The organism is Aeromonas sp. RU39B (assembly GCF_900156095.1).
Taxonomy (GTDB): Bacteria; Pseudomonadota; Gammaproteobacteria; order Enterobacterales; family Aeromonadaceae; genus Aeromonas.
The window spans coordinates 57,672-111,608 of record NZ_FTMJ01000009.1; the positions used below are offsets into that span (position 1 = coordinate 57,672).

Annotated in this window: 61 protein-coding genes and 1 tRNA gene (2 of these 62 running past the window's edge); 32 read left to right on the plus strand and 30 right to left on the minus strand. The window is 59.4% G+C overall.

Annotated features, from left to right (window positions below):
- On the plus strand, nt 1-73 hold the final stretch of the coding sequence (locus BW958_RS13055; protein ID WP_076576191.1) for a multidrug efflux RND transporter permease subunit. The gene continues 3,053 nt to the left of window position 1, outside the view; 73 of the gene's 3,126 nt are visible here — the last part of the coding sequence; its start codon lies beyond the left edge, outside the window; it ends in the stop codon at nt 71-73.
- Nucleotides 74-167: 94 nt separating this feature from the next.
- Here BW958_RS13055 and BW958_RS13060 read toward each other — a convergent pair whose 3' ends face one another.
- Entirely contained in the window at nt 168-1,031 is an 864-nt protein-coding gene (locus BW958_RS13060; protein ID WP_076576192.1) for a YicC/YloC family endoribonuclease, read from the minus strand.
- 140 nt (nt 1,032-1,171) lie between these two features.
- Between BW958_RS13060 and rph the strand changes: the two genes are divergently transcribed.
- From rph to BW958_RS13075, 3 genes are all read left to right on the plus strand, one after another.
- A complete protein-coding gene (rph, locus tag BW958_RS13065; RefSeq protein ID WP_076576193.1) occupies nt 1,172-1,888 on the plus strand; it encodes a ribonuclease PH in 717 nt (238 codons plus the stop codon).
- Nucleotides 1,889-1,967: 79 nt separating this feature from the next.
- On the plus strand, nt 1,968-2,609 hold the full coding sequence (pyrE, locus tag BW958_RS13070) for an orotate phosphoribosyltransferase (protein WP_076576194.1): 642 nt from the start codon (nt 1,968-1,970) through the stop codon (nt 2,607-2,609).
- A 59-nt stretch (nt 2,610-2,668) separates the two neighbouring features.
- The gene (locus BW958_RS13075) at nt 2,669-3,163 is read left to right on the plus strand and encodes a YbaK/EbsC family protein (RefSeq protein ID WP_076576195.1); all 495 of its coding nucleotides are present in this window, start codon (nt 2,669-2,671) and stop codon (nt 3,161-3,163) included.
- A 35-nt stretch (nt 3,164-3,198) separates the two neighbouring features.
- Here BW958_RS13075 and gppA read toward each other — a convergent pair whose 3' ends face one another.
- Together gppA and rhlB are read right to left on the minus strand one after the other, a co-directional pair.
- Nucleotides 3,199-4,698 (minus strand): guanosine-5'-triphosphate,3'-diphosphate diphosphatase, encoded by a 1,500-nt coding sequence (gppA, locus tag BW958_RS13080; protein WP_076576196.1) that lies wholly within the window; start codon nt 4,696-4,698, stop codon nt 3,199-3,201.
- Nucleotides 4,699-4,706: 8 nt separating this feature from the next.
- Nucleotides 4,707-5,990: an ATP-dependent RNA helicase RhlB gene (gene rhlB / locus BW958_RS13085; RefSeq protein WP_076576197.1), complete on the minus strand. Its 1,284-nt coding sequence runs from the start codon at nt 5,988-5,990 to the stop codon at nt 4,707-4,709.
- Between the two features lie 114 nt (nt 5,991-6,104).
- Between rhlB and trxA the strand changes: the two genes are divergently transcribed.
- The 6 genes from trxA to BW958_RS13120 all read left to right on the plus strand — a co-directional run bounded on the left by trxA (nt 6,105) and on the right by BW958_RS13120 (nt 12,569).
- Nucleotides 6,105-6,431: a thioredoxin TrxA gene (trxA, locus tag BW958_RS13090; RefSeq protein WP_076576198.1), complete on the plus strand. Its 327-nt coding sequence runs from the start codon at nt 6,105-6,107 to the stop codon at nt 6,429-6,431.
- A 193-nt stretch (nt 6,432-6,624) separates the two neighbouring features.
- Nucleotides 6,625-7,890 (plus strand): transcription termination factor Rho, encoded by a 1,266-nt coding sequence (gene rho, locus BW958_RS13095; protein ID WP_076576199.1) that lies wholly within the window; start codon nt 6,625-6,627, stop codon nt 7,888-7,890.
- Between the two features lie 106 nt (nt 7,891-7,996).
- Nucleotides 7,997-8,959 carry a hypothetical protein gene (locus BW958_RS13100; RefSeq protein WP_076576200.1) on the plus strand — a complete coding sequence of 321 codons (963 nt, stop codon included), beginning with the start codon at nt 7,997-7,999 and terminating at the stop codon, nt 8,957-8,959.
- A gap of 48 nt (nt 8,960-9,007) precedes the next feature.
- Nucleotides 9,008-10,477 carry a 4-hydroxy-3-polyprenylbenzoate decarboxylase gene (ubiD, locus tag BW958_RS13105; RefSeq protein ID WP_076576201.1) on the plus strand — a complete coding sequence of 490 codons (1,470 nt, stop codon included), beginning with the start codon at nt 9,008-9,010 and terminating at the stop codon, nt 10,475-10,477.
- A 75-nt stretch (nt 10,478-10,552) separates the two neighbouring features.
- Nucleotides 10,553-11,248, plus strand: a complete 696-nt coding sequence (gene fre / locus BW958_RS13110; protein WP_076576202.1) for an NAD(P)H-flavin reductase — start codon at nt 10,553-10,555, stop codon at nt 11,246-11,248.
- A gap of 304 nt (nt 11,249-11,552) precedes the next feature.
- Entirely contained in the window at nt 11,553-12,569 is a 1,017-nt protein-coding gene (locus tag BW958_RS13120; protein WP_083687337.1) for a GGDEF domain-containing protein, read from the plus strand.
- 45 nt (nt 12,570-12,614) lie between these two features.
- Here BW958_RS13120 and BW958_RS13125 read toward each other — a convergent pair whose 3' ends face one another.
- The 5 genes from BW958_RS13125 to coaBC form a co-directional block, all read right to left on the minus strand.
- On the minus strand, nt 12,615-12,872 hold the full coding sequence (locus tag BW958_RS13125) for a ubiquinone biosynthesis accessory factor UbiK (protein WP_076576205.1): 258 nt from the start codon (nt 12,870-12,872) through the stop codon (nt 12,615-12,617).
- A 94-nt stretch (nt 12,873-12,966) separates the two neighbouring features.
- A complete protein-coding gene (locus BW958_RS13130) occupies nt 12,967-13,806 on the minus strand; it encodes a mechanosensitive ion channel domain-containing protein (protein ID WP_076576206.1) in 840 nt (279 codons plus the stop codon).
- A gap of 102 nt (nt 13,807-13,908) precedes the next feature.
- On the minus strand, nt 13,909-14,505 hold the full coding sequence (gene slmA, locus BW958_RS13135; protein ID WP_076576207.1) for a nucleoid occlusion factor SlmA: 597 nt from the start codon (nt 14,503-14,505) through the stop codon (nt 13,909-13,911).
- A 62-nt stretch (nt 14,506-14,567) separates the two neighbouring features.
- Nucleotides 14,568-15,029: a dUTP diphosphatase gene (dut, locus tag BW958_RS13140; RefSeq protein ID WP_076576208.1), complete on the minus strand. Its 462-nt coding sequence runs from the start codon at nt 15,027-15,029 to the stop codon at nt 14,568-14,570.
- A 14-nt stretch (nt 15,030-15,043) separates the two neighbouring features.
- On the minus strand, nt 15,044-16,264 hold the full coding sequence (gene coaBC, locus BW958_RS13145) for a bifunctional phosphopantothenoylcysteine decarboxylase/phosphopantothenate--cysteine ligase CoaBC (protein ID WP_076576209.1): 1,221 nt from the start codon (nt 16,262-16,264) through the stop codon (nt 15,044-15,046).
- A 129-nt stretch (nt 16,265-16,393) separates the two neighbouring features.
- On the opposite strand from coaBC, the gene radC reads away from it, so the two are divergent.
- The 5 genes from radC (at nt 16,394) to mutM (ending at nt 18,994) form a co-directional block, all read left to right on the plus strand.
- Nucleotides 16,394-17,068, plus strand: coding sequence for a RadC family protein (gene radC / locus BW958_RS13150; protein WP_076576210.1), 675 nt, complete (start codon nt 16,394-16,396; stop codon nt 17,066-17,068).
- A gap of 134 nt (nt 17,069-17,202) precedes the next feature.
- Nucleotides 17,203-17,439, plus strand: a complete 237-nt coding sequence (gene rpmB / locus BW958_RS13155; protein ID WP_076576211.1) for a 50S ribosomal protein L28 — start codon at nt 17,203-17,205, stop codon at nt 17,437-17,439.
- A 10-nt stretch (nt 17,440-17,449) separates the two neighbouring features.
- Nucleotides 17,450-17,617 (plus strand): 50S ribosomal protein L33, encoded by a 168-nt coding sequence (rpmG, locus tag BW958_RS13160; protein ID WP_005307500.1) that lies wholly within the window; start codon nt 17,450-17,452, stop codon nt 17,615-17,617.
- 90 nt (nt 17,618-17,707) lie between these two features.
- Nucleotides 17,708-18,172: a hypothetical protein gene (locus tag BW958_RS13165; RefSeq protein WP_076576212.1), complete on the plus strand. Its 465-nt coding sequence runs from the start codon at nt 17,708-17,710 to the stop codon at nt 18,170-18,172.
- Nucleotides 18,173-18,181: 9 nt separating this feature from the next.
- Nucleotides 18,182-18,994 carry a bifunctional DNA-formamidopyrimidine glycosylase/DNA-(apurinic or apyrimidinic site) lyase gene (gene mutM / locus BW958_RS13170; protein WP_076576213.1) on the plus strand — a complete coding sequence of 271 codons (813 nt, stop codon included), beginning with the start codon at nt 18,182-18,184 and terminating at the stop codon, nt 18,992-18,994.
- A gap of 1 nt (nt 18,995) precedes the next feature.
- Here the strand turns inward: mutM and coaD are convergent, their stop codons facing one another.
- Nucleotides 18,996-19,487 (minus strand): pantetheine-phosphate adenylyltransferase, encoded by a 492-nt coding sequence (gene coaD, locus BW958_RS13175; RefSeq protein WP_076576214.1) that lies wholly within the window; start codon nt 19,485-19,487, stop codon nt 18,996-18,998.
- A 131-nt stretch (nt 19,488-19,618) separates the two neighbouring features.
- On the opposite strand from coaD, the gene BW958_RS13180 reads away from it, so the two are divergent.
- Nucleotides 19,619-20,653, plus strand: a complete 1,035-nt coding sequence (locus BW958_RS13180; protein ID WP_076576215.1) for a glycosyltransferase family 9 protein — start codon at nt 19,619-19,621, stop codon at nt 20,651-20,653.
- A gap of 43 nt (nt 20,654-20,696) precedes the next feature.
- Here the strand turns inward: BW958_RS13180 and BW958_RS13185 are convergent, their stop codons facing one another.
- The 11 genes from BW958_RS13185 to BW958_RS13235 form a co-directional block, all read right to left on the minus strand.
- On the minus strand, nt 20,697-21,494 hold the full coding sequence (locus BW958_RS13185; RefSeq protein ID WP_076576216.1) for a glycosyltransferase family 2 protein: 798 nt from the start codon (nt 21,492-21,494) through the stop codon (nt 20,697-20,699).
- A 78-nt stretch (nt 21,495-21,572) separates the two neighbouring features.
- The gene (gene malZ / locus BW958_RS13190; RefSeq protein WP_076576217.1) at nt 21,573-23,402 is read right to left on the minus strand and encodes a maltodextrin glucosidase; all 1,830 of its coding nucleotides are present in this window, start codon (nt 23,400-23,402) and stop codon (nt 21,573-21,575) included.
- On the minus strand, nt 23,399-24,232 hold the full coding sequence (locus BW958_RS13195; RefSeq protein WP_076576218.1) for an HDOD domain-containing protein: 834 nt from the start codon (nt 24,230-24,232) through the stop codon (nt 23,399-23,401). The genes malZ and BW958_RS13195 overlap by 4 nt, the downstream gene beginning before the upstream one ends.
- Nucleotides 24,233-24,427: 195 nt before the next feature.
- Nucleotides 24,428-24,835, minus strand: a complete 408-nt coding sequence (locus BW958_RS13200) for an META domain-containing protein (RefSeq protein WP_076576219.1) — start codon at nt 24,833-24,835, stop codon at nt 24,428-24,430.
- Between the two features lie 94 nt (nt 24,836-24,929).
- Nucleotides 24,930-26,288: a molecular chaperone gene (gene yegD / locus BW958_RS13205; protein ID WP_076576220.1), complete on the minus strand. Its 1,359-nt coding sequence runs from the start codon at nt 26,286-26,288 to the stop codon at nt 24,930-24,932.
- 65 nt (nt 26,289-26,353) lie between these two features.
- Entirely contained in the window at nt 26,354-27,343 is a 990-nt protein-coding gene (locus tag BW958_RS13210) for a 2-hydroxyacid dehydrogenase (protein WP_076576221.1), read from the minus strand.
- 109 nt (nt 27,344-27,452) lie between these two features.
- Nucleotides 27,453-28,133, minus strand: coding sequence for an SDR family oxidoreductase (locus BW958_RS13215; protein WP_076576222.1), 681 nt, complete (start codon nt 28,131-28,133; stop codon nt 27,453-27,455).
- 19 nt (nt 28,134-28,152) lie between these two features.
- A complete protein-coding gene (locus tag BW958_RS13220; protein WP_076576223.1) occupies nt 28,153-28,611 on the minus strand; it encodes a CreA family protein in 459 nt (152 codons plus the stop codon).
- A 12-nt stretch (nt 28,612-28,623) separates the two neighbouring features.
- Nucleotides 28,624-29,070 (minus strand): Mpo1 family 2-hydroxy fatty acid dioxygenase, encoded by a 447-nt coding sequence (locus BW958_RS13225; protein ID WP_076576224.1) that lies wholly within the window; start codon nt 29,068-29,070, stop codon nt 28,624-28,626.
- 21 nt (nt 29,071-29,091) lie between these two features.
- Nucleotides 29,092-29,958: a hypothetical protein gene (locus BW958_RS13230; RefSeq protein ID WP_076576225.1), complete on the minus strand. Its 867-nt coding sequence runs from the start codon at nt 29,956-29,958 to the stop codon at nt 29,092-29,094.
- Between the two features lie 49 nt (nt 29,959-30,007).
- Entirely contained in the window at nt 30,008-30,394 is a 387-nt protein-coding gene (locus BW958_RS13235; RefSeq protein WP_076576226.1) for a TraR/DksA family transcriptional regulator, read from the minus strand.
- Between the two features lie 414 nt (nt 30,395-30,808).
- Here BW958_RS13235 and BW958_RS13240 point away from each other — a divergent pair, with 414 nt between their 5' ends.
- The 8 genes from BW958_RS13240 (at nt 30,809) to BW958_RS13275 (ending at nt 39,107) form a co-directional block, all read left to right on the plus strand.
- Nucleotides 30,809-32,137, plus strand: a complete 1,329-nt coding sequence (locus BW958_RS13240; RefSeq protein WP_076576227.1) for a glutamine synthetase family protein — start codon at nt 30,809-30,811, stop codon at nt 32,135-32,137.
- A gap of 76 nt (nt 32,138-32,213) precedes the next feature.
- Nucleotides 32,214-33,572: an aspartate aminotransferase family protein gene (locus BW958_RS13245; protein ID WP_076576228.1), complete on the plus strand. Its 1,359-nt coding sequence runs from the start codon at nt 32,214-32,216 to the stop codon at nt 33,570-33,572.
- 49 nt (nt 33,573-33,621) lie between these two features.
- Nucleotides 33,622-34,719, plus strand: a complete 1,098-nt coding sequence (locus BW958_RS13250; RefSeq protein WP_076576315.1) for a polyamine ABC transporter substrate-binding protein — start codon at nt 33,622-33,624, stop codon at nt 34,717-34,719.
- A 111-nt stretch (nt 34,720-34,830) separates the two neighbouring features.
- Nucleotides 34,831-35,883, plus strand: coding sequence for a polyamine ABC transporter substrate-binding protein (locus BW958_RS13255; RefSeq protein WP_076576316.1), 1,053 nt, complete (start codon nt 34,831-34,833; stop codon nt 35,881-35,883).
- A gap of 90 nt (nt 35,884-35,973) precedes the next feature.
- Complete coding sequence (potA, locus tag BW958_RS13260) at nt 35,974-37,128, plus strand: polyamine ABC transporter ATP-binding protein (protein ID WP_076576229.1); 1,155 nt, start codon at nt 35,974-35,976, stop codon at nt 37,126-37,128.
- 8 nt (nt 37,129-37,136) lie between these two features.
- Complete coding sequence (locus tag BW958_RS13265) at nt 37,137-38,024, plus strand: ABC transporter permease subunit (RefSeq protein WP_256702015.1); 888 nt, start codon at nt 37,137-37,139, stop codon at nt 38,022-38,024.
- The gene (locus BW958_RS13270) at nt 38,021-38,872 is read left to right on the plus strand and encodes an ABC transporter permease subunit (RefSeq protein WP_076576231.1); all 852 of its coding nucleotides are present in this window, start codon (nt 38,021-38,023) and stop codon (nt 38,870-38,872) included. The genes BW958_RS13265 and BW958_RS13270 overlap by 4 nt, the downstream gene beginning before the upstream one ends.
- Before the next feature lie 158 nt (nt 38,873-39,030).
- Nucleotides 39,031-39,107 (plus strand) — tRNA-Pro (locus BW958_RS13275).
- A gap of 69 nt (nt 39,108-39,176) precedes the next feature.
- Here the strand turns inward: BW958_RS13275 and BW958_RS13280 are convergent.
- Nucleotides 39,177-40,079, minus strand: coding sequence for a LysR substrate-binding domain-containing protein (locus tag BW958_RS13280; protein ID WP_076576232.1), 903 nt, complete (start codon nt 40,077-40,079; stop codon nt 39,177-39,179).
- Nucleotides 40,080-40,182: 103 nt separating this feature from the next.
- Here BW958_RS13280 and BW958_RS13285 point away from each other — a divergent pair, with 103 nt between their 5' ends.
- Nucleotides 40,183-40,779: a LysE family translocator gene (locus tag BW958_RS13285; protein ID WP_076576233.1), complete on the plus strand. Its 597-nt coding sequence runs from the start codon at nt 40,183-40,185 to the stop codon at nt 40,777-40,779.
- Between the two features lie 133 nt (nt 40,780-40,912).
- Here BW958_RS13285 and BW958_RS13290 read toward each other — a convergent pair whose 3' ends face one another.
- The 4 genes from BW958_RS13290 to BW958_RS13305 all read right to left on the minus strand — a co-directional run bounded on the left by BW958_RS13290 (nt 40,913) and on the right by BW958_RS13305 (nt 44,916).
- On the minus strand, nt 40,913-41,887 hold the full coding sequence (locus BW958_RS13290; protein ID WP_076576234.1) for a helix-turn-helix transcriptional regulator: 975 nt from the start codon (nt 41,885-41,887) through the stop codon (nt 40,913-40,915).
- 193 nt (nt 41,888-42,080) lie between these two features.
- Nucleotides 42,081-42,467, minus strand: a complete 387-nt coding sequence (locus tag BW958_RS13295) for a SirB2 family protein (RefSeq protein ID WP_076576235.1) — start codon at nt 42,465-42,467, stop codon at nt 42,081-42,083.
- On the minus strand, nt 42,464-44,320 hold the full coding sequence (locus BW958_RS13300) for a monovalent cation:proton antiporter-2 (CPA2) family protein (protein ID WP_076576236.1): 1,857 nt from the start codon (nt 44,318-44,320) through the stop codon (nt 42,464-42,466). Before BW958_RS13300 ends, BW958_RS13295 begins: the two co-directional genes overlap by 4 nt.
- Nucleotides 44,320-44,916: a glutathione-regulated potassium-efflux system oxidoreductase KefF gene (locus tag BW958_RS13305; protein ID WP_076576237.1), complete on the minus strand. Its 597-nt coding sequence runs from the start codon at nt 44,914-44,916 to the stop codon at nt 44,320-44,322. The genes BW958_RS13300 and BW958_RS13305 overlap by 1 nt, the downstream gene beginning before the upstream one ends.
- A 140-nt stretch (nt 44,917-45,056) precedes the next feature.
- Here BW958_RS13305 and BW958_RS13310 point away from each other — a divergent pair, with 140 nt between their 5' ends.
- Nucleotides 45,057-45,422: a hypothetical protein gene (locus tag BW958_RS13310; protein WP_076576238.1), complete on the plus strand. Its 366-nt coding sequence runs from the start codon at nt 45,057-45,059 to the stop codon at nt 45,420-45,422.
- Nucleotides 45,423-45,584: 162 nt separating this feature from the next.
- A complete protein-coding gene (locus BW958_RS13315) occupies nt 45,585-47,708 on the plus strand; it encodes a S9 family peptidase (RefSeq protein WP_076576239.1) in 2,124 nt (707 codons plus the stop codon).
- Nucleotides 47,709-47,768: 60 nt separating this feature from the next.
- Here the strand turns inward: BW958_RS13315 and BW958_RS13320 are convergent, their stop codons facing one another.
- Together BW958_RS13320 and tusA are read right to left on the minus strand one after the other, a co-directional pair.
- Complete coding sequence (locus BW958_RS13320; RefSeq protein ID WP_076576240.1) at nt 47,769-48,116, minus strand: RidA family protein; 348 nt, start codon at nt 48,114-48,116, stop codon at nt 47,769-47,771.
- 15 nt (nt 48,117-48,131) lie between these two features.
- Nucleotides 48,132-48,377, minus strand: a complete 246-nt coding sequence (gene tusA / locus BW958_RS13325) for a sulfurtransferase TusA (RefSeq protein WP_076576241.1) — start codon at nt 48,375-48,377, stop codon at nt 48,132-48,134.
- A gap of 171 nt (nt 48,378-48,548) precedes the next feature.
- Between tusA and BW958_RS13330 the strand changes: the two genes are divergently transcribed.
- A complete protein-coding gene (locus BW958_RS13330; RefSeq protein ID WP_076576242.1) occupies nt 48,549-48,737 on the plus strand; it encodes a hypothetical protein in 189 nt (62 codons plus the stop codon).
- A gap of 48 nt (nt 48,738-48,785) precedes the next feature.
- Here BW958_RS13330 and BW958_RS13335 read toward each other — a convergent pair whose 3' ends face one another.
- Both BW958_RS13335 and ilvY read right to left on the minus strand, forming a co-directional pair.
- Nucleotides 48,786-48,977 (minus strand): hypothetical protein, encoded by a 192-nt coding sequence (locus BW958_RS13335; protein ID WP_076576243.1) that lies wholly within the window; start codon nt 48,975-48,977, stop codon nt 48,786-48,788.
- A 102-nt stretch (nt 48,978-49,079) separates the two neighbouring features.
- Entirely contained in the window at nt 49,080-49,964 is an 885-nt protein-coding gene (gene ilvY, locus BW958_RS13340; RefSeq protein ID WP_076576244.1) for an HTH-type transcriptional activator IlvY, read from the minus strand.
- A 121-nt stretch (nt 49,965-50,085) separates the two neighbouring features.
- On the opposite strand from ilvY, the gene ilvC reads away from it, so the two are divergent.
- On the plus strand, nt 50,086-51,567 hold the full coding sequence (ilvC, locus tag BW958_RS13345) for a ketol-acid reductoisomerase (RefSeq protein WP_076576245.1): 1,482 nt from the start codon (nt 50,086-50,088) through the stop codon (nt 51,565-51,567).
- Between the two features lie 39 nt (nt 51,568-51,606).
- On the opposite strand, the gene BW958_RS13350 is transcribed toward ilvC, so the two are convergent.
- Entirely contained in the window at nt 51,607-52,044 is a 438-nt protein-coding gene (locus BW958_RS13350) for a GNAT family N-acetyltransferase (protein WP_218641773.1), read from the minus strand.
- 144 nt (nt 52,045-52,188) lie between these two features.
- Here BW958_RS13350 and BW958_RS13355 point away from each other — a divergent pair, with 144 nt between their 5' ends.
- The 3 genes from BW958_RS13355 to BW958_RS13365 all read left to right on the plus strand — a co-directional run.
- Entirely contained in the window at nt 52,189-53,148 is a 960-nt protein-coding gene (locus tag BW958_RS13355) for a bile acid:sodium symporter family protein (protein WP_076576246.1), read from the plus strand.
- A 53-nt stretch (nt 53,149-53,201) separates the two neighbouring features.
- Nucleotides 53,202-53,579, plus strand: a complete 378-nt coding sequence (locus tag BW958_RS13360) for a hypothetical protein (RefSeq protein WP_076576247.1) — start codon at nt 53,202-53,204, stop codon at nt 53,577-53,579.
- A 69-nt stretch (nt 53,580-53,648) separates the two neighbouring features.
- On the plus strand, nt 53,649-53,937 hold the beginning of the coding sequence (locus BW958_RS13365) for an efflux RND transporter periplasmic adaptor subunit (RefSeq protein ID WP_076576248.1). 1,181 nt of this gene lie beyond the right edge of the window; only the first 289 of its 1,470 coding nucleotides appear in the window; the start codon lies at nt 53,649-53,651; its stop codon lies off the right edge, out of view.

The following is a 53,937-nucleotide window of genomic DNA, read 5'->3' on the forward strand; positions in this document are numbered from 1 at the left end:
GTTTGTTACCGGCACACAGGAGCGCTTTACCGCATGGCGCGCGCAGCGAACAACTCAAACACCAGAGAATTGAAGTCCGGTAAAAAGCACGAATCGACGCCACATCGTACTAAAAACGAAAAAAGCCATTGTAAACAATGGCTTTTTCTTTAAATGAGCCGCGAGAATTACTCGATATTTTGAATTTGCTCACGCATCTGTTCGATCAGCACTTTCAGCTCGACGGCGGACTGGGTGACGTCGGCGTTGATCGACTTGGAGCCGAGGGTGTTCGACTCGCGGTTGAACTCCTGCATCATAAAGTCGAGACGACGGCCGCAGGCGCCACCTTTTTTCAGGATCTTGCAGGTTTCACCGATGTGCATCTGCAGGCGGTCGAGCTCTTCGGCTACGTCGATCTTCTGTGCCAGCAGCACCATCTCTTGCTCGAGGCGGGCCGGATCGAGCTCTACCTTGGCTTCTGCCAGCCGTTCGCTCAGTTTCTGACGCTGCCAGTCGAGGATCTGTGGCATCTGGCCACGCACCTTGACGACTTCGACATTGATGGCGTCGAGGCGCTGCTCGATCAAGGCCTTGAGATTGGCCCCTTCGCTGGCGCGCGAGGCGATAAAGTCGGTAAGGGTTTCGTCAAAACCGGCCATCAGGGCGCTGTTGACGGCATCCATGTCCTGTTCGGCGGCAGCCATCACACCGGGCCAACGTAGCACGTCAACCGGGTTGAGTTGGCCCTGACCGGCCTTTTTCATTACCCAGTTGGCGCTCTCGATGATGAGCTTGGCCAGCTCTTCATTGATGTGCAGCTGACCGGCCCCGGCCTGGGCTGCTTCGAAGCGCAGGTTGCACTCCACCTTGCCGCGCTGCAGGGCGTTCCGAAAGCGCTCACGCAGCACAGGTTCAAGGCTGCGCAGTTGCTCCGGCATGCGGATGTAGGTCTCGAGGTAACGCTGGTTGACCGAACGGATCTCCCAGACGGCGGTACCCCAGTCGCCCTTGATTTCCTTGCGGGCGTAGGCGGTCATGCTGTGGATCATGGGTGTGTCCCATTTGAGGAAAAGTACACAGAGTATACCCGTCGGGGGGGAAGGCGTCAGCCGCGCTGGCCCTTCGGGCTGATATTTGCTGCCCGATCACGTATACTCTTGCGCCAATTCAAGCCAGTCCAGAGGTCATCATGTCCCGTCCCAACGATCGCGCACTTGCTGCTGTCCGTCCGGTCACCATTACCCGCCAGTTCACCAAGCATGCCGAAGGGTCTGTGCTGGTTGAGTTTGGCAACACCCGGGTGCTGTGTACCGCCAGCGTCGATACCAGTGTGCCGCGCTTCCTCAAGGGCAAGGGCCAGGGCTGGGTCACTGCCGAATATGGCATGCTGCCGCGCTCCACCCACACTCGTATGAACCGCGAAGCGGCGTCTGGCAAGCAGGGTGGCCGCACCCTGGAAATTCAGCGCCTGATCGCCCGCTCCTTGCGTGCTGCGGTCGATCTGACAGCTCTCGGTGAGCACTCCATCACCGTGGATTGCGATGTGCTGCAAGCCGATGGCGGTACGCGCACGGCCTCTATCACCGGTGCCTGCGTGGCGCTGGTCGATGCCCTTAACTGGATGGTGGAGAAGGGCATGCTCAAGCAGAGCCCGCTCAAGCAGATGGTGGCCGCGGTATCGGTCGGCATCCATCAAGGTCAGGCGATCTGCGATCTGGAGTATGTCGAAGATTCTGCCGCCGAGACCGACATGAACGTGGTGATGACCGAAGATGGTCGCCTCATTGAGGTTCAGGGCACCGCCGAAGGCGAGCCGTTTACCCAGGAGGAGCTGATGACCATGCTGGCGTTGGCCCGTGATGGCATCGGCCAGATTATCGAGGTGCAGAAAGCCTCGCTGAAGTGATATGGAAACGCGGCATTGGCCGCGTTTTTTGTATCTGTTGTTTAACCCCCCACACCCAGCAATCAAGCAAGGAGCCAGGATGAAAGCCTATCAGCGTCAATTTATCGAGTTTGCCCTGGAGAAACAGGTTCTGAAATTCGGTGAATTCACCCTGAAATCCGGTCGCAAGAGCCCCTATTTCTTCAACGCCGGTCTGTTTTGCAGTGGTCGTGATCTGGCCCGTCTCGGCCGGTTTTATGCCGCTGCCCTGATGGATGCCGGCATCCAGTATGATGTGTTGTTTGGACCGGCCTACAAGGGCATTCCGATTGCATCGGCCACCGCCGTGCAGTTGGCTGAGCAGCACGATGTCGACACCCCCTGGTGCTTCAACCGCAAAGAGGCCAAGGACCATGGCGAGGGTGGCAATCTGGTCGGCAGCCCGCTCAAAGGCCGCATCATGCTGGTGGATGATGTGATCACCGCCGGAACCGCCATTCGCGAGTCGATGGATCTGATCCAGGCTAACGGTGCCACCCTGGCCGGGGTATTGATTGCGCTCGACCGTCAGGAGAAGGGCAAGGGTGAGCTCTCCGCCATTCAGGAAGTGGAGCGCGACTATCAGGCGCAGGTGATTGCCATCATCCAGTTGGGCGATCTGATCACCTATCTGGAAGAGAAGCCGGAGATGGCCGATCAGCTGGTCGCCATGCGCGCTTATCGCGCGCAATACGGCATCTGATCGAGTCAGCATAGGCGGGGCGTGCCAGACGCCCCGTTTTGATGACCAGGAGTCTGCCCATGTCGCTTGCGACCTTTCATCGCCTGATTACGCTGCTGGATGTAGAGCAGGCCCGTTATCGGGTGGTGGAGCATGCCAGTGCCGGCAAATCGGAAGAGGTGGCCAGGCTGCGCGGCACCCAGCTGGGTCAGGGCGCCAAAGGCTTGGTGTGTCATGTCAAAGGGAATGGCATCAAATGCCACGTTCTGGCTGTACTGCCGGCCGACTGTCAGGCCAATCTGGCCGCGTTGGCACAGGGGCTGGGCGGCAGCCGGGCTGCGCTGGCCAGTCCGGCCGAGGTCACGGCGCTGACCGATTGCGTCTTTGGCGCCATCCCACCGTTCAGCTTTCATCCCGACTTGCTGCTGGTGGCCGATCCCCTGCTGCGCGAGCGATTTGACGAGCTGGCATTCAACGCCGGTACGCTGGAGCGTTCGCTCATCCTTGCCAGCGCCGATTATCAGCGCATTGCGGCGCCGCGCTGGCTGCCGTTTGCTAACCTCGTGACCACCTAGATAAACGAAGGGGCGCAATGTGGCGCCCCTGTCGGTCAAATCTGGTCACTCTCGGCTATCGAGATGGGCCAGCCCATCTTCTGCTGACGTTCAATCTCAAGGCGTAGCTCGCTGGCGCGCAGGTAGTGCACGTCGAGCCAACCGGTCGGCAGGGTTAACAGCAAGCTATCGCCATTCGCCTGCAGCTGGAACTCCGGCACTGTGCCCTGAGTGCGTCGCATGCAGAGGATCAGGGCCAGACGCAACAAGCGGGCCAGCCGGATCGACTGGCGGGCGGTGACGGCACCCTGACGCTCGAGAGGCGTCAGTTTGAAGTCATCGCGCTGGTTGAACAGCAAGGCCGACAGCAGATGTTTTTGCGCTGGCGTAAAGCCCGGCATATCGATGTTATCGATGATGTAGGCGGCGTGCTGCGGGGCTTTTTTGTACTCGATGCAGAGGCCGATTTCGTGGAGCAGCGCGGCGTAACGCAGGATCGGCCGGCCATAGCGGCGCGACAGGCGCCAGGCGGCTTGCACCTGATTAAACGCTTCCACCACGGTGTCGCGCACCCGCTCGGCGTGTTCACGGTCGAGCTGATAGCGGTTAATCAGACTGTTGGCGGTACGATCGCGGGCATCGCAATCGTGGCTGTTGCCAAGCAGGCCATAGATCAGCCCTTCGCGCAGGGCACCACCGGCCAGCGTCATGCTCTCGATGCCGAGCACTTCGAACAGGGCAATCAGGATGGCCAAGCCGGACGGAAACACGGTCAGCCGCTCGGCGGTGAGGCCTTCGAGTTGCAGCTGATCGAGTCGGCCGCAGGCGATAGCCTGCTGCTTCAACTCTTGCAGCTTGGGCAGCGTCACGCGCTCGCTCTTGCCCTGTGCCAGCATGATCTCTTGCAGTGCCTGCACCGTGCCGGAGGCGCCGACACAGCTGTTCCAGCCCAGCGCCACATAGTCACCGGCCACATCGAGCAGAACGGCCTTGGCTGCGTCGATCGCTTGCTGGAAGCGCTCGGCTGAGAGTTCTCCATCGCCAAAGTGGTTATTTAGCCAGGTGACACAGCCCATGTGCAGGCTGCTCAGCAGTTTGGCCTCGCTCTGCTCGCCGATCACCAGCTCGGTGCTGGCACCGCCGATGTCGATGACCAGTCGGTTGCCTTCACCGGCCGAGGTCCAGGAGACCCCTTCATAGATGGTCTTGGCCTCTTCCTCGCCGGAGATAATCTCGATGCTGTGGTTGAGCACCCGTTCGGCCTCTTGCAGAAACTCTTCCACATTGGTGGCCAGCCGCAAGGTAGCGGTACCGACCACCCGGATATTCTCCGGTGGAATATCCTGCAACTGCTCGGCGAACAGGCGAAGACAGTCCCAGCCGCGCTCCATGGCGCTTTGGCTGAGACGGAAATCGGCATCCAGACCGGCCGCCAAGCGCACCTTGCGCTTGACCTTGGCCACGGTGCGCAGGGCACCGGCGACCTCGCACACCACCAGCATGTGAAAGCTGTTGGAGCCAAGGTCGATGGCGGCATAGAGAGGCGTACTGCTCACCGGGATCCTCAGCTCTTCTTGGGCGGACGGCGACGGTTGCCACCGCCACCCTGGCGGTCGCGCATGTTGCGGTTAACCGGCGGACGGTTGCGTTGCACGCGGCGCGGCGGGGTCACGTCATCCAGCAGAGCTTGGCGATCATACTTGCTGACCGGGATCGGATGGCGGATGTACTCCTCGATGGCCGGCAGGTTGAAGGCATAGTCTTCACAAGCCAGGCTGATGGAGTGACCGCTCTTGCCGGCCCGACCGGTACGGCCGATGCGGTGTACGTAGTCTTCGCAGTCGTCCGGCAGGTCATAGTTAAAGACGTGGGTTACGTCAGGAATGTGCAGACCACGGGCGGCAACGTCGGTTGCAACCAGAATATCGAGGCTGCCCTTGGTGAAGTCGTCGAGGATCTTCAGGCGCTTTTTCTGCGGTACGTCGCCGGTCAGCAGACCGACACGATGGCCATCGGCTTCCAGCCAGGCATGGATGTCTTCGCAGCAGTGCTTGGTGTTGGCAAATACAATAGCCTTGTCTGGCCACTCTTCTTCGATGAGGCTCAGCAGAAGCAGCATCTTGTCCTCGTTGGAGGGGTAGAAGAGCTCTTCTTTGATGCGAACGCCGGTCATCTGCTCCGGCTCAACCTGAACGTGAGTCGGGTTGGTCATGTGTTCATAAGCCAGCTCTTGTACGCGCAGCGACAGGGTGGCGGAGAACAGCATGTTGAGACGATCGGTGGCTGCCGGCATGCGGCGGAACAGGAAGCGGATGTCCTTGATAAAGCCCAGATCGAACATACGATCCGCTTCATCCAGCACCACGACCTGAATATTGGCCAGATCGATCACCTTCGACTTGTAGTAGTCGATGATGCGACCTGTGGTACCGACCAGGATGTCGACACCCTGTTCCAGCACGGCCAGCTGCTTGTCATAGCCTTCACCGCCATAAGCCAGACCGAGCTTGAGACCGGTGGTGGCAGCCATCCCCTCGGCATCCTTGTGGATCTGCACCGCCAGCTCACGGGTCGGTGCCATGATGATGGCGCGCGGTTGGTTGATGAGGTGGGGCTTGGTCAGAGGATGGGTGAGAAGATAGTTGAAGGTGGCGGCGAGGAATGCGATGGTTTTGCCTGTTCCTGTTTGCGCCTGGCCTGCGATGTCATGGCCTTCAACCAGCAGCGGCAGGGAGAGCGCCTGGATCGGCGTACAATAATGAAATCCCTTGGCTTCCAGACCGGCCAGCACTTCGGGTTCGAGGCCCATTTGGGCGAATTTTTCGTCAGTTAGATGTGTTTTGCTCATGGCCGTAGGTTATCAGGTTAGGCTTGCATTAATAAACAGGATCATTTCAAATAGGGCAACTATGGCCTTTATTGGCCTCTCAATAAAGCCTTATTTACTGACTGGAGTTGGATAATGAGTGACAAGATTGTTCAGCTGAGCGATGCCAGCTTCGAGGCAGATGTAGCTAGTTCTGCCACCCCGATTCTGGTGGATTTCTGGGCTGAATGGTGCGGTCCGTGCAAAATGATCGCCCCGATCCTGGAAGAAGTGGCTCAGGAATATGAAGGCCGTGTTACCGTGGCCAAACTGAACATCGATCACAACCCTGATACCCCGCCGAAGTTCGGCATCCGTGGTATCCCGACCCTGCTGTTGTTCAAGAATGGCGAAGTGGCTGCCACCAAGGTGGGCGCCCTCTCCAAGACTCAACTGAAAGAGTTTCTGGATAGCAACATCTGATGATCGATTCGAGGAGCGCATTGCAATAATGCGCTCCTTCTGTATCAGCAGGTGGACGCTACCCAGGATTGGTGCTACTTTATTGTTCGTTTGCTAATCTTCTTGCCGTTAATCCAACGGCTCCAAGCAACATCAGCAGTAACCCAGCAGACTTCCCCACACCTCACAATCCTTCTTACAGAATTTCATTGCTATGAATCTGACTGAATTAAAGAACACCCCTGTGTCCGAGCTGATTAAGCTGGGCGAATCGATGGGGCTGGAAAATCTGGCACGGGCCCACAAGAAAGACATCATTTTTGCCATCCTCAAGGCCCATGCCAAGAGTGGGGAAGATATCTTTGGCGACGGCGTACTCGAGATCCTGACCGATGGGTTTGGTTTCCTGCGTAGTGCCGACGGCTCCTATCTGGCTGGTCCGGATGACATCTATGTCTCCCCGAGCCAAATCCGCCGCTTCAACCTGCGTACCGGTGACACCATTGCCGGCAAGATTCGTCCGCCGAAAGAGGGCGAACGCTATTTTGCCCTGCTCAAGGTCGATAGCATCAACTACGACCGTCCGGAAAACGCCCGCAACAAGATCCTGTTTGAAAACCTCACTCCGCTGCACGCCAACGAGCGTCTGCGTATGGAGCGCGGTAACGGCTCGACCGAAGACATCACCGCCCGGGTTCTGGATCTGGCTTCGCCCATCGGTAAGGGCCAGCGCGGCCTGATCGTGGCGCCGCCCAAGGCCGGTAAGACCATGCTGCTGCAGAACATCGCCCAGAGCATCGCTTACAACCACCCCGACTGCGAACTGATTGTGTTGCTCATCGACGAGCGTCCGGAAGAAGTGACCGAGATGCAGCGCATGGTCAAGGGCGAAGTGATCGCCTCTACCTTCGACGAACCGGCTGCCCGCCACGTTCAGGTTGCCGAAATGGTGATCGAGAAGGCCAAGCGTCTGGTTGAGCACAAGAAGGATGTCATCATCCTGCTCGACTCCATCACTCGTCTGGCGCGTGCCTACAACACCGTGATTCCTTCCTCTGGCAAGGTGCTGACCGGTGGTGTGGACGCCAACGCCCTGCACCGTCCGAAGCGCTTCTTCGGTGCCGCCCGTAATGTCGAGGAAGGCGGTAGCCTGACCATCATTGCCACTGCACTCATCGACACCGGCTCCAAGATGGACGAAGTGATTTACGAAGAGTTCAAGGGCACCGGTAACATGGAACTGCACCTCTCACGCAAGATTGCCGAGAAGCGCGTCTATCCGGCCATCGACATCACCCGCTCCGGTACCCGTAAGGAAGAGCTGCTTACCACGCCGGAAGAGCTGCAGAAGATGTGGATCCTGCGCAAGATTGTCCATCCGATGGGCGAGATTGACGGCATCGAGTTCCTCATCGACAAGCTGGCGATGACCAAGACCAACGACGAGTTCTTCGACGCCATGAAGCGTCAGCAGAAGTAATCCGTCACGGTGCGACATCCGCGGCCTCCGGGCCGCGGTTTTCATTTGCGCGGCAGCACATTGCCGGCGCACTATAAACCAAGTGTTCCAAAGGGAATGGGAACGAATGAACAAGGTGTGGTGGTCGCTGCTGCTGTTGCTATGCAGCCACCTGGCACTGGCCAGCAGTAGTGAAACGGCGATCGGATGGAAGGTGGCAGACCATCTTCCCTATCTCGAGGAGCGCCTCAAGCAGGGACAGCTGGATGCCCTGGAGGCTTTGCTGGTTACCTTGCCTGACCCCGATGCCGAGCAGCTGCGCTGGCTGCTACTGCAATCGTTAAGTCCGCTGGAGCGCCCACAGGAGTCGGTGCGCAGCTGGGTTAATGCCCAGGCACAGCGGGTCGCCCAGGATTTTGACGAAATAACCCGTGATGGCTTTCTGGTCTCGCTACCTCGCCATGACTATCCGGCGCTGGCGCGCAATCTGCTGCAATCCTGGCAGCAACTCGACTGGCAAGCTCAATATTCAGTGCAGCTGCAGCAAGGCAATTTTGTGCTGCGTTCACTCTATCGCCTCAATAATCCCGATGTGATGCGTCAGCAGAGTGCTCTGCTGGCGGCCCTGCCCGGCGCTCCGCTGCCGGTATTGCAGGGATTGGCCCGCGAGCTGGCTCGCAGTGCCCTGTTCTTGCCCGATAACCAGTTGGCCTACGCCCTGCTGTCGCACACCGGAGAGCCAGAGCTGTTTCGCGCCTTATGGAGCCGGCCGGTGGATAGTGCTTCTTTGCAGGCGGTGTCGCTGGTGACCCGCTTCCATCAAGGCAGCACCGCTGGTGATCTGCTGCTGGCTGCCGCCCGTATTCCTGCCCTCAATTCGCGCGCCATGCTGACATTGGGCGGCTTGCAGCCGTTGCCGGTCAAGGCGCGTGACTATCTGCAGCGCGAGCTCGGCATCGGACCGCAAGGGGTGTCCCTGTCGCGGCTGCTGAAACCACGCGAGGAGTCGCTGCAGCTGATTCTGCTAGCCGACCGCCTGTTGCACGATCAGATGGGACCGGCAAAACGGCCCGAACTGGGTCGCCCGTAATCGGGCTTGCAGGTATACTGTCCGCTCTTGAATTCGGAGCATAGACTCATGAAATACAAGGATTTACGCGATTTTATCGGACAGCTGGAGGCCGCTGGCCAGCTCAAGCGGATCAGCCACGAGATCGATCCCTACCTCGAGATGACCGAGATTTGCGACCGGACCCTGCGTGCCGGTGGTCCGGCCCTGCTGTTTGAAAATCCCAAAGGCTATGCCATGCCGGTGCTGGCCAATCTGTTCGGCACGCCGGACCGGGTCGCTATGGGGATGGGGCAGCCGGACGTGGGCGCCCTGCGCCAGGTCGGCACCTGGCTCTCCTATCTCAAAGAGCCGGAACCGCCCAAGGGATTTCGCGAGTTGATGGAGAAGCTGCCGATCTTCAAGCAGGTGCTCAACATGCCGACGCGCAACCTCTCGTCGGCGCCCTGTCAGGAGATTGTGTTGACCGGTGAACAGGTTGACCTCGATCGCCTGCCGATCCAGCACTGCTGGCCGGGTGACGTCGCCCCGCTGGTCACCTGGGGCCTCACCGTGACCCGTGGGCCCTATAAGAAACGGCAGAATCTTGGCATCTATCGCCAACAGAAGATCGGCAAGAACCAGCTCATTATGCGCTGGCTCGATCATCGCGGCGGGGCCATCGATTTTCGTGAGTGGCAGGAGGCGCATCCTGGTGAACGGTTCCCGGTTGCGGTGGCGCTTGGCGCCGATCCGGCCACCATTCTCGGCGCCGTGACGCCAGTGCCGGATACGCTCTCCGAATATGCCTTTGCCGGGCTGCTGCGCGGCAGTCGCACCGAAGTGATCAAGGCGGTGAGCTGCGATCTGGAAGTGCCGGCCAGTGCCGAGATTGTGCTGGAGGGCTATATCGAGCCAGGCCAGCTGGCACCGGAAGGCCCTTATGGCGATCACACCGGTTATTACAACGAGGTGGACGAGTTCCCGGTCTTTACCATCACCCACATGACGATGCGTAAAGATGCCATCTACCACACCACCTACACCGGGCGGCCGCCCGATGAGCCGGCGGTGCTTGGCGTGGCGCTCAACGAGGTGTTCGTTCCGCTGCTGCAAAAGCAGTTCCCCGAGATCGTCGATTTCTACCTGCCGCCGGAAGGGTGCTCTTACCGGATGGCGGTGGTCACCATCAAGAAGCGTTATCCGGGCCATGCCAAGCGGGTGATGCTGGGGGTCTGGTCGTTCCTGCGCCAGTTCATGTATACCAAGTTCGTGATTGTTTGCGATGACGATGTGAACGCCCGGGACTGGAAGGATGTGATGTGGGCTATCACCACCCGGATGGACCCGGCGCGTGATACCACGCTCATTGAGCACACGCCGATTGATTACCTTGATTTTGCCTCACCGGTATCCGGGCTGGGCTCCAAGATGGGGTTGGATGCCACCAATAAGTGGCCGGGTGAAACCAGCCGCGAATGGGGCACGCCAATCGTTCAGGATGAGGCGATCAAGCAAAAGATTGATGCGATCTGGGATGAATTGGGTATTCTCGACTAATGGGTACATCCACAGCGGGATGCCCACAATAACGATGACATGAGCGTGGTGGCGAGCCACCGAATAAGGAAATCAATGCAGCGTATCAAGTGCCGCGTAACCGAGTTGCGCGAAGTAGTAGAGACTATCTGGCACGTGGCTCTCGAGCCGGTGCAGGAGGTCACATTCAAGGCGGGCCAATACCTGCTGGTGGTGATGAGCAATTCGGACAAGCGCCCGTTCTCGATTGCCAATGCCCCGACCCGTGCCGGGTTGGAGCTGCAAATTGGTGCCACCCCCGAAAATGCCTATGCCGGCCAGGTCCTGGCCCGCATGCGTGAGCAGGGTGAGATTGAGGTCGAACTGGCCGCTGGCAAGGCGTTCTTGCGTGACGAATCGCCCCGTCCGTTGATCCTGATGGCAGGCGGCACAGGCTACTCCTATGTCCGCTCCATTCTGCAGCAGTTGGTCGATAGTGGCAGCCAGCGCCCGGTATTTGTTTACTGGGGCGTACGTCAGGCCCACTGGATCTATGAGTCGGATGAGATGAAGGCGCTTGAGAGTCGCTATGCACCGCTCACCTTTATTCCGGTGGTGCAAGAGCCGGATCAGCAGTGGCAAGGTCGTACCGGCCTGGTCCACAAGGCCATCATGGATGACTTCGTCAGCCTCAACGAGTACGACATCTATGTCGCTGGCCGCTTTGAGATGGCTGGTGCTGCGCGTGAAGACTTCAAGCTGCTGGGCGCTGAGCCCGAGCGTATCTTCGGCGACGCTTACGAATTTATCTGATGCCAGCGCCCTTCGGACTCGCTCCGGGGGGCCATCGGCAACTGTCCAGTTTTCCTTCGCCGCACCATCGGGATGCAATGCACGCCTCAATCGCCGCCAATCGCTGAAACGAGACAGCCGATTGCCCGGTTTACGGTTTTCTGATTGAAAAAAGAGCCGTGCCTCTATTCCTGTCTGTGCGGTTTCCCGTTAAATTCCATCATATTGCCATCCTAACAACGATGGTCTGCACGGCTGGACAGATGTCCACTACCCGCAGCAAGAACCTGACCAGCTGGCGTGCCAGCCCTAGGAGTATGTGGTATTGACCGGAGAGTCTGTAAACCCGGCTGAAGGTGTGCCCCTCGGGCAGTGCCTCGGTGATCCGCAGGTTGGGCATGAATGTGACCCCGTCCAGCAAGAGCTTGCTCGTTTGCGTGCAGAAGTGGCGCGCCTTGAGGAAGACAACCGCCTGCTGCTCGAGAAGCTCAATGCCACCCTTGATGGCACCGGTATCTGTGTCTGGCAGGGAATGGTGCGTACCGGCGAGCTGCGGGTGTTTAACCTGCAGAATTTTCGGGAAGGGGATATGGCGCCGCACTTTGATGTGTGGCGGGCCAAGTTGCATCCGGAAGATCGCGAGCATGCGCTCGGTAGTTACTTTGGCCACCTCAGCGGCCAGTTGCCGTTTTATGAGGCGGAGTACCGCACCATCAATCCGAAAGGCGAGATCACCTGGCTGTGGGATCGCGGACGAGTGTTGGAGTGGGACTCTCACGGTGAGCCGGTGCGTATCATGGGCGCTCATATCGATGTCACCCAGCGCAAAGAGTACGAGCGTCGCCTCTCCCTGCAGGCCAATACCGATGCATTGACCGGTCTACTTAACCGGCAGGCATTTCGGCATGCGTTTGAACAGCGCAGTCAGCGCACCAGTGGGGCGCTGATGTTTATCGATCTGGATGATTTCAAGGTGGTCAATGACCAGCTTGGCCACGTGTGTGGCGATCGGGTCTTGCAGCGCATGGCCGACTGGCTGCGCAGCATGCTGCCTGAGTCAGCCCTGTGTGGTCGCTATGGCGGTGACGAGTTTGTGGTGCACGTCCCTGGCGCCACTCATCATACCTTTGGTGAGCTGGCCGATGCGCTGTTGGCGCGGGCGGTGGAGTATGTGCCTGATCCCAACAGTCTGCTGCGGGTGGGGATGAGTATCGGCATTGCGCTGTGGCATGAACCCGGCATCAGCTTTGAGCAGGCGCTGGAGGTGGCAGACCGGGCCATGTATCAGGCCAAAGAGCGCGGCAAGCTGGCCTGGCATCAGCTTAACGTGTCATTCGAATAGACAAAACCCCCGCATTGGCAGGGGGTTTGTTATGACAACCAGCAGTTATTCTTGCTTGGCGGCCAGTTGTTGCTCAAGCTGCTCCAGCTTGGTTTCCAGTGCAGCCAGCTTCTCACGAGTGCGCAGCAGTACCTTGGTCTGCACGTCGAACTCTTCGCGGCTCACTAGGTCCAACTTGCCCAGCTGGGCTTGCAGTACCTGACGCACCTTCTTGTCTACCTCTTCGCCCATGCTCTTGATCCCGGGCGGCATGGCGTTGTGGATCTGCTTGGCAATTTCTTCCAGTTTCTTCGGGTCAATCATGGCAATCTCCTTGTCATTGCCGCCATTTTACCGCCTTTTGCCCACTTGTGCCGCGCCTGCCTGCACACTTTATGCGGCAAGCGTGTCGCGCCGCTTATTGGGTGCGCTCCTGCTGCAGATGCACCACCTGCTGCGGGAAGGGGATCTCGATACCTTCGGCATCAAACGCCAGCTTTACCTTTTCGTGAAAATCGAACCAGACCGGCCAGTAATCGGCGCTGTTAACCCAGGGGCGCACCACGATGTTAACCGACGAGTCGGCCAGTGCCGCCACGGCAATGGTGACCTCGGGCGTGCGCAGAATACGGCTGTCTTCGGCTACTAGCCGCGCCAGTATGCTCTTGGCTTTGCGCAGGTCAGAGCCATAGCCAATGCCGAAGGTCATATCGACCCGGCGCTGAGCCATGCGTGAGTAGTTGACGATGGTGCCATTGAGAATGGCGGAATTGGGTACCACCACCATCTTGTTGTCACCGGTGGTGAGTGTGGTGGTAAACAGTTGTACCGACTGTACCACGCCGGCGGTTCCCGCCACCTCGATAAACTCACCGGCCTTGATCGGGCGGAAGATGATGAGCAGGAACCCGGCAGCAAAGTTAGAGAGCGAACCTTGCAGGGCCAGACCGATAGCCAGACCGGCGGCACCGATGATGGCGACAAACGAGGCAGTCTGCACCCCGACCCGGCCCAGCGCAGCAATCACCACGAAGACCAGGATGGCGTATTTGAGGATGCTGCCGACAAACTCGGTCACGGTGGCGTCGAGACGGCGCGCCTTCATCACCTTGACCACGCCGCCACTGAGCAGATTGGCGGCAAAGTAGCCCACCAGCAGCGTGAGTAGCGCAGCGGCGATGTTCACCGCATATTCGATGATGAGGCCCTGATTGTGGACCAGCCAGCTCTGTGCCTGGTTGATGATCTCCGGTTCCATCGTGTTTCCTCGTGCAAGGTGGGTGATGGACCATTAAATCATGCGATGGCGACAGTAATCGTCGCGCAAAATCACAGGGGAGGCAGCGGCCTCCCCTGGCGATCAGCTTTGCAGCAGTTGATTGCGGATAAACAGCCACTGCTCCTCGAAGCCGGCGCTGGGCCTGAGCTTGAATTCGGAGCGGACAAACTGGCTGATGCGCCCTTCGGCATAGGCCAGCAGCAGGTTGGCCAGCATGGTCTCGTCGAGTTGGAAGCCCTGGCCTTCGCGCAGGCGTTTTTCACGCAGCACCTGCTTGATCTGGGTCTCCAGCTTGTCAAACAGCAGGCCGATGCGATCGCGCAGGCGGTCGTTCTCACCGAGCAGAGCATCGCCGTTGAGGATCCGGGTGATACCGGGGTTGCGTTCGGCAAACATCAGCAGCAGTTGCAGGATGTGATGGCAGCGGGCCATGGTGTCCTTCTCTTCTGCCATGATGATGTTGACCCGCGACAGCAGGGAATCCTCGATAAAATCGATCAGCCCTTCGAACATGCGGGCCTTGCTGGGAAAGTGCCGATACAGCGCCGCTTCCGACACGCCGACCTCGGCAGCCAGCCGGGCCGTGGTGATGCGTTGCCCAGGGCTGGTCTCCAGCATCCTTGCCAGGGCCTGCAGAATTTGCTCCCGTCGGCTCTGCTTCAATTGACTGCTTGCCATATTTTCCCCTAAAACAAAGGCTTATCTTTATTCTTTTGGCCTTTCCCAGGACCAGTCAGCATTCATTGCCGGCCGGAAGAGCCGAAACCACCTTCCCCGCGCTCACTCTGATCAAACTCAGCGACCACCTGGAAGCTGGCCTGAACTACCGGCAGGATCACCAGCTGGGCAATCCGCTCGCCCGGTTGCATGGTGAACGTATCCTTGCCGCGGTTCCAGACCGAGACCATCAGCTGGCCCTGATAATCCGAGTCAATCAGACCGACCAGATTGCCCAGCACGATTCCGTGCTTATGACCCAGCCCGGAGCGGGGCAGGATGGTGGCGCACAGTCCCGGATCCTTGATGTGAATGGCCAGACCGGTCGGCACCAGGGTGGTATCACCGGGCGCCAGCGTCAGCGGTGCATCCAGCAGGGCGCGCAGGTCCATACCGGCAGAGCCCGGCGTGGCATAGGCGGGCAGCGGATAGGTGTCACTACCGATACGGGAGTCGAGGATTTTTACTTCAATCTGTGTCGTCATGGATGCTTGTAATGTTACGGGCGACCACGGTGGTCGCACTGATAATGTTCAACCACCAGTGTCAGCAGGTGGCGGGCAATCGACAGCTTGTCGGCCAGCGGCAGCTCTTGGCTACCACCTGGCCAGAAGACCGTCAGTGCATTGTCGTCAGAGTTGAAACCCTGACCGGCACGGGAGACATCATTCGCTGCGATCATGTCGAGACGTTTACGCTGCAGTTTGCCGAGGGCGTATTGTTCCACATCCACCGTTTCAGCGGCAAACCCGACGGTAAACGGCTTGTTCGGCAGGGCGCCCACGCTGGCGATGATGTCCGGGTTTTTCACCAGCGTCAGTACCAACTCTTCATTATCGGCGGTTTTTTTGATTTTCTGAGGGCTGATGGCTGCAGCGCGATAGTCGGCCACGGCGGCGCAGCCGATAAAAATCTGACTGTCAGCCACGGCAGCGTGCACGGCATCGTGCATCTGCTGCGCGCTCTCCACGTCGATACGGGTCACGCCAGTCGGTGTCGGCAGGTTGACTGGCCCGCTCACCAGCGTCACGCGCGCCCCCATTTCGGCGGCGGCGCGAGCCAGCGCAAAGCCCATCTTGCCGGAGCTGTGATTACTGATAAAACGCACCGGATCAAGAGCCTCGCGGGTCGGGCCAGCGGTCAACAGAAGATGCAGTCCGGCCAGTGGTTGAGGGCCTTGCAGCTGCAACGCGCAGCGCTGTACCAGTTCCAGCGGGTCGAGCATGCGCCCCGGCCCTACATCGCCACACGCCTGACTGCCCGAATCCGGGCCCCACAGCAGAATGCCGCGACTGGCCAGGGTGGCCAGATTGGCTTGGGTGGCGGGATTACGGTACATCTGCTGGTTCATGGCCGGCGCCAAGGCCACCGGTGCCGGTGTCGCCAGACAGAGGGTGGTGAGCAGCTCATCGCCCATGCCGGCGGCCATGCGCGCCATCAGGTTAGCGCTGGCGGGGGCGATCAAGACCAAATCAGCCCATTTCGCCAATTCGATATGGCCCATGCCAGCTTCAGCGGCCGGGTCGAGTAGGCTGTCCGCCACCGGATGGCCGGAGACAGCTTGCAGGGTCAGCGGGGTGATGAACTCCTTGGCCGAGCGGGTCATGACGACACGCACGTCGGCGCCCTGATCTTTCAGGCGGCGCACCAGCTCTGCGCTCTTGTAGGCAGCAATGCCGCCGCTGATGCCAAGCAGAATTCGCTTATCAGCCAGTTCCATGGGGTTGTCCGAAGTCGTGATGACAGGCTGGCTAAGATATCACACCACCCGCGCCAGGACAGAGGCCCAGCTCAAGTTGCCGGATAGCCAGCAGCGACTATGGTTTTGTCAGGTCGGGGAGGGCATCGCATGGCAATCAAGGATTGGCCGGCCGCAGAGCGGCCACGGGAAAAGCTGTTGCAAAAGGGGGCGCAAGCCTTGTCAGATGCTGAATTGCTGGCAATTTTTCTGCGCACCGGAGTGAGCGGCATGGATGCGGTGACGCTGGCCCGCACTCTGTTGCATCAGTATGGCTCGCTGCGGGCGCTACTTAGCGCCGAGCGGCGCGATTTCTGTCGTGGCCATGGCTTGGGCGAGGCCAAGTTCGTGCAATTGCAGGCCGTACTGGAGATGGCGCGCCGCCATCTGGCCCAGCAACTGGAGCGGGGGGATGCCCTGACCAGCCCACAGCTGACGCGGGATTATCTGCAGGCCAGCCTGCGCGACCGGGAGCGCGAGATCTTCGTGATCCTGCTTTTGGATAACCAGCATCGGGTGATCCATCAGGAGGAGTTGTTTCAGGGAACTCTGGGCTCTGCCAGCGTCTGGCCACGGGAAATTGTGCGGATCGTCCTCAAACATAATGCAGCCGCCGTCATTCTGGCGCATAATCACCCATCCGGCGTGGCTGAACCCAGCCGGGCCGATCGACAGTTGACGGAGCGGATCCTCTCTGCACTGGCCCTGATCGATGTGCGAGTCTTGGATCATCTGGTGATCGGTGATGGCATCACGGTTTCCTTTGCCGAGCGCGGTTGGTTATAACGGCGCTGGGCCCCGTTTTAGTTGATCTTTGATCGTGGATGCTGTATAAAATGCCGCCTTCTGTTTGCCCCGCAATCGAAGGCCAGCGGGGCAAATATTTGCTCGAGCAAGAAGTAAGATTTGGAGAGACTGACATGTCTAGAGTATGCCAAGTAACCGGCAAGCGTCCGGCTGTTGGTAACAACCGTTCGCACGCTAACAACGCTACCAAGCGTCGTTTCCTGCCGAACCTGCACACTCACCGTTTTTGGGTTGAGAGTGAAAAGCGCTTCGTAAGCCTGCGCGTATCTGCCAAGGGCATGCGTATCATCGACAAGCGTGGCGTTGAGGCCGTTCTGGCTGAACTGCGCGCCCGCGGCGAGAAGGTATAAGAGGTAAATCATGGCTAAGGGTATTCGCGAAAAAATTCGCCTGAACTCCAGCGCCGGTACTGGTCACTTCTACACCACTACCAAGAACAAGCGCACCATGCCCGAGAAGATGGAGATCAAGAAATTTGATCCGGTCGTCCGTCAGCATGTGATCTATAAAGAAGGCAAGATCAAGTAATTGATCCTGCTTGCAAAAAACCCGGCTTAGGCTGGGTTTTTTTATGCCTGCAATCCACAGTACACTGCCTGCAACACAAGGAGAACGCCCATGTTCAGACTGTCCCGCAGGGGGTGGAACAACGTCATTATCGTCGGTGTATTGCTGGCGATTACCCTGCTGCACCGGATGGAGCAGATGCAGGAGGTCAACAGCGCCCAGCGTGCACGCACCTTGCTGCCGGCAGATGCGGTCGTACTCACTTGGCAGGGGCCCAGCTGGCAAATCGAGCGAATTGGCCAAAGCTGGCGCAGCGTGCCGGACTTGGGGCTGGATGGCGCCGCACTGGATGGTCGTCTTCATCAGTGGAGCCAGTGGCTGTTACCGCCCACCACCGCGCTGCGCGGTGTGCCGATAGTGCTCAAGGTGTGGGTGGCCGGGCAGGCCGAGCCGATTGAGATCGGCCTCTATCAAGACAATGGGCACTACGCTGCCCTGCTGCCGCCAGACCGCTGGCTCACCCTGAGTGCCGAACAGTATCGGGCGCTACTCTCTCCCCACGCCACCAGCCAATAAGAGGTTGTTATGCCGGAGTTGCCAGAAGTTGAAGTGAGCCGTCAGGGCATTGCTCCCTGGCTGACCGGGGTCACGGTGACCCGGGTGGTGGTACGTGATGGCCGCTTGCGCTGGCCGGTGCCCGGCGAGATTCAGGAGTTGGCCGGGCTCACTATCCGCCGGGTTAGCCGGCGCGCTAAATACCTGCTGCTCGAGACCGATTTCGGCACTGCCATTTTGCATCTGGGGATGTCGGGTAGTCTGCGGGTGTTGCCAATCGGCACGCCGACCGAGAAACATGACCATGTGGATATCGAGCTGGAAAACGGCAAATTGCTGCGGCTCAACGATCCGCGCCGCTTCGGTGCCCTGCTGTGGACGCGTGATGCTGCCGAAGCGCACACTCTGCTCGCCAAGCTGGGACCCGAGCCGCTCACCGAGGGGTTTTCGGTGGATTATCTGCAGGCCAAAGCCAAAGGGCGCACCACTGCCATCAAACAGTTTCTGATGGATAACCAGGTGGTGGTCGGGGTGGGAAACATCTACGCCAACGAGGCGCTGTTTGCCTCCGGCATTCATCCCAAGCGGGCAGCGGGCAATATCAGTCATGAGCGGCTGGCGACGCTAGTGGCGGAGATAAAGCGGGTGCTGGCCGAGGCCATCACCCAAGGGGGGACCACCCTCAAGGATTTCACCAGTGCCGACGGCAAACCGGGTTACTTTGTGCAGCGGTTGCAGGTGTATGGCCGGGCCGGACAGCCTTGCCCGGTCTGTGGCAGCGAGATCCAGTCAATGCGACTGGGGCAGCGTAATACCTTTTTCTGCCCCCACTGCCAGCACTGATTCAGCTCTGCCGCGTGGCCAGCTTGGCCGCGATGGCGCTTGCGACGCGGGCATCGACAAATTGCGCGATATTGCCGCCGTGCAGCGCCACCTCTTTGACCAAGGTGGAGGAGATAAACGAGTTCTCCTCGGCCGGGGTCAGAAAGACGCTTTCTAGCTCCGGCATCAGGCGCCGGTTCATGTTGGCCAGCTGGAATTCATACTCGAAGTCGGAGACTGCGCGCAGGCCGCGCACCAGCACGGTGGCGCCGTGGGTCTTGGCAAAGTCCACCAGCAAGCCGGAGAAGCCGACCACGCTGACGTTGGGCAGGTGAGCGGTAATCTCGCGCGCCAGCGCCACCCGTTCATCGAGATCAAACAGCGGGCGCTTGCTGGGGCTGGCCGCCACGCCGACGATCACCTCGCCAAACAATCGGGCTGCCCGCTCAATCAGATCGCTGTGGCCGTTGGTGATGGGGTCGAAGGTGCCGGGATAGATGACCCGTTGGCTCATGAGGTGCTCTCCTGCAATCGAAATTGGCCGCATTATACGGCCGCCGCTTGAGATGTGCAGTCTGTCAGGCAAGAATAGCGCACCATAAAAGATTCCCCCGGATACGGTGTCCGGGACCCGATGAGGTTGTCATGAAACGTATTTTGGTGGTGCGCAACGACAAGATCGGTGACTTCATGCTGGCCTGGCCCAGCTTTGCCATGCTCAAGCAGTCCCATCCCTGTCATGTGACCGCCCTGGTGCCCTCTTATACGGCGCCGCTGGCCCGGCTCTGCCCCTGGATTGACGAGGTGATCATCGATCCGGGTCGCAAGGGTGACAAGGAGCAGCAACAGGCGCTACTTGCCACCATTCGCGACAAGGCGTTCGACGTCGCCATCTGCCTATTTTCCAATGCTCGCAACGCCATGTTGATGTGGAAGGCCGGTATTCCCTACCGTCTGGCCCCGGCCACCAAGCTGGCCCAAGTGCTCTATAACCACCGCCTGACCCAGCGCCGGTCGCGCTCGGAAAAGCCGGAGTGGGATTACAACCTCGATCTGATCCGCCGTTACCTGGCCGACCAGGGCGCACCTGCGGCATCAGTGCAGGCGCCTTATCTCAAGTTTGCTCCTGAGGTGCTGAGCACTGTGCGCCAGCAGGTTGCCGCGCAACTGAATGTGGATGCAGAGCGCCCCTGGCTGCTGGTGCATGCCGGCAGCGGTGGCTCGGCCAACAACCTCAGCATTGAGCAATACGCCCGCATCATCATCAAGCTCAACCATGCCCTGCCCGAGTTGCAGTGCATCCTGACTGCCGGTCCCGGTGAAGAGCAGATGGCTGAGCAACTGGCGGCCGAGCTGCTGGCTCACGGTGGTAATGGTTGGATCTATCGCTCACGCGACGGTCTGCCCACCTTCTGTCAGGTGATTGCCAATGCTGCACTGTTTATGGCTGGCAGCACCGGTCCACTGCATATCGCCGCTGCACTGGACGTGCCGACGGTCGGTTTCTTCCCGATGCGCCGCTCTGCCACCCCGCTGCGCTGGCGACCGTTAAACAGCGAAGGGCGCCATTTGGCGTTTAGCCCACCCGCTGATAGCGACCATCCGGAAGATATGAGCCAGATCGAGCCACGGCCAGTGGCCGAGGCCATCGCCGCCTGGGCGCCCGGTTTCTGGCGTTAGGACTAACAAAAAACGGGCTCACAAGAGCCCGTTTTTTGTTGCATCAGACCACCGGGTTATCCCAGTCTTTGGGGCGCGGATTGAGGCGTTGTTCGCACAGATAAGACTGGCGAATCAGCTTGGATGCCATGGTGATCCCCAGCATGATCAGGCCACGCTTGCCATCAAGGAAGGCGCGCTGACGAATGCCGTGACGCCACAGCACATCGACGATGCACCAGACGAAGTCATACCAGCGGCCGCCCTTGAGCTCGCGTCCGACCGCCCGTTCGGCGTAGCGTTGGGCGCGCAGGATGGCATCTTTGATGTCGGCATAGGAGTCGTGGCGACAGATGCCCTTGAGCTGCCCCACCTTGCCATCGGTTACCAGCTTGTCGTGGTAGAGGCCCATCTTGCCTTCCATCCGCCACTGTCCGCTGCGCATCAGACGCAGTCGCCACTCCGGCTGATACATATGATGCAGCCAGCCGCCTAGGAACCAAATCTTGCGCTGGAATTCCCAAGCGGCAATCGCCGGATCATCTTCGCGAATGACGCGCTCCATGTCGGCTCTGAGCTCGGGCTCTAGCGACTCATCGGAGTCGAGCAGCAGAATCCACTTGGCAGGTTCGCACTGCTCCATGGCAAACACCTTCTGCTTGAGCGGGCCGGGCCAGGGGCGCTCAATGACGACACAGCCCCGCTCGCGGGCGTAGTCACGGGTGCCATCGGTTGAGCCAGAGTCGACAATAACGACCCGTTCAGCCAATCCATCGAGGCTGTCGAGGACCTGGGGGAGGCAGCGCATGCTGTTGAAGGTGGTGATGGCGACCGCCAGGGTCACGGGTTGCTGGTCAGACATAGGACTATCCGGTTGCATAATTGACGCTCATTCTAATCTTCTGCCCGGCGCGGGGCAAAGGCCGGGCAGAAGAGAGGCTTAACTGGCAACCAGAATTTGCACCGAACACGGCGGCAGTTGCAGTGATAGCTCGCCATTGATGGCGTCGATCGGCTGACCCGTCATGGCATCACAGAAACGCTGGGTGCTGTGGCCGGTCTGCCAGATGGGCAGGGTGATATCGCGAGGATTGCTTGGGTGGCGGTTGCAGGCCACCAGCACCAGATCGCTCTCCAGCGAGCGGGCAAAGGCGAGGGTATGGTCGCCAGCATAGAGGGTCTGCATATCGCCACGGCGCAGGGCCGGGCGCTGCTTGCGCAGCTGGATCAGGCGCCGGTAGTGATCGTGCAGCAGATGGTCCCACTGGGTACTGTCCCACGGGAAGCAGCGACGACAATCCGGGTCGTTGCCCCCCTGCATCCCCACCTCGTCGCCGTAATAGACGCAAGGCACGCCGATATAGGTCATCAGCAGGGTCACGGCCAGCGTCATGCGAGCGCGGTCGCCCTCCAGCAGATGCAGGAAGCGGGCGGTGTCATGGCTGTCGAGCAGGTTGAGCTGGGCCAACTGATTGGCAAACGGAATCCGCGAGCGAGTTTGATGCAGCCAGGCGTCGAGGTCAGCGGCGCTGATTTTGATCGGGTGGTAAGCGATATCCTTTCCGGCCAGGAAGGCGCGGATCGGGTGGGCGAAGCCGTAGTAGTTCATGGCGCCATCTTCCTGATCGCCTTGTAACCACTGGCTGGCCTCAAAGAAGTGCTCGCCGAGCACATAGGCCTCGGGATTCTCCTGCTTCACCGCGCTGCGAATAGCGCGCACATGCTGGGTATTGCCCTGGGCACTGCCATGCTCGCCAAGCATGTGAATCACGTCAAAGCGCCAGCCATCGATCTGATAGGGGGCCCGCATCCAGTGACGCAGGATGGCATTGTCTGCCCGGTAGACCACGTCTTGCACCTGTTCGCTGGCAAAGTTCAGCTTGGGCAGGCTGCGTACCCCCTTCCAGCTAACGTAATCACCTTGCGCATCAAAGGTATAGAAGCTGCGCCACGGCGAGCTCTGGCTGACATTAGCCCCTTCTGGCGACGAGAACCAGGGGTGCTCGGCCGAGGTGTGGTTAATCACCGCATCCAGAATGATGCGCATGCCACGCTGATGCAGGTTGCGGGTCAGCTGGGCGAGCTGCTCGTTGCTGCCAAAGTGCGGGTCAACCCGGTAGTAGTCCTGGGTGTCGTACTTGTGGTTGCTGGGTGAGGCAAAGATCGGGTTGAGATAGAGCGCGGTCACTCCGAGCGATTGCAGGTAGTGCAGCTTCTGGTCGATGCCGGGCAGATCGCCGCCATAAAACTCACAGGCGCTGCTGCCATCTTCGGCGCTACCGACCGGCTCGCCCCAGGCTTTTTGCACTACAGGTTGGCCGCGATAGTCATATTCGTTGCTGCGCACATCCAGCGCCGGATCGCCGTTGCAAAATCGGTCGGGGAAGATCTGGTAGAACACCTGATCCGGCACCCAGTGCGGTGGCCGGTGGTCGCTGTTGTAGCGAAAGTGGGTCTCGCGTCCCGGCATAGCGGGTGTTACCCCGGCACCGTGCAGCCACCACTGCTCCTCGTCGGTCAGGCACTTGAAGCAGTAGAGGTGCTGCTCTTGGCTGGCTGGCAGCGGCAAGGTGATCTGCCAGATTTGCAGGCGCCCTTGACGGGCCAACGGCTGCATCGGTAGCAGGATCTCTTCGTTGTCAGGCTCCAGGCGCAGCAATACTTCACTAAAGCCGGCATCGCCGTCGGTAAACAGGGTCAGTTGCAGGTGGTCGCCAGTGGCACGAAACCAGGGGGCGACCTGGGGATGAAACAGAAAAGGTGTGCTCATTGTGTCGTCAGTATGTCAGCCAGGGCATTGCCCTGTTCATGCAGGATTTCCAGCTGATTGGCAAGTTTACTGGGATCAAGTCCCAGCGGTTCGGCCAGCGGCTTGGGAAAGCGCGCCACGATGGCGCGAGCGGGTACGCCAGCATTCCAGGCGTAAGATACAAAGGTCGCCAGCCGGATCAATACCGCTTCGCGGCTGACCGGCTCATAGGCCAGCGGGTCGAGCTGCTGGGCGATCGCGGTGACAAAGGTGCCGGAGAGGCGCCAGCGCCGCGCCAGCTCGGCGCCGAGCTGGGCGTAGTCGAACCCGAGTGTGTCGCGCTGGGCTTGTACCCGCTGGGTGCCGCGGCTGATGGCCAGATCGATCAGGGCCGCCTCGCCTGGCATGGTGGTTTGTAGCAGCAGTTCACCGATGTTGTGGATCAGGGCGCAGGTAAAAGCGGTATCCGGTTCGACGCTGCCACACTGCTCGGCCAGAATGCGGGCAATTGAGGCGGTCTGAAAGGTGTTGGTCCAGAAGCGGTTGCGATCAAAGTCATTGGGAGTGGCGAAGCTGTGCATCAGCCCCAGTGCCACCACCAGTGATCGCAAGCGGTTAAAGCCAAGGCGGATAACTGCCTGCTCGATGGAGGTGACATCGCTGCCGCGATGAAAAGCAGCCGAGTTGGCCATTTGCAGCAGTTTGACGCTGATCACCGGGTCCATGGCGATCTTGCCGGCGATCTCGTCAACCGAGACGCTATCGTCAGCAAAACTCTGCATCAGTTCATGCAGCAGTTGGGGAATCGGGGGTAGCTGTTCAATGCGGTCAAACAGGTGCTCCATCGACATGGCGGCGGCACTCTCCCTTGCGTACTGAACTTATTGTGCCACATGACAGCAACGGCTGCCTCTTTCGTCGATAGATGTTCAGACCTTGTTCACCTGCTGAGCAGCACTATGACCGCGTGTGGCTCAAACATTTTCCAGCACTGTGTGGAACATCTGTTTTTCTGATTGATTCGCCGGCTCTTGCAGCCGGCTTTTTTATTTCCAGTCTTCCAAACGGTAACGCAGCGTGTAGCGTCCCTCCAGCACCAACCATTGCGACTCCTGGCGCAGGGTGGCCCCCTCCTGCAGCATGGCGAGCACCTGTTGCTCGACCCGGTCGAGCGGCGTATCACAGGTCATGTTGGTGTGGCCGAGGCTGGTCACCCAAAAACGGTCATCATCGAGGTTGGCTTTACCAAAGTAGCGATTGCAGCCGGCGATGCCGTTGATCGTGAAGTTCTCGCCAATCTCCAAGTCCGGTGCACTGCCGGGATCGGCCTGTACCGCCTGCTCGTTGACGCTCTCCAACACCCAGTGATGGTGCATCAGCTGCTGCTCGGTTGGCAGATGGCTGCTGCAAGCTGCCAGCAGCAGACAGGGAAGAAGGGCAATCAGTCGGTTCATTCGCTATGGCTCCACAGTGGAGCCACAGGATAAGGGGCGAGTGCGCTGGGCGACAGGGGGCGCTGGTCGCAAACCGACCACCCCTGTCGCGTCGCTAGCCAAACAGTCGCTCAGCATGACGGGCCAGACCGGCCGCCACCGAGCCAAGATCATCGCCACCAGCAACCTGAATACCGGGCAGACGCTGGCGGATAAACTCGGCCAGCAGCGGCGATTTGGCACTGCCGCCGGTGACGAAGATGGTATCGGGACGGGTACCGGCTTGGCGAATGGCTTCATCCATCAGCTCGCCAATCTTCTCGAGTAGCGGCTCGGCAGCCAGCGCCAGCTGGTTGCGGGTCAGCACGGCATGCAAGCCGGCATCCAGCTCATCCAGTGGCTGCTGGCTTTGCGCCTCGCTCGACAGGGCAATCTTGCCGCGTTCGGCGCGCCACACCACCTGATGGCTCAGCTTGTGTTCGCGCAGACGAATCAGGCGTGGCAACAGGCTGCCCGGCTGGCAGTCGAGCAACATGTCCTGCAACTGCCGACCGGTGGTGAGGCCGTAAAAGCGGCTCTGGGCCGCCACGTCGTTGATGGCGGCAGCGTCCCAAAACAGGGGATGGGGCAGCGGCTTGCCGGTTTTGAGCAACTCGTGCATGCCGAGCAGTGGCATGATCCCCTCGACGGTTAAACGAATATCGAAGTCGTTGCCACCGATCCGCTGGCCGCTGTGGCCCAGCATCTGGGCACTGCGGTCGAGCTGCTGGCGATAGCTCGGCCCCATGCGCAGCATGGAGCAGTCGGTGGTTCCGCCACCGATATCGACCACCAGCACGGTGCTGTCGGCGTTCAGGCGCGCCTCAAACTCGAAGCCGGCGGCCACCGGTTCGAACAGAAATGCCACCTCATCAAAGCCAGCCAGACTGGCTGCCTCGCTCAGAATGGCCAGCGCCTGACGGTTACTCTCTTCACCCGACAGACCCTGAAAGTTGACCGGTCGACCGATGACGGCGCGGGTAACCGGCTGGCCGAGCAGTGCTTCGGCGCGTGCTTTCACCTGCAGCATCATGGCCAGCACGATATCTTCGAACAGGGCGATCTGGGCGCTATTGAGGCCACTGGCTCCGAGAAACGACTTGGGCGACTTGATGTAGTAACCCTCGTCCGGCTCTTCCAGATAGGCCTGCAGGGCCGCTTCCCCCATGCTCAGCTGATCGGGCAGCCCCTCTTCGCGCAGGGTACGGCGCAGAGCCTGTGCCCGCTGAATTTGTGGACCACGTAGGGTAAGGTAGCGGTTGCGCCGCGAGGACGGCAACTGTTCGACCAGTAGACCGGCAATGGCATCGCGATGGGGCGCGTGCAGGGTAGAGGGCAGATAGGGGGCGTCGCCGAGGGTCAGCAGTCGCGGTGTGCCCTGCTCCATCACAGCCATGGCACAGTTGGAGGTGCCGTAATCAAATCCGACATGCATGGGCAGGTTCTCCCGGGCAAAAGGGAGAGCCTACCCAAAGCGGAGTGGGGACTCAAGCTGCGGAGTTATTCCACTTCGTTGCCGCTGCGTGTTCCGGTATGGAATGCCTTGACGTTACTTAAGGTGGTGTCGGCAATGGCGTGCAGCGCTTCACGGGTGAGGAAGGCCTGGTGGCCGGTGAACAAGACGTTGTGGCACGCCGACAGGCGGCGGAATACGTCGTCGGTAATCACCTCGTTGGATTTGTCCTCGAAGAACAGCTCTTCTTCCTCTTCGTAGACATCGAGTCCCAGCGCGCCGATACGTCCGCTCTTGAGCGCTTCGATAGCCGCGTTGGCATCGAGCAGGCCGCCGCGGCTGGTGTTGATGATCATCACCCCGTCCTTCATCTTGGCGAAGGCCGCGCTGTTTAGCAGGTGGTAGTTCTCCTGAAACAGCGGGCAGTGCAGCGAGATCACATCCGCTTCACGGTAGAGGGTGTCGAGATCGACATACTCGGCGCCCAGCTCCAGTGCCGCCGGATTCTGGTAAGGGTCGCTCACCAGCAGGCGCATGCCGAAGCCTTTGAGGATACGCAGGGTAGCGATACCGATCTTGCCGGTGCCGATCACCCCGGCGGTGCGGCCAAACATGTTGAAACCGACCAGCCCCTCGAGGGAGAAGTTGGCGTCACGGGTGCGCTGATAGGCCTTATGGATGCGGCGGTTGAGGCACATCATCATGCCGACAGCGTGCTCGGCCACTGCCTCGGGCGAGTAGGCCGGCACCCGCACCACGGTCAGGCCCAGCTCTTTGGCCGCAGTCAGATCCACGTTGTTGTAACCGGCGCAGCGCAAGGCGATGACACGAGTCCCGTGCTGGGCCAGCTCGGTCAGCACAGTGCGGTCGGCATCGTCGTTAACGAACAGGCAGACCACCGGGAAACCGTGGGCCAGTCGCAGGGTCTTGGCCTCGAGCCGGACATCGAAGAACTCCAGCTCAAAACCATAGTCGGCATTGGCTTTGTGGAAGTACTCCTTGTCGTAACTCTTGCTGCTGAATACGGCGATTTTCATGACGTGAACTCCAGAACAGGATCTGGTTTCACCTTACACCAAAGTGTGATCGGCATCACCTGCCAAGCTGTGGGGGTATTGGCTGGCCGATTGGCCAGCCAGGTTGCCATTACTCCAGCTCAAACGGCGGGCGGAAGGTCATCTCGTGCACGATGACGTCTGGCGGTAGCGTCAGCAGGGTGGCGATGGTGGTGGCGACGCTGTCGGGCAGCATGTAGTAGGGCTTGGCCTCGCTGCGAAACGGGGTATCGACACCGCCCGGATAGAGGGTCGAGACCTTGAGTCCGTGCGGTTGGCCCTCCTTCATCATCACCTGGCTGAGGCTGGCCAGACCGCTCTTCATGGTGGCATAGATACCCATGGGGGAAGGGTGGCGCAGGGCGCAGGTGCTGACCACGTTGATGATGTAGCCGTGACCGCGCGGCACCATGGCCTTGAGCGCTTCACGCCCGAGCAGGTAGGGGGCGCGCAGGTTCAGCGCATACTGCAGCTCGAACTCCTCCAGCGTGGTGTCGGCCAGCAGTGCCTTGCGGTGGTTGGCGCCGGCATTGTTGATCAGGACATCCACCTGACCCAGCGCCGCTTCGGCGGCGGCATAAAGAGCGACCGCTTGCGTCGGATCGGTCAGGTCGGCAGTGCTACCGAGGCAGTCGGTCTCGGCTTGCAGCGCCGTCAGCGCCTCCTGGCTGCGCCCCGTGGCATACACGCGATAACCGCGGCGGCAGAGGTCGTGCACCAGGGCAAGGCCGATCCCGCTGGTGGCACCGGTCACCAAAACTGTCTTGTACATACCCGTCTCCTTGTTGAAATCAGCCCCACGGCATGATGGGGACCGCGCTGACGGCGCTCTTGTAGGAGCCGTCCACCAGTCGCGTGCTGTAGGTGAGATAGACCAGCGCGTTACGCTTCTGGTCATAGAATCGGACGACCCGCTGCTCCTTGAATACCAGCGAGGTGCTCACATCAAACACCTCTTCACCGGCTTTGAGCTTGGCGGGCAAGGTGATCGGGCCAACCTGATGACAGGAGAGCGAGGCGTGCGACGGATCTTCGGCCAGTCCCAGACCGCCCTTGATGCCGCCGGTTTTCGGGCGGGCCAGATAGCAGGTGACACCGGCAACGCGCGGGTCGTCAAATGCCTCGATAACGATCTTGTGGTTGGGGCCAAACAGTTTGAAGGCGGTGCTCACCTCGCCAACCCGATCGGCGTCGGTCGCATACGCAGTGCCGAGCAGCAGAGGCAGGGCAAGCAGGAGCGGGGATTTCATGGAAACCTCACATCAGTAGGGCAGGCGCAGTCGGCGGTAGATCGCTGCCAGCACCCAGAGAGGACCTATCAGCAGAAACTGCAGGTCGGTGAAAAAGGCCGGGCGTTTTCCTTCCCAGTGGTGGCCGACAAACTGGGCTATCCACAGCAGGACAAACAGCCCCACCGCCCAAGGCCAGATGGGCGTGACGGTGGCCAGCGTGTGCCAGCCCCACAAGCCCGCGCCAGTAAACAGGGCCATGCCGGCAAACAGCCCAAACGAGAGGCGCAGGTAAAACAGCAGGGCGGGAATGGCGACCAGCGCTCCCCAGCCCAACGCAGCGGGGGCGCCCGGCAGGGATTGCAGCAGACCGATAACGCTCAGATAGATACCGGGTACCGCCACCTTGTGGATGGCGATGTTGCCCGGATGGCGATGGCAGACAGCGTAATCGGCAAACCAGTCATCGAGTGATTTCATGGCTCCTCCTTGAGCCTGGGGTCAGTGAGCACCGCTCTGCACTGGCCACTCCCAATATTGGGCGGGGATCGTCTGCATGGCGGGGGTTAAATCCGGGTTGACCAGTTGTAGCGTCAGCCGGCTATCGAGCTTAGCGGCTGCCAGCGCCTCGCGGACTCGCGGATTTTGCTGGAAAAAGCGCAGAAACGAGCCATCGGCATAGGCTTGCTGCAGACCACGCTGCAGCGCCTCGGCCAGCGCCTTGTCTCGCGGGCTGACAAAGAAAAACTGGGCGTAGGGATAGCGCAGCAACAGGTGCTGATCAATGACCAGATTGGGATAATCGGCCGCCAACTCATGCTGCTCGGAGAAGGCTTCAATTAAGCTGCGGGGAAAGAAATCAATCGCGGTATGGGTATCGATGAGTCGAAACAGATTGCTAAAGCGGCCGGCGTAGCTGGTGATGCCCGCTGCCTCCAGCACCTGATTGTCACCCCAGCCGACCCCCTGGCCGGCATGCAGTTGGCGCAGCGCTTCCAGCGTATTGATCTGGTTGAATTTTTCTTGATCGTCGCGGTGAATAAGCAACACCCGCGCCCCTTCCAGACCGCGCAGCAGCGGGATCGGGATAGCATGCAAGCGGCGCTCGAGATCGCTCGAGGTGCCCATCCAGTAGAGATTGAACAGCTTGCCGCTCTCCATCTCGCGGGTGATGGAGTCCTGGGTCAGATTGGTGTCGACCAGATGCAGGGTGTAGGGGACGCCGGATTTCTCCAGCGCCAGTCGCAGCAGCGGTAACTGATACTCGTCGGCTAGCAGGTTAACCGGCAAACGCGGTACCCGCACATCGAGAGGCTGTGCCCAACCCGGAGCGGTGAGCAGCAGGCAGAGCCAGACTAACCATTTCATCGGGTCACCCCCTGTTGGGTGAGGAACTGACCCGATTGTATCAGATGTCTTAGGCTACGCGGCGAAAGACATGGTTGTCGTTGAACTCCTTGGTGCTCTGGCATTCGACGCAGAAGCGCGATTCAGGCCGAGCTTGCAGACGCTTGTGGCCAATCTCGTCACCACAGGATTCACAATAACCAAAATCGTCCGACTCGATGCGCTTGAGCGCGGTCTTGAGTTTGCGCAGATGCAGCTTGTCGTGCTCGATGCGGTTGAGCTCGAGGCGGCGTGCTTCTTCCACGCTGGCGCGGTCGATTTCGTCTGCCATTTCATTGGTGTCGGTGGCAATAGCCTGACTGGCCTGGGAGTTCAGGCGCTCCTCAATTTTGGCAATCTGGGAAAGGATCTGTCCTTTGTAAAACTCCAGTTGCTCTTCAGTCATAAAGTCACACATTCGATTTACTACCCGTTTATTCAAACCCGATTTTTCATATTGATGGGGACGTGTGGCGCCTGTCCCAAGTCCCCAGTGTCTGAGTTGCGTGCAGCTTCACGAGTTCAGGGCGGGCCTTTTATCAGATCTTTTTCCCTGAGCAAAGAGGCGTTTGCCGGTTTTGTGCGCTTTCCTAGCAAATTGGTGCAATAGCGGTCAGCAAATTGTGCGTGGGATCGAGCGTGGCAGCAGAGGCAGCGTTAAGGCTGCAAGTGTTTAGTATTTAGTTTCGAAAACCCCTTTTTGGCCAGTGCGCTTTTATTTTTTTAAACGCCTCGCTTGACATCAAATCGCCGAGCTGGCTTAGATGGAGACATTACATTCCAGTAACATCGGGTCAGGACGGCCCGATTTGTCCAGCCTGTCGGGGTATTTATGGATCGAATCAAGAGTTGGATGGATGCCAACCGAATCACCGAGGTGGAGTGTCTGATACCGGACTTCACCGGCAACGCACGGGGCAAGATTATCCCGGCCAGCAAGTTTCTGCGTGAAGGCGGATTGCGGCTGCCCGAGATAATTTTCATCCAGACCGTCACCGGCGACTATCCCGATGACGATAGCATGGTCGATCCGCTTGAGCGCGACATGCTGCTGGTGCCAGATCCTGACACCATCCGTTTTGTTCCCTGGGCGGTTGAGCCCACCGCACAAGTGATTCACGACTGTTTTGACCATGGTGAGCTGGTGGATATCGCGCCACGTTCGGTGCTGCGCCGGGTGCTCTCTTTCTATGAGAAGAAGGAGTGGAAACCGGTGGTGGCGCCGGAGCTGGAGTTCTATCTGGTCAAGCGCAACGAAGATGCCGACTATCCGCTGGAGCCGCCGATTGGCCGCAATGGCCGCCCGGAAACCGCGCGCCAGTCGTTCAGTATCGATGCGGTCAACGAGTTTGACCCAATCTTCGAGGACATGTACGACTACTGTGAAGCGCAGGAGCTGGAGGTGGACACCCTGGTGCATGAGTCCGGGGCGGCCCAGATGGAGATCAACTTCCTGCACGGCGACGCCATCAACCTGGCCGATCAGGTATTTCTGTTCAAGCGCACCATGCGTGAAGCGGCGCACCGCCACGGCATCTACGCCACTTTTATGGCCAAGCCGATGAGCAATGAACCGGGCTCGGCCATGCATATTCACCAGAGCCTGGAAGACATGCACGGCAACAACCTGTTCGGCACGCCGGACGGTGGTAACAGCGAAATGTTCATGCACTTTATCGCTGGCTTGCAGAAATACACCCCGGCGGTGACGGCGCTGCTGGCGCCCAACGTCAACTCTTATCGCCGCCTCACCTTTGGTGAGAGCGCACCGCGCAACGTGCAGTGGGGTAACGAAAACCGTACCTGTGGCCTGCGCATCCCCTTCTCCCATCCGAGCGCCCGGCGGGTGGAAAACCGCTTCCCTGGTGCCGATGCCAACCCCTATCTGGCGCTAGCGGCCACATTGGCCTGCGGATACCTTGGCATTCAGGAGAAGCTCGAGCCGCTGCCTGAAATGAAGAGTAGCGCTTACGAGCTTCCGTACAGCCTGCCGCGTACCCTCGAAGAGGCGCTCAGTCTGCTTGAGAAGTGCGAGCCGATTCAGGAGATCCTCGGAGAGCGCTTTGTCCGGGCTTTTGTGGCGGTCAAGAATAAGGAGTATGAGACCTATTTTGGGGTCATCAGCTCTTGGGAGCGGGAGTTCCTGCTGCTGAACGTCTGATCAATCAGGAGTGCCGGACCCGGATGGTCCGGCCGTAAATGGGCAGCCGCCGTGCTGCCCGCGCAAGGAGCGATACATGCAAGTCGATACTCGCGAGTGGCAGCGTCGTGATGCCACCTACCATCTGCACCCGTTTACCGATCATGAGCAGTTACGCAATAAGGGATCGCGCATTATTACCCGCGGTGATGGTGTCTATCTCATTGATTCGGAAGGTAACCGCATTCTGGACGGCATGGCCGGTCTGTGGTGCGTCAACATGGGCTATGGCCGTGAAGAGCTGATTGAAGCCGCTGAACGGCAGATGCGCGAGCTGCCCTATTACAACCTCTTCTTCCAGACCGCCCATCCGCCCGCCATTGAGCTGGCTTCGCTGCTGGCCGAGGTGACGCCGCCCGGTCTCAACCAGGTGTTTTTCACCGGCTCCGGCTCGGAGTGTAACGACACTGTGCTGCGGATGGTGCGCCACTACTGGGCCAGCCTGGGTCAGCCCGAACGTCAGGTGATCATCAGCCGGCATAACGCCTATCACGGCTCGACCGTGGCCGGTGCCAGCCTCGGTGGTATGAAAGGGATGCATGAGCAGGGATCGCTGCCGATCCCCGGCATTGTCCACATCGACCAGCCTTATCACTTTGGTGAAGGGCAGGGCATGACGCCGCACGAGTTCGGCCTGGAGCGGGCTCGCCAGTTGGAGAAGAAGATTCTCGAACTCGGTGCCGACAAGGTGGCTGCCTTTATTGGCGAGCCGATCCAGGGGGCCGGTGGGGTCATCATTCCGCCCGAAAGCTACTGGCCGGAAATCCAGCGTATCTGCGATCACTACGGCATCTTGCTGATTGCTGACGAAGTGATCTGTGGTTTCGGCCGTACTGGCCAGTGGTTTGCGTCGCAAACCTTCGACCTGCGCCCCGATTTTATCTGTATGGCCAAGGGGATCACGTCAGGTTACGTCCCACTCGGTGGCGTGATGGTCAGCGATCGGGTGGCAAAAGTGCTCGAACGCAACGGCGAATTTGCTCACGGCTTTACTTACTCAGGCCATCCGGTGGCTTGCGCCGTAGCGATCGCTAACATAAAGCTTATGCAAAAAGAGAACATAGTTAGTCGAGTGCATGATAGAATCGCGCCCTATCTTCAGCGCCGCTGGTCGGAGCTCGGGCAATTGCCGATCGTCGGCGAAACCCGGGGTAAAGGCATGGTTGCCGCGTTGGAGATAGTGCAGAACAAGCAGGACAATTCCCGTTTTCCGGCTGCGGCCCGGGCGGGTCTGACCTGTCGCGAGTTCTGTTTTAACAATGGCTTGGTGATGCGGGCGGTAGGCGATACGATGATTATATCGCCTCCCTTGGTGATCACCGAGACGGAGGTGGATAACCTGGTAGCCCTGGCCAGACAAAGTCTGGAAATGACCGCCGCAAGCCTGCTCGGCTGACAAGTCTGTGCCTGGTTGCCTTATGCAAAACTTGAAGGAGACAAGGATGATGTCTTTGAAGAAGGGTGTGCTTGCTGTCTGTGTGGCGTCTGCCATGCTGGCAGGAAATGCGGTGGCCGCAGACAAGGTGCTGCACGTCTACAACTGGTCTGACTATATTGCGCCGGACACCATCGCCAAATTTGAAAAAGAGACCGGCATCAAGGTGGTCTACGATGTGTTCGACAGTAACGAAGTGCTGGAGGCCAAACTGCTGGCCGGCAAGTCGGGCTATGACATCGTGGTTCCCTCCAACCCCTTCCTGGCCAAGCAGATCAAGGCTGGGGTGTTCCAGAAGCTGGACAAATCCAAGCTGTCCAACTGGAGCAACCTCGATCCCAACCTGCTGAAGACCCTGGAGAAGAGCGATCCGGGCAACCAGTACTCCTTCCCCTATATGTGGGGCACCATCGGCTATGCCTACAACGCCGACAAGGTGAAGGCGGCACTGGGTGACAGCGCACCGACCAACTCCTGGGATCTGGTCTTCAAGCCGGAAAACATCGCCAAGCTCAAAGAGTGTGGTGTCTCCTTCCTCGATTCACCGACCGAGATGCTGCCGGCTGCCCTCAATTATCTGGGCCTGCCGCCGGACTCGCAAAAGCCGGATGACCTGAAGAAGGCCGAAGAGCTGTTCCTCAAGATCCGCCCCTACGTGACCTACTTCCACTCCTCCAAGTACATCGGTGACATGGCTAATGGCAACATCTGCGTGGCAGTCGGCTACTCCGGTGACCTGCAGCAAGCCAAGTCCCGTGCTATCGAAGCCAAGAATGGCGTGAAAGTGGTCTACTCCATTCCGAAGGAAGGGGCCGGCAGCTTCTTTGATATGCTGGCAATGCCTGCCGATGCCAGCAACGTTGATGAAGCCTATGCCTTCCTCAACTTCCTGCTGAAGCCGGAGATCATGGCTGAAATCACCAACGCCGTGCAGTTCCCGAACGGTAACAAGGCGGCCACCCCGCTGGTGGATGAGGCAATCCGTAACGATCCGGGCATCTACCCGACCGAGGATACCCTCAAGAAGCTGTATGCCTTCCCGGATCTGCCGGCCAAGGTACAGCGGACCATGACCCGCAGCTGGACCAAGATCAAGTCCGGCAAGTAATGTCCTGAAAACGCCCCTCCGGCTGCGGCCGGAGGGATCTTCGCTGCTGCATGATGGTAAGTGCGTTCCGAGGAGAGATCTGTGCACAAGACATTGTTGAGTATCACGCTGATGCTGGGGCTGTCGCCGCTGGCTGAGGCCGCCGGAACCGTGCATATCTATAACTGGTCCGACTATATTGGCGAGACCACCCTGCAGGATTTCCAGCAAACGACTGGCATCAAGCCAATCTATGATGTGTTCGATTCGAACGAAACGCTGGAAGGCAAGCTGCTGGCAGGCCATACCGGTTACGACGTCGTGGTACCTTCCAACAATTTTCTGGCCAAGCAGATCAAGGCTGGCGCATTCCAGAAGCTGGATCGCAGCCTGTTGCCCAACTGGAACAACCTTGACCCAGCCCTGCTGAAGCAGCTCGAGATCAGTGATCCGGGCAACCAGTACGCCGTTCCCTATCTGTGGGGCACCAACGGCATCGGTTACAACGTGGAAAAGGTCAAAAAGGTGTTGGGTGTCGATCATATCGACTCTTGGGCCACCCTGTTCGAGCCGGAAAACATCAGCAAGCTCAAGAGTTGCGGGGTCTCCTTCCTCGACTCGCCTGATGAGATGATTCCGGCCATGCTCCTCTATCTGGGCAAGGATCCGAACAGTGAAGATCCCGATGACATCAAGCAGGCCGAAGCCCAGTTCATGAAGTTGCGGCCCTATGTCACCTATTTCCACTCATCGAAGTTCATTGGCGATCTGGCCAATGGCAATATCTGCGTCGCAGCCGGTTTCTCCGGGGATGTGCTGCAGGCGGCGGCCCGCGCCGATGAGGCGGGCAAGGGAATTCATATCGCCTACGCGATTCCCAAGGAAGGCGGCAACCTCTGGTTCGACATGATGGCGATACCGGCAGATGCCAAAAACGTGAAGGAGGCGCATGCCTTCATCAACTACCTGCTTGACCCCAAGGTCATTGCCAAGGTGAGCGACTATGTCGGCTATGCCAACCCCAATCCGGCGTCGCAACCTTTTATGAAACCAGAGCTGGTCAGCAGCGAATCGGTCTATCCACCGCAGGCGGTGATCGACCGGCTCTATATCCAGAAAGAGCGCAGTCCAAAGGCGATACGCCTGCTAACCCGCAGCTGGACCAAGATCAAGTCAGGAAAATAACAAAAGAGGTGGGCGACCCGGTGTCGCCCACATGAATTTGAACGCATGACACGGCCATGAGGGGCTGTGTGCTTTTTAGGGAGTTTGGTGATGGCAATAGCCTCCAGTGCCTACAAAAAAGCCCTTGAAGGAAGCCAGCAGCCGAAAGAGGTGCTGGTCAAGATCGATCGGGTAAGCAAGCAGTTTGATGAGACCCTGGCGGTCGATAACGTCTCCCTCAATATCAACAAGGGCGAGATTTTCGCCCTGCTGGGCGGCTCCGGTTCCGGTAAGTCGACCCTGCTGCGGATGCTGGCGGGTTTCGAACGCCCGACCGAGGGCCGAATTTTTCTCGACGGGGTGGATATCACCGACATGCCTCCCTACGAGCGTCCGATCAACATGATGTTCCAGTCCTATGCCCTGTTCCCGCATATGACGGTGGCGCAGAACATTGCGTTTGGTCTCAAGCAGGATGGCCTGCCCAAGGCGGAAGTGGACGCCCGGGTGGTCGAGATGCTCAAGCTGGTGCAGATGACCCAGTATGCCAAGCGTAAGCCGCACCAACTCTCTGGCGGCCAACGTCAGCGGGTGGCGCTGGCCCGTTCGCTGGCCAAGCGTCCCAAGCTGTTGCTGCTGGACGAGCCGATGGGTGCACTCGACAAGAAGCTACGCTCTCAGATGCAACTGGAGCTGGTCGAGATCATCGAGCGGGTAGGCGTAACCTGCGTCATGGTGACCCACGATCAGGAAGAGGCCATGACCATGGCCGAGCGCATTGCCATCATGCATCTGGGCTGCATCGAGCAGATCGGTAGCCCGATGGATATCTATGAAACCCCGGCTAGCCGTCTGGTGTGCGAGTTCATCGGTAACGTCAATCTGTTTGACGGTGTGCTGGTGGAGGACGAGCAGGACCACGCCATCATCGCCTGCGCCGATCTCGAGCAGCCGATCATGGTTGGCCACGGTATCAGCTCGCGCGCCGAGGAGAAGAAGGTCTCTTACGCCCTGCGTCCCGAGAAGCTGCTGATGACCAGCCAGCGTCCGGACGATCTGCAGCACGCCGACTACAACTGGACGCGCGGCAAGGTGTACGACATCGCCTATCTGGGCGGTCACTCGGTCTATTACATCGAATTGCCCTCGGGCAAAGTGGTTCAGGCTTTCATCGCCAATGCTGAACGCCACGGCAAGCGGCCTACCTGGGACGATCAGGTATTCCTGTATTGGGAAGATGACAGCGGCGTGGTACTGCAATCATGAAGCGGCGGATGAATCTGGCCATTGGCCGGCGACTGGTCATCTCTATTCCGTTTGTCTGGTTGTTCCTGTTCTTCCTGCTGCCATTCATCATGGTGCTGAAGATCAGCTTTGCCGAAGCGGATGTAGCCATCCCGCCCTATACCGACGTGGTGACCTGGGCGGATAACCAGCTGACCATTTTGCTCAATCTCGGTAACTATCTGCTGCTGGATGAGGATGACCTCTATCTGGCGGCGTACCTCGGTTCGCTCAAGATGGCCTTCTTCAGCACCCTGTTGTGCCTGTTGATCGGCTATCCGATGGCCTATGCCATTTCCCGTGCCGAGAAGCACATGCAGACCGTCTATTTGCTGCTGATCATGATGCCGACCTGGACTGCCATCCTGATCCGGGTTTACGCCTGGATGGGCATTCTCAGCAACAACGGGCTGCTCAACAGCTTCCTGATGGGGATTGGGCTTATCGATCAGCCGTTGCAGATCCTCAACACCAACACCGCTGTGTATATCGGGATTGTCTACTCCTACCTGCCGTTTATGGTGCTGCCGCTCTATGCCAACCTGGCCAAGCATGACAACAGTCTGCTGGAAGCTGCATCGGACTTGGGCGCCCGTAACCTGACCCGGTTCTGGCAGATCACCGTACCGCTTTCGAAAAACGGCATTATCGCCGGCTGCATGCTGGTGTTTATTCCGGTAGTGGGCGAGTTCGTGATTCCGGAGCTGCTCGGTGGTCCGGAGACCCTGATGATCGGCCGTGTGCTGTGGCAGGAGTTCTTCAACAACCGTGACTGGCCGGTGGCATCGGCGCTTGCGGTGGTGATGCTGGCGGTGCTCATCATTCCGATCCTGCTGTTCAACCGTAACCAGGCGAAGGAACTGGAGGGCAAGCTATGAGACAACACCACTTTTCCCGCATCATGTTGTGGGTCGGGCTGCTGTTTATCTACCTGCCCATGGTCATCATGGTGATCTACTCGTTCAACGCCTCGAAGCTGGTTACGGTGTGGGGCGGCTGGTCGATCAAGTGGTATGTCGGCCTGCTCGATAACACCCAGCTCATCAGTGCGGTGCTGCGCTCGCTGGAGATCGCCTTCTACACGGCGATTGCCGCTGTGGCGCTCGGCACGCTGGCTGCCTTTGTGCTGACCCGCATCCCGCGGTTCCGTGGCCGTACTCTGTTTGGCGGTATGGTCACAGCGCCGCTGGTGATGCCCGAGGTGATCACCGGTCTGTCGCTGCTGCTGCTGTTTGTGGCCATGGCCCAGCTGATCGGCTGGCCCGCCGAGCGCGGCATGCTGACCATCTGGATTGCCCACACCACCTTCTGTTCGGCCTATGTAGCCATCGTGGTGTCGGCCCGTCTGCGCGAGCTGGACCTCTCCATTGAAGAGGCGGCGATGGACCTGGGCGCTCGTCCGTGGAAGGTGTTCTTCCTCATCACCATCCCGATGATTGCACCGTCGCTGGCCGCCGGTGGCATGATGTCGTTTGCCCTGTCGCTCGACGATCTGGTGCTCGCCAGTTTCGTGGCCGGTCCCGGCTCGACCACTCTGCCGATGGAGGTGTTCTCTGCCGTGCGTCTGGGTGTGAAGCCGGAGATCAATGCGGTTGCCAGCCTGATTTTGCTGTCGGTGTCTCTGTTCACCTTCGTGAGCTGGTACTCCATGGCCCGGGCCGAGAAACGTCGCAAGGCGGAAATCGCCCAGATGCAGCAGATGCAGTCGGTCCTCGACGCCCATTGATCCGTGTCCCCCTCCGGTGGTGTGGGGCCTTGATGGTTTTTGCCTGAAAAAACGCCGTTATGCTGCAGTGATGAGCAAACGGCGTTTTTTTTTCAAAAAACATCAAAAAATCCTTGTCATGGGGCGGGGGGTTCGGTAAATTCACGCCCCGTCGGCATCGGTGTGTAGCGCAGCTTGGTAGCGCACTTCGTTCGGGACGAAGGGGTCGGAGGTTCGAATCCTCTCACACCGACCAAATTGATAAGGGCTTAGCTTTTCAGCTAGGCCCTTTGTCTTTTTAGCGCTTTTCATCTCTTGCTACTCTTCATCCCTCCACACGGCTGTTTCCCAACTCTTGTAGCAGCAACTCCAGCAGTACCGGTGGCCGCTCGGCATGCCAGGCCAGTGCGGTGGTCACCACATTCACCTCACCCTGCAGAGGGCGAATAACCACGTTAACTGGTGCACTGCGCGCCAGCGTGATGGGTACCAGTGCTACCCCCTGACCGCAACCAACAAATGCCACCTGAGAGGCCACAGTGCGCGCCTCGTGCAGCACACGCGGTGCAAATCCAGCGCGATGGCAGCAGGCGATCAGGGTGTCGTGGTAAGTGGGGTTGAGATGGCGCGGAAACAGGACAAAGTCATCTTCTGCCAGCGCTATAAGCGGAATCTCAAGGTGTTCAGTCAAGCGGTGCCGGGCCGGTAGGGCTACAGCGAGTCTATCTTGTTTGAGCGGTTGTACCCTGATATGCCCCACATTCTGCCGATCCATTCGGACCAGCGCGACATCGAGTTCACCATTTTCCAGTGCGGGTAGTGCATCGGCACTGTCGATCTCGCGTACTGCCACGGTAAGTCCCGGATGGCTCACTTTGAGGCGCTTAATCATGTCCGGTAGTTCATCCAACATGGCTGACGAGATAGCACCTATGGTCAGCAGGCCGCTCTGCCCGGCAGCGGCTTCACGCACAGCTAACTCCAGATGCTCCAGTTGTTCGGCAAAGCGGCGCACCGCCGGCAGGATTGCCTGGCCGGCCGGCGTCAGCTGTGTGCCTTTGCTGGTGCGATCAAACAGCTGCACTTTAAGTGCCTGCTCTAGGACCTTGATCTGCTCGGTCAGGGGCGGTTGGGTCATGCCAAGGCGACGAGCCGCCCGGCCGAAGTGGCGCTCTTCAGCGACCGCCAGAAACAGCCAGAGGTGGCGGATCAGACGGAAATTGATCATGGCGATATCCTTTTCGAATCACGCCGTTAGTTTATTCGGATTTTACGTATGAACACCGTTTTCCAACAATGCTCGCCGTTGTTCATCATCCGGCGGAGAGAAAATGAATCCCTACCCCATGTTTGTGGTCATGGCGGCCTTGACCATCCTGAGCCCTGGCCCCAGCGTGCTCAAATCCCTCACCAATGCGCTCAACCACGGTCTGCGTCCGGCACTGGTCGGCATGGCCGGGCTCACGGCTGGTGTGATGCTGGTGGCCACTCTGTCAGCGACCAGTCTGGGTGTGCTGATTGCCACGTCACCGGCTCTGTTCGAGGTGGTGCGCTATATCGGTGTGCTCTACCTGCTCTGGCTCAGCATCAAGCTGTGGCGCTCACTGCCCAACCTCGCCGGCAACAGTGATCGCAGCACCGACCGGCACCTGTTTGTTGAAGGGGTACTCTTGCAGTTGGCCAATCCCAATGCGCTGGTGTTTTTTCTCTCGGTGTTGCCCCAGTTTATCGATCACCAGAGCCGCTACCTGCCGCAGTTTGTGCTGCTGGTTTCCAGCTTTTGCCTGATGATGGTACTGGTGCACTGCGGCTATATCGTGTTTGCCCAGCGGGCACGTGGCTGGTTGCAAGGGCGGGGAGGTCGCTGGATCAATCGCCTCAGCGCCATCGTGTTTGTGGTATTGGCGGGCAGTCTGCTGCGTGGCTAGTTTGCCGAATTTGACCTGAAGGCGGCGGGATAGGGCGGGGCGCCTTATCGGGTTGTTGGCTTTGCGAGAAAAAAACCAAAAAGAAAACGCCGCTCCTAAGAGCGGCGCTATCTGCATGTCACCACACGGCCAATCAGCTTAGGCGGGGGGTGTAGGTGCGCTTGAGGGATTCCGGGGCCAGCACTTCGATGTTGCCATCGATGTTACGCAGCCAGCTGCGAAATTCCGGGGTATCAGCCACTTCGGTCTCCACCACGACGCTGCGCTTGTCATAGCGGGTCATGCGTTGGTTGCGGCCGGGAATGTTGTTTTCCTGCACGGCGCGGCTGCTGGCGTCGAAACGGCCCACAAAGCGAAAGGTACTGCTCTCCTGATAGCCGTGTTCGCGCACCAGTTTTTGCAGATTGAAATCCTTCGGCTGAGTGGTGCTGTGGTTGGTCAGCTCAATCTCACGGATGTGATCGAACGGAATACCATAGACCTTGGGGTCCAGCTCGGACAGGGTGCACAGCAGGACCGGACCCTCTTCCTGATTCAGGATGCCGAGTGGGTTGATCAGGTCATAACGCAGCCACACGGTACGCTCTTTCAGCACGCGCTGTACGTCGGCGCTGAACTTGCGACCACGCCACAGGGCGTCACGGATTAGGGTGCTGCGACGGATGTCCGGGTTACCGGCAAACGGACGCGGCGACTGGTGCACGCTGTCGAGCCAGCGTTGGGCCGGTTCGCTCTGGCTGTCACGGATAACCTGACTGGCCTTGTCAACCAGCGGATTCAGTTCGGTCAGCACGCTGGCCGGCAGCAGTTGACTGGCCTGGTCGCTCCAGGTTTTCAGGGCTACTGCCAGCGACAGCGGCATGATGTTGGCAAAGTCACTCAGACCATTGCGTTCGAAGCACCAACCGTGCGGCTTGCTGCGTTCGTCGGAAGTGAGATCGAACAGGCCCATGCCGGACATCTCTTCCAGATCGCGCTGCACAGTGCGCAGACTGACGTGAATGCCCTCTTCCTCGAGCTTGGCCTGCAGTTGGCTGGCGGTGAGCTTGTAGGGACGATGCGGGATGCAGCGTGCGAGGGTCAGTTGTCTTAACAGCTTCTTACTCATGGTTACATGCCTTTGCTGATTGGCGATGTGCTCATCCTAGATACCACCTGCGACAGGTTTTGTCGCATTTTTTGCTGCGACAACTGTCGCCATTTGCATACAAACGAGGGTATGTGCTTGATTTGCGCTGATAAAGATCATGAAAAAGGCCCCAAAAGGGGCCTTAAAAAAGTTGTCGCAGCGATGCGAAGTATCAGGCAAACCAGGCCAGAGGGCTCTTGGATACGGCCGCACCAGCCATGTAGGCAAACAAAACCAGCGCCAGCACACCGGCCAGCATGCGGGTGGTGGACTGTTTGCTCTTGAGGGCGACCATGCCGCAACCAATGTAACCGACCAGTGCGATCAGCTTGGCAAGCAGCCAGGGCTGACTGCCGGGAGAGAGCTGCAGCATGATGGCCAGTGCCAGACCTGCACCCAGCAGCAGGGTGTCATTGATATGAGGAACGATCTTCAGCAGCTTGCCGGCTTGCGCCAAACGTCCGGACAGCGCCAGCCGCCAACGATAGAGAAACAGCAGCAGACTGATGACGGCCAGCAGCATGTGCAGATGCTTGAGGAGAGGGTAATAGACGATCATGTTGCTTCCTTGTGGTCTTGAGGATTCTCGCTGTCCCAGGCATGGGTGCGAATGCGGGCCTGCTCCTCTTCGTCATCCTGCAGCAGGTCGGCCAGGATGTCGCGATATTGCAGGCTCTTGTTGATATAGGTGTGCTCGTCATCGAGATATTGGGTCTGCTCATGCAGCAGCCGGTTGTCGTGACGTTTGAAAGTCTGCCCAGCCCGCCAGGCCTGATTGGCCCGAAAGCCGAGCTGAGTTAGCGCTTCGACGCCAAGATCCACGGCCGAGCCCAAGGTTTCACGAAACACCCGATCCACGCCGTGACGCAGAATCTCGTGGGCATGGGGGCGATCCTGCGCTCGCGCCAGGATTTTCAGGTGCGGGAAGTGTTTACGTACGGTCTCGATAATGCTGACGGCGGTGGCCGGGTCATTGACAGCCAGTACCAGCAATCTGGCCTGATGGGCGCCGGCGGCATGCAGCAGGTCGAGCCGGCTGGCATCGCCATAAAAGACCTGATAGCCGAATTTGCGCAGCATCTCGATCTGGCTCGGGTCCTGCTCGAGGATGGTGGTGCCGATGCCGTGGCCGTGCAGCAGACGGCCGACGATTTGGCCGAAGCGGCCGAAACCGGCGATCAGCACCGGGTTGGCTACCGGCTCGGGTGGTACTTCATCGGTCACGTTTTGCGGCCGATAGTCATAGCGCGGCTGGATCAGCCGGTCGTTGGCAATCAGCAGCAGTGGCGTCAGTGCCATCGACAGGGTGACCACCAAGGTCAGCAGCGCCGTGGTGGCGTCGCTAAGCACGCCGGTCTGGCCGGCAAACGAAAACAGCACGAAAGCAAACTCACCGCCTTGCGCCAGTGCCAGCGCGAAGGTCCAGTTCTGGCTCGGGCTCATGCGCAGCAGCTTGCCCAGCCCCATCAGCACGCCCCACTTGGTGAGCATCAGCCCGATCACCAGTGCCGGAATGAGCAGTGGATGGTCGGCAAACAGATGAAAGTTGATGCCGGCGCCGACCGACATAAAGAACAGGCCGAGCAGCAACCCCTTGAACGGTTCGATGTCCGCTTCCAGCTCATGGCGATATTCACTGTCGGCCAGCACCACACCGGCCAGGAAAGAGCCGAGTGCCGGTGACAGTCCCACCGACTCCATCAACACCGCAATCCCGACCACCAGCAGTAGGGCGGCGGCGACAAAGATCTCGCGCATGTGGGCCTGGGCGATGGCGCGGAAAATCGGCCGCATCACATAGTGGCCGCCGAGCACGATACCGCTGATGGCGGCGGCTACCACCACCCCTTGTTGCCAGCCGCTCAGGCCTGTGTTGGCAGCTAATTCCGCCGGTTGCAGGGCCAGCAGGGGAAGCAGCGCCAGAATGGGGATCACGGCGATGTCTTGCAGCAGCAGCACGGCAAAGGCGCTGCGACCGCTTTCGCTCTGCATCTGGCGGCGCTCCTGCAAGCTCTGCAGCACAATGGCGGTCGAAGAGAGGGCCAGGATCAGGCCAATGGCGATGCTCTCCTGCCAGGGCAGGGTGCAGAGCCGGCCAAACAGGGTCAGCAATCCTGTGGTCAGCAGCAGTTGCAGGCCACCGGTGCCGAGAATCGGCCCTTTCAGCTGCCACAGCAGCGCCGGTTTGAGTTCGAGGCCGACCAGAAACAGCATCAGCACCACGCCAAATTCGGCAAAGTGCATCACATCTTTCTGCTCACCCACCAGACCGAGCAGATAGGGGCCAATCAGAATTCCTGCCAACAGATAGCCCAGCACCGAGCCCAGCCCGAGCCGCTTGGCCAGTGGCACGCCAATCACTGCGGCAGCCAGATAGATAAGGGCATCTTGCAGCATACTGCCGTGTTCCATCAGCACTCCTCCAGCAGTTCACGCAAATAGGTCACCTCGGCCAGCCGCTGGGTCGGTAACCGGTCATCACGCAGGGCTTCAAGCAGACGACGATACTCGCGTCCGACCTGATCGACATCGATGTTGTCGTGGCTGGCATCAAATGAGTGCATCACAAACGGCGGCAGCCAGGTCATGCCGCACAACGACGCGGTCTGTCTGTATGGCAGCAGATAATCGATGGTGGGATGACGGTTATAGCCCTCCGGAGTATAGGATTGCGCCGTTCCGCCGGTGGTGATGGCCGATAGCCACTGCTTGCCCTGCAATGCCGTGGCCTCTTCGCCATAGGCGTAGCCATATTGCAGCACCATATCGCACCACTCCTTGAGCAGGGCTGGCGCCGAAAACCAGTAGAAAGGGTGCTGGAAGACAATGATATCGTGTGCGGCCAGCTGTGCCTGCTCGCGGGCGGCGTCGATCATCTGGTCCGGATAAAGCTGGTAGAGGTCGTGCAGTGTCACGCCCGGCATACCGTCGATCGCCTTGAGCAGGCTGCGGTTGGCGCGCGATTGTTGCAGTGCCGGGTGAGCAAACAGCACCAGAATTCGTTTCATCGGGCTCCTCGGAGGATGCACGGCAGAGTGAACGCATTGTTACTGGAGTGTGGCCTGCGCGTCCAGCCCGGAGCGACATCTGCTTGACCGTAGGCGGGGGCGTGGGGTTACCATGACCTTCCATTTACAGGAGATTGCCCGTGTTTGATCATGCTGCCCGCCGCCATGCCCCGCGCTGGATACCCTTGTGGTGTCTGCTGCTGGTCATGATGTCGTTTGGCAGCCAGACGGCGGGTGAACTCTGTGCGCTGACCCAGCATTGTAGCCGTGCCGAGCGGACGCTGGAGAAGGCGTTGCCCTGTTTCAGCTTTGCCGCCGTGTTGGCCACGGCGTTAGTCAGTGAAACCGTGTTAACGGTCGCCCAGCAGGCGCTGGCCGCTCCGGTCTTTAGTGAGCCTCTGCTGTTTGTGCCGGGGGCCCCGATTGAGCGCATCGAGCGTCCTCCCACTGAGGTGGCGATCCGCTGCGGTGTGCTCCCTATTCCATGTGAGGCACACCTGGCTTAACCGGCACACCGCAGTCATCGACCGTCCTTGAGGCGGTTTTTTTATCACTGCTTGACGCAATGTCTTGTCAGACAAGGAGTTAAGGGGCAGATTGATGCCGCATTAAGTGTGGTTTGCCCGCTCTTTATCGGCGGCAATCCTGAACATCGGCAAGGATGCGATATGCTGATAACACCTTTCTGGTTGCTGTTGCTTGCGTTGGTGAGTGCGGCAGCCCCAGCCGCGAGTGACGCTACCATGACCCAGCCCCAGCCACCCCAGGCCGCCCGTCATCCCCATGTTCTGGAAATGCACGGCGATCGGCGCATCGACAACTACTACTGGCTGCGTGACGACCAGCGCCAGGACCCGGCTGTTCTTGACTATCTCAACGCCGAGAATGCTTACACCGATGCCGTGCTGGCGCCGCAAAAAGCGCTGCGCGAAACCCTCTATCAGGAGATGGTGGCGCGCATCCCGCAGCAGGATGAGTCGGTGCCGTATGTGAAGAACGGCTATCGCTACCAAACCCGGTACGAGCCGGGTAAAGAGTACCCCATTTACAGCCGCCAGGCCGTGGCAGGCCAGAGCGAGCCTGTGGTGCTGCTCGATGGTAACCAGCGCGCCGAAGGGCATGACTACTACTCGGTGGGCGCGCTTGAGGTGAGCCGCGACAACCGGCTGCTGGCGGTTTCGGAAGATCTGCTGTCACGCCGCCAATATCAGGTTCAGTTCCGTGACCTGCAAAGCGGCCAGTGGCTGAGCGACACCATCGAGAACACCTCGGGCAACATTGTGTGGGCTGGCGATAACAAGACCCTGTTCTATGTGCGCAAGCACCCGCAGACTCTGCTGCCCTATCAGGTCTATCGCCATCAGTTGGGCAGTGACCCGGCCAAGGATCAGCTGGTCTATGAGGAGAAGGATGACACCTTCTACGTGAGTCTCTATCCGACCACGTCCGAGGCCTTTATCGTCATCAGCGTGTCGAGCACCACCACCAGCGAAGCGCTCCTGCTCGATCCGCTTCATCCCGAGCAGCCGCCGCGCGTGTTCCTGCCGCGGCGGGTCAATCACGAGTACACCCTCGATCACTATCGCGACGACTTCTATGTGCGTTCCAACCGCGAGGGGAAGAACTTCGGCTTGTACGAAACCCGTGAAGGCTCCGAAGTGCGCTGGAAGACAGTGGTGGCGCCGCAACCGACCACCTTGCTCGAGAGCTTTGTGCTGCTGCGTGACTGGCTGGTGGTGGAAGAGCGTGAAGGTGGCCTGACCCGGCTGCGCCAGATCCGCTGGAAAGATGGCGAGCAGAAAGCTATTGCCTTCGACGATCCCACCTACGTCACCTGGCTGGGCTACAACCCGGAGCCCGAGACCGATCAGCTGCGCTATGGCTACTCATCGCTGACCACGCCAACCTCGACCTATGAACTGAACCTCGACAGCGGCGAGCGCACGTTACTCAAACAGCAGCCGGTGGCTGGATTCCACAGCGAAGATTACGCCAGTGCCCGCCTCTGGGTGACGGCGCGCGATGGTGTCAAGGTGCCGGTGTCGCTGGTGTGGCGCAAAGACAAGTTCAAGCAGGACGGCAGCAATCCGCTGCTGGTTTATGGCTATGGATCTTACGGCTCGAGCATGGACCCGGATTTCGGCAGTGCCCGCCTGAGCCTGCTTGATCGCGGTTTTGTCTATGCCATCGCCCACATTCGCGGTGGTGAAGAGCTGGGCCGTGACTGGTATGAACAGGGCAAGCTGCTCAACAAGAAGAACACCTTCACCGACTTTATCGACGTGACCCGGGCGCTGGTGGCGCAAAAATTTGCGGCGCCGGATCAGGTGTATGCCATGGGCGGCAGCGCGGGCGGGTTGTTGATGGGGGTCGTTATCAACGAAGCGCCCGAGCTTTATCGCGGTGTGGTGGCTCAGGTGCCGTTTGTTGATGTGCTGACCACCATGCTCGATGAGTCGATTCCGCTCACCACTGGCGAGTATGACGAGTGGGGCAATCCGAACGAGCAGGACTATTACGACTATATGAAGTCCTACAGTCCGTACGATCAGGTCAAGGCGCAGGCTTACCCCAATCTGCTGGTGACCACCGGGCTGCACGACTCCCAGGTGCAATATTGGGAGCCGGCCAAGTGGGTCGCCAAATTGCGGGAGTTGAAGACCGATCACAATGAACTGCTGCTCTATACCGACATGGAGTCGGGCCACGGTGGCAAGTCGGGGCGCTTCAAGGCCTACGAGGACATAGCCCTCGAGTTTGCCTTTCTGCTGCAACTGGCCGGTGCGAAATAATCTGGCCAGCCACAAGGAAAGAGCGCCTGATGGCGCTCTTTCTTATTTTGAAACAAAAACTTATACCGCTGCGATCAGCTGCACTTCCACCTGATAATCACGGTGGGCCAGCTGCGCCTGTACGCAGGCTCGCACCGGGGCGTAGCCCACTGGCAGCCAGGCATCCCACAGCGCATTAAAGGTGGCGATAGCGCCGATATCCTTGAGATAGATAGTGGCCATCAAAATCTTGTCGACACCGGAGCCATGCGCCTCGAGTTGGCGCTGCAGGCTGGCGAGCACCTCGCCGGTCTGGGTGGCGAGATCAGCCTCAAGCGTGGCGGGCACTTCCACCACATAGAGGGTGCCGTTGTGGATGACCACGTCAGACCAACGGGCGGTAGTGCCAATGCGGGTGATCGGGGACATGCAAACTCCTTGGAATTACAGACCCTTGCGGATCAGGTAGCGATATGGCGCCGTTTCAGTCTCGCTGGCCAGCAGTGTGTGGTCCATGAAGCGGCAGAAGCTGGGAATGTCGCGGGTGGTCGACGGGTCATCAGCCTGGATCAACAGAGTTTCCCCATCATCCATGGTCCGAATCCTCTTGCGCACCATCATCACCGGTTCGGGGCAGCGTAGCCCGACGGCGTCCAGCTGATAGGTGGCATTGCAGAATAAATCACTCATTACATTAGAACCCCTGACCAATTCGGCTGGTCATGATACTCGCGACTAAAAAACAATCAAACCCGAACACCGATCTTCAGCAGATATGACCGAATTTTGTTCATCGCCTTTCACCTTGGGCCGGGTTGGGTAATATAAAAATTGACCCATATTCAACAAGGAGGTGTGAATATGATCCAGTCCTACGACAGACTGAAGGTCTATGCCGCTATGGGCTTTCTCGCGTTTGCCATGATCGTGCTCGGTAACCCGATTGGCAACAGCGGCACCTGGTTTGGTGCCATGGTAATGATCGGATTGGGGCTGTGGATTGAGCTCAGCGATTATTACGAGGATGAGGAAGAAGATCAGGAGCGTTAAAACAGCAGCGGGCCCATCGGGCCCGTTTTGCTATCAAGAGTTTTGCTATCAGGAACGGGTCAGCTCGGTCGCACAGAGGTAGTAACGTAGCTCCCCCTGCACTCGGCGAATAGCCGCCAGATGGCGCTCCTGCAGATAGATTTCTCCCTCCTGATCGAGCGGGACCGTGCCCACCCCCAGGCTTTGCAGATACTCTTCGAACAGCACCGGGCTGCCGATTTCGACAAGACTGCGTTCCATGCCACACCTCCTGCTACACAGACGTAGAGCATAGTCCTTTATCACTCGCTTGCCATGCGACATTCCGGTAATGCTTTGCCACGGTGAGCCACAGCCTGAGGGTTAAAGTCCTTCGCGCGCCGTGTCCCAAAAGGCCCGCACCAGCGGATCTTCCAGCCGCTTTCTGAGCACCCCGATGCCAAGGTCGAACGGCTTGAGCGCGGGTCTGGGCTCCACAATCCGCACCTTGTCGCCCATCGGGCTGTGATCGATCACCGCTTCGGGCACCAGACCCACGCCACAACCGAGCGCCACCATGGCCACGATCCCCTCGTTACCGGCCACTTCGGCGTAGAGGTTGGGGGAGATGCCTTTGTTGCGAAACCACTGATCAACCCGTTTGCGCGCCAGCCCCTGCTCGGAGAGGATCAGCGGTAACTGCTCCCAGTCCGGTTCGCCGGCTGGAAACCATTGAGCCAGCTGGGGGGCGCTCTTGGGGGCGATAAACACCAGAGGCACCTGGCGCAGGCTGGCAAATTCGAGCTTGGGGGGCAGCGCGTCGGGGCGGGCGGCGATGGCCAGGTCCGCCTCTTCGGCCAGCACCTTGTCCACCGCCAAGGCCGGGTCCCCGGTTTCCAGTTTGATCTCCAGTTGCGGGTGACGACGGCGAAAGCGCTCTAACAGGTCCGGCAACAGGAAGTAGCTGGCCGTGACCGAACAGAAGACCCGCAGCCGCCCTTGCAGCGGCACATCCTGATGGCGCAGCTCTTGGCGCAGATGACGCCACTCCTGCACCAAAGTGCCACCAAATTCGCGCAGCTTCTCGCCGGCCGATGTCAGGCGCACGCTGCGGTTGTCGCGCTCGAACAGCTCGCAGCCAATCTCTTGTTCGAGACGCTGGATGGCACGGCTGAGGGTTGAGGGGCTCACCGCCATGGCATCGGCGGTTTTACCGAAGTGCAGGCTGTTGGCGAGGTGAAGAAAAAGCTCCAGATGACGCAGGTCCATGTTTCATTATCCGCAACAGAACGTTCCGAATATATCAGTTCAAGCAATACCTGTCCCGCGCTATAGTGGCTGAAATCACGCCGAATATCCGGCACGGACGATAGCGAATGGAGCACATGCCATGGCCAACTATTTCAACACCCTGAACCTGCGTCAGCAGCTCGCCCAACTGGGCAAATGCCGTTTCATGAAGCGCGAGGAGTTCGCCGACGGCTGCGCCGTACTCAAGGGCAAGAAGGTGGTGATTGTCGGTTGTGGCGCTCAGGGTCTGAACCAGGGTCTCAACATGCGTGACTCCGGTCTCGACATCTCCTATGCCCTGCGCAAGGCGGCCATCGACGAGAAGCGTGCTTCCTGGAAGAAGGCGACCGACAACGGCTTCAAAGTTGGCACTTATGAAGAGCTGATCCCGACAGCCGATCTGGTGGTTAACCTGACTCCGGACAAGCAGCACTCCGACGTGGTCAAGACCGTTATGCCGCTGATGAAGCAAGGTGCTGCACTCGGTTACTCCCACGGTTTCAACGTGGTCGAGGAAGGTCAGCAAATTCGTCCGGACATCACCGTCGTCATGGTGGCACCGAAGTGCCCGGGTACCGAAGTGCGTGAAGAGTACAAGCGTGGTTTCGGTGTGCCGACCCTGATCGCCGTTCACCCGGAGAACGATCCCAAGGGTGAAGGCATGGCGATTGCCAAGGCGTGGGCCTCTGCGACCGGTGGCGACCGTGCCGGTGTGCTCGAATCCTCTTTCGTGGCCGAAGTAAAATCCGACCTGATGGGCGAACAGACCATCCTGTGCGGCATGCTGCAAGCCGGCTCCCTGCTCTGCTACGACAAGCTGGTGGCTGAAGGCACCGATGCCGCCTACGCCGGCAAGCTGATCCAGTTCGGTTGGGAAACCATCACCGAAGCCCTCAAGCAGGGTGGTATCACCAACATGATGGATCGCCTCTCCAACCCGGCCAAGCTGCGTGCCTTCGAGCTCTCCGAGCAACTGAAGGGTCTGCTGCGTCCGCTGTTCGAGAAGCACATGGATGACATCATCTCCGGCGCGTTCTCTGGCGGCATGATGGCCGACTGGGCTGAAGATGACGTGAAGCTGCTGACCTGGCGCGCCGAAACTGGCAAGAGTGCGTTTGAAAACGCGCCGGTCTTTGAAGGCAAGATTGCCGAGCAAGACTACTTCGATCAGGGCGTGGTGATGGTTGCCATGGTCAAGGCCGGTGTTGAGCTGGCGTTTGAAACCATGGTCGCTAGCGGCATCTACGAAGAGTCCGCTTACTACGAATCGCTGCACGAGCTGCCGCTGATTGCCAACACCGTGGCCCGTAAGCGCCTGTACGAAATGAACGTGGTGATCTCCGATACCGCCGAGTACGGTAACTACCTGTTCTCCTTCGCTGCCGAGCCGTTGCTGCGCGAGAAGTTCATGCCGACTCTGCAAGCTGGCGATCTGGGCAAGCCGGCCACCGCCAGCAATGCCGTGGATAACGCCGCACTGGTCAGCGTTAACGAAGCCATCCGCAACCACCCGATCGAGCAGATCGGCCAGTTGCTGCGTGGCTATATGACCGACATGAAGCGCATCGCCGTGGGTGACTAATCACGGGTTGTGCATCAGGGGAGCTGCGGCTCCCCTTTTTCATGCCTGTGGATTGCCGGAGCGAATGAAGGAGTAGCGCAGCAGATCATCGCGCTGTTGCCAGCCTAGATGTTGCCAGAAGGCGATGGCGCCGTGGTTGTCGACCAGCACGTCGAGGTGGCTCTTGTCTATTCCCTCACGGGCCAGCGCGGCCAGCACCCGCTCCACCAACTGGCGAGCCAACCCCTGACCACGGTGTGCCGGCAAGACCAGCAGATGTTGCAGATAGCCGCGTCGCCCGTCATGGCCGGCCATCAGGCAACCGACGATGTGACCCCCCTGCTCGGCCACAACGCTGAGGCCGGGGTTGCGCAGCAGATAGCGAGCGGTGGCATCGAGATTGTCGGCATCGCGCACGACGACGCCCGGGGTCTGTTCCATCAGACTGAGCAGGGCACTGTGGTCGGCCAGGGTCATCGGCCGTAACTGGTAGGACATGGTGAACTCTCCCTGTGGTTTTGCCTCTTGTAACACGGCCTCGGTCGGCCCTCCAGACCAGATGTGGCATAGCTTTGCCACTTTTTTGCAAGACAGCCGAGCGGGCATGGCCTATGCTGGGCGTTTTTTCGGCGGAGTCGTCTTATGCGCCTTGATCCCTTTACCCTTGTTCTTCTCTCGGTCGTGCTATTGGCCTCGCTCTTTCCCTGTCAGGGGGTCTGGGCGGACATCTTCTCGCAGCTGACCAATGTTGCCATTGCGCTGCTGTTCTTTATGCACGGCGCCAAGCTGACCCGGCAGGCCATCATGGCCGGTATCGGTCACTGGCGGTTGCACTTACTGGTGATGGCCAGCACCTTCGTGCTGTTTCCCTTGCTCGGTCTCTTGTTGCAACCGCTGGCTCCAGCCTGGCTAAGCCCGGAGATCTACCTCGGTTTCCTCTATCTGTGCGCCCTGCCGGCCACGGTTCAGTCCGCTATCGCATTCACCTCGATGGCTGGTGGTAATGTGGCGGCGGCGGTGTGTAGCGCATCGGCCTCCAGCATTCTCGGTATCTTTGTCTCGCCGGTGCTGGTCGGTTTGCTGATCCATGTGCAGGGCGATGGTCCCAGCACCTGGGATGCGATTCAGTCGATCCTGCTGCAACTGATGCTGCCGTTTGTTCTGGGGCACTTGTCGCGTCCGTTGATCGGCGGCTGGGTCGATCGCCACCGCAAGCTGATTGGTAAAACTGACCAGAGTTCGATCCTGCTGGTGGTCTATGTCGCCTTCAGTCATGCGGTGGTTGAAGGCATCTGGCATCGGGTTGGCTGGGGCGATCTGCTGTCGATTTTCCTGGTCAGCAGTCTGTTACTGGCGCTGGTGATCACCATCAACACCCAGCTGGCACGCCGCTTTGGCTTTAACCGGGCGGACGAGATCACCATCGTTTTCTGCGGCTCGAAGAAGAGTCTGGCCAACGGGGTGCCGATGGCCAATGTGCTGTTCCCGGCGGCCACGGTGGGCATCATGCTGTTGCCGCTGATGCTGTTCCACCAGTTGCAATTGATGGTGTGTGCGGCGCTGGCCCGTCGTTATCAGGCGACTGTGGTGAAGGAGGCTTGACCTTACCATCAAGGTAAGGTTTAGGGTGACAGTACCCCCATGGAGAGAAACAGATGCAGAATCGGATGCCCACGCACCTGATCGCCCGGCTGATGCTGGCGTTGCTGCTTGTCTGCAATCTCACGTTTTGTCTCTCCTGGCATGGCGTGCCGGCGCAGCCTGACTCATCGGCTGTCACGGCGTGCCATGCCGGTGCAACCAGTGATGCGGCGGCTGTGGATTGTCCCATGCCGTCGGCGCTGGCCGGCACCCTGAATCAGCTGGCTGCCGGCTTGCCCTGGCTGCTCGTCCCTCTGCTGCTCTGCCTGACCCTGTTTGCACCACCGCTACGCAGTGGTGTTGTGCTGCGCCTGCGTGACGGTCGCGAGCGCGGGGCTCCTCCTCCCTCCTGGCCACGGCGCCATCTCGAGTTGTGCATCCTGCGTAATTGATTGCTCTCTTGCTGTCAGAGCGGTCGGCCTGTGGCCGGCGTATCCCTGTTTTTGCGCAAGAGAATGACGATGCAATCTGAACAACATGCAGCGCGCCCGCTTCGGGCGTGGATACTGCTGGTTGTGGCCCTGTTGGCTGCAACCGGTGGCTATTGGCTGGGCCGTCACCCGTCGGTCCCCCAAGCGGCACAAAGTAAAACGCCCCTTTACTGGGTCAATCCGATGGACCCCAACGACAAGCGACCCGGTCCAGCAAAGGACTCCATGGGCATGGACTTTATCCCGGTCTATCAGGAGGCGCAGGAGCGTGTCAGCTCGCCCGGCACCGTGACCATCGCCCCCGAGATCCAGCAGAACA

Excerpts from the sequence above, each read along its gene's own strand:
- yegD (WP_076576220.1), bottom strand. The coding sequence starts at position 26,288 with ATGCATGTCGGATTTGATTACGGCACCTCCAACTGTGCCATGGCTGTG.
- mutM (WP_076576213.1), top strand. The coding sequence starts at position 18,182 with ATGCCGGAGTTGCCAGAAGTTGAAGTGAGCCGTCAGGGCATTGCTCCC.
- BW958_RS13060 (WP_076576192.1), bottom strand. The coding sequence starts at position 1,031 with ATGATCCACAGCATGACCGCCTACGCCCGCAAGGAAATCAAGGGCGAC.
- BW958_RS13185 (WP_076576216.1), bottom strand. The coding sequence starts at position 21,494 with ATGTCTGACCAGCAACCCGTGACCCTGGCGGTCGCCATCACCACCTTC.
- rhlB (WP_076576197.1), bottom strand. The coding sequence starts at position 5,990 with ATGAGCAAAACACATCTAACTGACGAAAAATTCGCCCAAATGGGCCTC.
- BW958_RS13255 (WP_076576316.1), top strand. The coding sequence starts at position 34,831 with ATGCTGGGGCTGTCGCCGCTGGCTGAGGCCGCCGGAACCGTGCATATC.
- pyrE (WP_076576194.1), top strand. The coding sequence starts at position 1,968 with ATGAAAGCCTATCAGCGTCAATTTATCGAGTTTGCCCTGGAGAAACAG.
- rpmG (WP_005307500.1), top strand. The coding sequence starts at position 17,450 with ATGGCTAAGGGTATTCGCGAAAAAATTCGCCTGAACTCCAGCGCCGGT.
- BW958_RS13220 (WP_076576223.1), bottom strand. The coding sequence starts at position 28,611 with ATGAAATCCCCGCTCCTGCTTGCCCTGCCTCTGCTGCTCGGCACTGCG.
- ilvY (WP_076576244.1), bottom strand. The coding sequence starts at position 49,964 with ATGGACCTGCGTCATCTGGAGCTTTTTCTTCACCTCGCCAACAGCCTG.
- slmA (WP_076576207.1), bottom strand. The coding sequence starts at position 14,505 with ATGGCAAGCAGTCAATTGAAGCAGAGCCGACGGGAGCAAATTCTGCAG.
- BW958_RS13285 (WP_076576233.1), top strand. The coding sequence starts at position 40,183 with ATGAATCCCTACCCCATGTTTGTGGTCATGGCGGCCTTGACCATCCTG.
- ubiD (WP_076576201.1), top strand. The coding sequence starts at position 9,008 with ATGAAATACAAGGATTTACGCGATTTTATCGGACAGCTGGAGGCCGCT.
- radC (WP_076576210.1), top strand. The coding sequence starts at position 16,394 with ATGGCAATCAAGGATTGGCCGGCCGCAGAGCGGCCACGGGAAAAGCTG.
- BW958_RS13320 (WP_076576240.1), bottom strand. The coding sequence starts at position 48,116 with ATGTCCCCGATCACCCGCATTGGCACTACCGCCCGTTGGTCTGACGTG.
- BW958_RS13350 (WP_218641773.1), bottom strand. The coding sequence starts at position 52,044 with ATGTCCTACCAGTTACGGCCGATGACCCTGGCCGACCACAGTGCCCTG.
- BW958_RS13360 (WP_076576247.1), top strand. The coding sequence starts at position 53,202 with ATGCAGAATCGGATGCCCACGCACCTGATCGCCCGGCTGATGCTGGCG.
- ilvC (WP_076576245.1), top strand. The coding sequence starts at position 50,086 with ATGGCCAACTATTTCAACACCCTGAACCTGCGTCAGCAGCTCGCCCAA.
- BW958_RS13235 (WP_076576226.1), bottom strand. The coding sequence starts at position 30,394 with ATGTGTGACTTTATGACTGAAGAGCAACTGGAGTTTTACAAAGGACAG.
- dut (WP_076576208.1), bottom strand. The coding sequence starts at position 15,029 with ATGACGACACAGATTGAAGTAAAAATCCTCGACTCCCGTATCGGTAGT.
- BW958_RS13225 (WP_076576224.1), bottom strand. The coding sequence starts at position 29,070 with ATGAAATCACTCGATGACTGGTTTGCCGATTACGCTGTCTGCCATCGC.
- malZ (WP_076576217.1), bottom strand. The coding sequence starts at position 23,402 with ATGAGCACACCTTTTCTGTTTCATCCCCAGGTCGCCCCCTGGTTTCGT.
- BW958_RS13250 (WP_076576315.1), top strand. The coding sequence starts at position 33,622 with ATGTCTTTGAAGAAGGGTGTGCTTGCTGTCTGTGTGGCGTCTGCCATG.
- tusA (WP_076576241.1), bottom strand. The coding sequence starts at position 48,377 with ATGAGTGATTTATTCTGCAATGCCACCTATCAGCTGGACGCCGTCGGG.
- BW958_RS13245 (WP_076576228.1), top strand. The coding sequence starts at position 32,214 with ATGCAAGTCGATACTCGCGAGTGGCAGCGTCGTGATGCCACCTACCAT.
- rho (WP_076576199.1), top strand. The coding sequence starts at position 6,625 with ATGAATCTGACTGAATTAAAGAACACCCCTGTGTCCGAGCTGATTAAG.
- coaD (WP_076576214.1), bottom strand. The coding sequence starts at position 19,487 with ATGAGCCAACGGGTCATCTATCCCGGCACCTTCGACCCCATCACCAAC.
- rph (WP_076576193.1), top strand. The coding sequence starts at position 1,172 with ATGTCCCGTCCCAACGATCGCGCACTTGCTGCTGTCCGTCCGGTCACC.
- BW958_RS13295 (WP_076576235.1), bottom strand. The coding sequence starts at position 42,467 with ATGATCGTCTATTACCCTCTCCTCAAGCATCTGCACATGCTGCTGGCC.
- BW958_RS13305 (WP_076576237.1), bottom strand. The coding sequence starts at position 44,916 with ATGAAACGAATTCTGGTGCTGTTTGCTCACCCGGCACTGCAACAATCG.
- BW958_RS13290 (WP_076576234.1), bottom strand. The coding sequence starts at position 41,887 with ATGAGTAAGAAGCTGTTAAGACAACTGACCCTCGCACGCTGCATCCCG.
- BW958_RS13100 (WP_076576200.1), top strand. The coding sequence starts at position 7,997 with ATGAACAAGGTGTGGTGGTCGCTGCTGCTGTTGCTATGCAGCCACCTG.
- trxA (WP_076576198.1), top strand. The coding sequence starts at position 6,105 with ATGAGTGACAAGATTGTTCAGCTGAGCGATGCCAGCTTCGAGGCAGAT.
- BW958_RS13280 (WP_076576232.1), bottom strand. The coding sequence starts at position 40,079 with ATGATCAATTTCCGTCTGATCCGCCACCTCTGGCTGTTTCTGGCGGTC.
- coaBC (WP_076576209.1), bottom strand. The coding sequence starts at position 16,264 with ATGGAACTGGCTGATAAGCGAATTCTGCTTGGCATCAGCGGCGGCATT.
- BW958_RS13180 (WP_076576215.1), top strand. The coding sequence starts at position 19,619 with ATGAAACGTATTTTGGTGGTGCGCAACGACAAGATCGGTGACTTCATG.
- BW958_RS13125 (WP_076576205.1), bottom strand. The coding sequence starts at position 12,872 with ATGATTGACCCGAAGAAACTGGAAGAAATTGCCAAGCAGATCCACAAC.
- BW958_RS13230 (WP_076576225.1), bottom strand. The coding sequence starts at position 29,958 with ATGAAATGGTTAGTCTGGCTCTGCCTGCTGCTCACCGCTCCGGGTTGG.
- rpmB (WP_076576211.1), top strand. The coding sequence starts at position 17,203 with ATGTCTAGAGTATGCCAAGTAACCGGCAAGCGTCCGGCTGTTGGTAAC.
- BW958_RS13195 (WP_076576218.1), bottom strand. The coding sequence starts at position 24,232 with ATGTCGATGGAGCACCTGTTTGACCGCATTGAACAGCTACCCCCGATT.
- BW958_RS13335 (WP_076576243.1), bottom strand. The coding sequence starts at position 48,977 with ATGGAACGCAGTCTTGTCGAAATCGGCAGCCCGGTGCTGTTCGAAGAG.
- BW958_RS13265 (WP_256702015.1), top strand. The coding sequence starts at position 37,137 with ATGAATCTGGCCATTGGCCGGCGACTGGTCATCTCTATTCCGTTTGTC.
- potA (WP_076576229.1), top strand. The coding sequence starts at position 35,974 with ATGGCAATAGCCTCCAGTGCCTACAAAAAAGCCCTTGAAGGAAGCCAG.
- BW958_RS13130 (WP_076576206.1), bottom strand. The coding sequence starts at position 13,806 with ATGGAACCGGAGATCATCAACCAGGCACAGAGCTGGCTGGTCCACAAT.
- BW958_RS13210 (WP_076576221.1), bottom strand. The coding sequence starts at position 27,343 with ATGAAAATCGCCGTATTCAGCAGCAAGAGTTACGACAAGGAGTACTTC.
- BW958_RS13075 (WP_076576195.1), top strand. The coding sequence starts at position 2,669 with ATGTCGCTTGCGACCTTTCATCGCCTGATTACGCTGCTGGATGTAGAG.
- BW958_RS13215 (WP_076576222.1), bottom strand. The coding sequence starts at position 28,133 with ATGTACAAGACAGTTTTGGTGACCGGTGCCACCAGCGGGATCGGCCTT.
- BW958_RS13300 (WP_076576236.1), bottom strand. The coding sequence starts at position 44,320 with ATGGAACACGGCAGTATGCTGCAAGATGCCCTTATCTATCTGGCTGCC.
- BW958_RS13330 (WP_076576242.1), top strand. The coding sequence starts at position 48,549 with ATGATCCAGTCCTACGACAGACTGAAGGTCTATGCCGCTATGGGCTTT.
- BW958_RS13240 (WP_076576227.1), top strand. The coding sequence starts at position 30,809 with ATGGATCGAATCAAGAGTTGGATGGATGCCAACCGAATCACCGAGGTG.
- BW958_RS13270 (WP_076576231.1), top strand. The coding sequence starts at position 38,021 with ATGAGACAACACCACTTTTCCCGCATCATGTTGTGGGTCGGGCTGCTG.
- fre (WP_076576202.1), top strand. The coding sequence starts at position 10,553 with ATGCAGCGTATCAAGTGCCGCGTAACCGAGTTGCGCGAAGTAGTAGAG.
- BW958_RS13165 (WP_076576212.1), top strand. The coding sequence starts at position 17,708 with ATGTTCAGACTGTCCCGCAGGGGGTGGAACAACGTCATTATCGTCGGT.
- BW958_RS13355 (WP_076576246.1), top strand. The coding sequence starts at position 52,189 with ATGCGCCTTGATCCCTTTACCCTTGTTCTTCTCTCGGTCGTGCTATTG.
- BW958_RS13315 (WP_076576239.1), top strand. The coding sequence starts at position 45,585 with ATGCTGATAACACCTTTCTGGTTGCTGTTGCTTGCGTTGGTGAGTGCG.
- BW958_RS13200 (WP_076576219.1), bottom strand. The coding sequence starts at position 24,835 with ATGAACCGACTGATTGCCCTTCTTCCCTGTCTGCTGCTGGCAGCTTGC.